General features: G+C 70.6%; 55 protein-coding genes (1 of these 55 running past the window's edge). 21 read left to right on the forward strand and 34 right to left on the reverse strand.

Annotated features, from left to right (window positions below; genetic code table 11):
• Positions 1–721: 721 nt before the first annotated feature.
• The 4 genes from VGJ24_RS09755 to VGJ24_RS09770 form a co-directional block, all read right to left on the reverse strand.
• Entirely contained in the window at positions 722–1,204 is a 483-nt protein-coding gene (locus VGJ24_RS09755; protein WP_331500363.1) for a hypothetical protein, read from the reverse strand.
• A gap of 273 nt (positions 1,205–1,477) precedes the next feature.
• On the reverse strand, positions 1,478–1,750 hold the full coding sequence (locus VGJ24_RS09760) for a hypothetical protein (RefSeq protein ID WP_331500365.1): 273 nt from the start codon (positions 1,748–1,750) through the stop codon (positions 1,478–1,480).
• Between the two features lie 294 nt (positions 1,751–2,044).
• Positions 2,045–2,956, reverse strand: a complete 912-nt coding sequence (locus VGJ24_RS09765) for an alpha/beta hydrolase (protein WP_331500367.1) — start codon at positions 2,954–2,956, stop codon at positions 2,045–2,047.
• Positions 2,957–3,008: 52 nt separating this feature from the next.
• Positions 3,009–3,629 (reverse strand): hypothetical protein, encoded by a 621-nt coding sequence (locus tag VGJ24_RS09770; protein WP_331500369.1) that lies wholly within the window; start codon positions 3,627–3,629, stop codon positions 3,009–3,011.
• Positions 3,630–3,769: 140 nt separating this feature from the next.
• On the opposite strand from VGJ24_RS09770, the gene VGJ24_RS09775 reads away from it, so the two are divergent.
• Positions 3,770–3,907 carry a hypothetical protein gene (locus tag VGJ24_RS09775; protein ID WP_331500370.1) on the forward strand — a complete coding sequence of 46 codons (138 nt, stop codon included), beginning with the start codon at positions 3,770–3,772 and terminating at the stop codon, positions 3,905–3,907.
• Positions 3,907–4,665: an SAM-dependent methyltransferase gene (locus tag VGJ24_RS09780; protein WP_331500371.1), complete on the forward strand. Its 759-nt coding sequence runs from the start codon at positions 3,907–3,909 to the stop codon at positions 4,663–4,665. Before VGJ24_RS09775 ends, VGJ24_RS09780 begins: the two co-directional genes overlap by 1 nt.
• A gap of 174 nt (positions 4,666–4,839) precedes the next feature.
• Here VGJ24_RS09780 and VGJ24_RS09785 read toward each other — a convergent pair whose 3' ends face one another.
• Both VGJ24_RS09785 and VGJ24_RS09790 read right to left on the reverse strand, forming a co-directional pair.
• The gene (locus tag VGJ24_RS09785; RefSeq protein WP_331500372.1) at positions 4,840–5,406 is read right to left on the reverse strand and encodes a GNAT family N-acetyltransferase; all 567 of its coding nucleotides are present in this window, start codon (positions 5,404–5,406) and stop codon (positions 4,840–4,842) included.
• 78 nt (positions 5,407–5,484) lie between these two features.
• A complete protein-coding gene (locus tag VGJ24_RS09790) occupies positions 5,485–6,918 on the reverse strand; it encodes a chlorohydrolase family protein (RefSeq protein ID WP_331500373.1) in 1,434 nt (477 codons plus the stop codon).
• Between the two features lie 101 nt (positions 6,919–7,019).
• On the opposite strand from VGJ24_RS09790, the gene VGJ24_RS09795 reads away from it, so the two are divergent.
• Both VGJ24_RS09795 and VGJ24_RS09800 read left to right on the forward strand, forming a co-directional pair.
• Positions 7,020–7,811, forward strand: a complete 792-nt coding sequence (locus VGJ24_RS09795) for a septum formation family protein (protein WP_331500374.1) — start codon at positions 7,020–7,022, stop codon at positions 7,809–7,811.
• Complete coding sequence (locus tag VGJ24_RS09800) at positions 7,808–8,632, forward strand: septum formation family protein (RefSeq protein ID WP_331500376.1); 825 nt, start codon at positions 7,808–7,810, stop codon at positions 8,630–8,632. The genes VGJ24_RS09795 and VGJ24_RS09800 overlap by 4 nt, the downstream gene beginning before the upstream one ends.
• Positions 8,633–8,725: 93 nt before the next feature.
• On the opposite strand, the gene VGJ24_RS09805 is transcribed toward VGJ24_RS09800, so the two are convergent.
• The 3 genes from VGJ24_RS09805 to VGJ24_RS09815 form a co-directional block, all read right to left on the reverse strand.
• Complete coding sequence (locus tag VGJ24_RS09805; RefSeq protein WP_331500377.1) at positions 8,726–8,869, reverse strand: hypothetical protein; 144 nt, start codon at positions 8,867–8,869, stop codon at positions 8,726–8,728.
• An 87-nt stretch (positions 8,870–8,956) separates the two neighbouring features.
• A complete protein-coding gene (era, locus tag VGJ24_RS09810) occupies positions 8,957–9,877 on the reverse strand; it encodes a GTPase Era (RefSeq protein ID WP_331500379.1) in 921 nt (306 codons plus the stop codon).
• Positions 9,870–10,634, reverse strand: coding sequence for a siderophore-interacting protein (locus VGJ24_RS09815; RefSeq protein ID WP_331500380.1), 765 nt, complete (start codon positions 10,632–10,634; stop codon positions 9,870–9,872). Before VGJ24_RS09815 ends, era begins: the two co-directional genes overlap by 8 nt.
• A 67-nt stretch (positions 10,635–10,701) precedes the next feature.
• Here VGJ24_RS09815 and VGJ24_RS09820 point away from each other — a divergent pair, with 67 nt between their 5' ends.
• The gene (locus VGJ24_RS09820) at positions 10,702–11,790 is read left to right on the forward strand and encodes a phosphatase PAP2 family protein (RefSeq protein WP_331500381.1); all 1,089 of its coding nucleotides are present in this window, start codon (positions 10,702–10,704) and stop codon (positions 11,788–11,790) included.
• Here VGJ24_RS09820 and VGJ24_RS09825 read toward each other — a convergent pair.
• The 4 genes from VGJ24_RS09825 to VGJ24_RS09840 are packed head-to-tail and all read right to left on the reverse strand — an operon-like array spanning position 11,775 to position 15,773.
• Positions 11,775–13,061, reverse strand: coding sequence for a class I SAM-dependent methyltransferase (locus tag VGJ24_RS09825; protein ID WP_331500382.1), 1,287 nt, complete (start codon positions 13,059–13,061; stop codon positions 11,775–11,777). The two genes, VGJ24_RS09820 and VGJ24_RS09825, sit on opposite strands and share 16 nt — an antisense overlap.
• Positions 13,062–13,063: 2 nt before the next feature.
• Complete coding sequence (locus VGJ24_RS09830; protein WP_331500383.1) at positions 13,064–14,461, reverse strand: FAD-binding oxidoreductase; 1,398 nt, start codon at positions 14,459–14,461, stop codon at positions 13,064–13,066.
• A 51-nt stretch (positions 14,462–14,512) separates the two neighbouring features.
• Positions 14,513–15,418: an aldo/keto reductase gene (locus tag VGJ24_RS09835; protein ID WP_331500384.1), complete on the reverse strand. Its 906-nt coding sequence runs from the start codon at positions 15,416–15,418 to the stop codon at positions 14,513–14,515.
• A gap of 31 nt (positions 15,419–15,449) precedes the next feature.
• Positions 15,450–15,773, reverse strand: a complete 324-nt coding sequence (locus VGJ24_RS09840; RefSeq protein ID WP_331500385.1) for a cytidine deaminase — start codon at positions 15,771–15,773, stop codon at positions 15,450–15,452.
• Between the two features lie 120 nt (positions 15,774–15,893).
• On the opposite strand from VGJ24_RS09840, the gene VGJ24_RS09845 reads away from it, so the two are divergent.
• Positions 15,894–17,162, forward strand: a complete 1,269-nt coding sequence (locus VGJ24_RS09845; protein ID WP_331500386.1) for a glycosyltransferase family 4 protein — start codon at positions 15,894–15,896, stop codon at positions 17,160–17,162.
• A gap of 1,332 nt (positions 17,163–18,494) precedes the next feature.
• Here VGJ24_RS09845 and VGJ24_RS09850 read toward each other — a convergent pair.
• The 7 genes from VGJ24_RS09850 to VGJ24_RS09880 are packed head-to-tail and all read right to left on the reverse strand — an operon-like array spanning position 18,495 to position 26,835.
• Positions 18,495–19,994 (reverse strand): hypothetical protein, encoded by a 1,500-nt coding sequence (locus VGJ24_RS09850; protein WP_331500387.1) that lies wholly within the window; start codon positions 19,992–19,994, stop codon positions 18,495–18,497.
• A 58-nt stretch (positions 19,995–20,052) separates the two neighbouring features.
• On the reverse strand, positions 20,053–21,753 hold the full coding sequence (gene murJ, locus VGJ24_RS09855; RefSeq protein ID WP_331500389.1) for a murein biosynthesis integral membrane protein MurJ: 1,701 nt from the start codon (positions 21,751–21,753) through the stop codon (positions 20,053–20,055).
• 8 nt (positions 21,754–21,761) lie between these two features.
• On the reverse strand, positions 21,762–22,448 hold the full coding sequence (locus tag VGJ24_RS09860) for a sugar transferase (protein WP_331500390.1): 687 nt from the start codon (positions 22,446–22,448) through the stop codon (positions 21,762–21,764).
• Complete coding sequence (locus VGJ24_RS09865; RefSeq protein ID WP_331500391.1) at positions 22,445–23,125, reverse strand: acyltransferase; 681 nt, start codon at positions 23,123–23,125, stop codon at positions 22,445–22,447. The genes VGJ24_RS09860 and VGJ24_RS09865 overlap by 4 nt, the downstream gene beginning before the upstream one ends.
• A complete protein-coding gene (locus tag VGJ24_RS09870) occupies positions 23,122–24,255 on the reverse strand; it encodes a DegT/DnrJ/EryC1/StrS family aminotransferase (RefSeq protein ID WP_331500392.1) in 1,134 nt (377 codons plus the stop codon). The genes VGJ24_RS09865 and VGJ24_RS09870 overlap by 4 nt, the downstream gene beginning before the upstream one ends.
• On the reverse strand, positions 24,252–25,367 hold the full coding sequence (locus tag VGJ24_RS09875; protein WP_331500393.1) for a Gfo/Idh/MocA family oxidoreductase: 1,116 nt from the start codon (positions 25,365–25,367) through the stop codon (positions 24,252–24,254). Before VGJ24_RS09875 ends, VGJ24_RS09870 begins: the two co-directional genes overlap by 4 nt.
• Before the next feature lie 49 nt (positions 25,368–25,416).
• Positions 25,417–26,835 carry a cation:proton antiporter gene (locus VGJ24_RS09880; RefSeq protein WP_331500394.1) on the reverse strand — a complete coding sequence of 473 codons (1,419 nt, stop codon included), beginning with the start codon at positions 26,833–26,835 and terminating at the stop codon, positions 25,417–25,419.
• Between the two features lie 268 nt (positions 26,836–27,103).
• On the opposite strand from VGJ24_RS09880, the gene VGJ24_RS09885 reads away from it, so the two are divergent.
• Genes VGJ24_RS09885 through sat form a run of 3 tightly spaced genes read left to right on the forward strand, consistent with a single transcriptional unit; the run spans position 27,104 to position 29,736 of the window.
• Positions 27,104–27,778: a histidine phosphatase family protein gene (locus VGJ24_RS09885; protein ID WP_331500395.1), complete on the forward strand. Its 675-nt coding sequence runs from the start codon at positions 27,104–27,106 to the stop codon at positions 27,776–27,778.
• 10 nt (positions 27,779–27,788) lie between these two features.
• On the forward strand, positions 27,789–28,640 hold the full coding sequence (locus VGJ24_RS09890; protein ID WP_331500396.1) for a hypothetical protein: 852 nt from the start codon (positions 27,789–27,791) through the stop codon (positions 28,638–28,640).
• Entirely contained in the window at positions 28,627–29,736 is a 1,110-nt protein-coding gene (gene sat / locus VGJ24_RS09895; protein WP_331500397.1) for a sulfate adenylyltransferase, read from the forward strand. Before VGJ24_RS09890 ends, sat begins: the two co-directional genes overlap by 14 nt.
• Before the next feature lie 30 nt (positions 29,737–29,766).
• Here sat and VGJ24_RS09900 read toward each other — a convergent pair whose 3' ends face one another.
• The 4 genes from VGJ24_RS09900 to VGJ24_RS09915 all read right to left on the reverse strand — a co-directional run bounded on the left by VGJ24_RS09900 (position 29,767) and on the right by VGJ24_RS09915 (position 33,150).
• Positions 29,767–30,354: a response regulator transcription factor gene (locus VGJ24_RS09900; protein ID WP_331500398.1), complete on the reverse strand. Its 588-nt coding sequence runs from the start codon at positions 30,352–30,354 to the stop codon at positions 29,767–29,769.
• 83 nt (positions 30,355–30,437) lie between these two features.
• Entirely contained in the window at positions 30,438–31,082 is a 645-nt protein-coding gene (locus VGJ24_RS09905; protein ID WP_331500399.1) for a response regulator transcription factor, read from the reverse strand.
• A 3-nt stretch (positions 31,083–31,085) separates the two neighbouring features.
• Positions 31,086–32,000 (reverse strand): HAMP domain-containing sensor histidine kinase, encoded by a 915-nt coding sequence (locus VGJ24_RS09910; protein WP_331500400.1) that lies wholly within the window; start codon positions 31,998–32,000, stop codon positions 31,086–31,088.
• A gap of 124 nt (positions 32,001–32,124) precedes the next feature.
• The gene (locus tag VGJ24_RS09915; RefSeq protein WP_331500401.1) at positions 32,125–33,150 is read right to left on the reverse strand and encodes a hypothetical protein; all 1,026 of its coding nucleotides are present in this window, start codon (positions 33,148–33,150) and stop codon (positions 32,125–32,127) included.
• Here VGJ24_RS09915 and VGJ24_RS09920 point away from each other — a divergent pair.
• Positions 33,149–33,412 (forward strand): hypothetical protein, encoded by a 264-nt coding sequence (locus VGJ24_RS09920; RefSeq protein ID WP_331500402.1) that lies wholly within the window; start codon positions 33,149–33,151, stop codon positions 33,410–33,412. The genes VGJ24_RS09915 and VGJ24_RS09920 overlap by 2 nt on opposite strands.
• Positions 33,409–39,444: a chitobiase/beta-hexosaminidase C-terminal domain-containing protein gene (locus VGJ24_RS09925; protein WP_331500403.1), complete on the forward strand. Its 6,036-nt coding sequence runs from the start codon at positions 33,409–33,411 to the stop codon at positions 39,442–39,444. Before VGJ24_RS09920 ends, VGJ24_RS09925 begins: the two co-directional genes overlap by 4 nt.
• Positions 39,445–39,472: 28 nt before the next feature.
• Here VGJ24_RS09925 and VGJ24_RS09930 read toward each other — a convergent pair whose 3' ends face one another.
• From VGJ24_RS09930 to VGJ24_RS09950, 5 genes are all read right to left on the reverse strand, one after another.
• The gene (locus tag VGJ24_RS09930) at positions 39,473–40,774 is read right to left on the reverse strand and encodes a hemolysin family protein (RefSeq protein ID WP_331500404.1); all 1,302 of its coding nucleotides are present in this window, start codon (positions 40,772–40,774) and stop codon (positions 39,473–39,475) included.
• A 7-nt stretch (positions 40,775–40,781) separates the two neighbouring features.
• Entirely contained in the window at positions 40,782–41,234 is a 453-nt protein-coding gene (gene ybeY / locus VGJ24_RS09935) for an rRNA maturation RNase YbeY (RefSeq protein ID WP_331500405.1), read from the reverse strand.
• A 13-nt stretch (positions 41,235–41,247) separates the two neighbouring features.
• Positions 41,248–42,324: a PhoH family protein gene (locus tag VGJ24_RS09940; RefSeq protein ID WP_331500406.1), complete on the reverse strand. Its 1,077-nt coding sequence runs from the start codon at positions 42,322–42,324 to the stop codon at positions 41,248–41,250.
• A 97-nt stretch (positions 42,325–42,421) separates the two neighbouring features.
• On the reverse strand, positions 42,422–43,630 hold the full coding sequence (locus VGJ24_RS09945) for a hypothetical protein (RefSeq protein ID WP_331500407.1): 1,209 nt from the start codon (positions 43,628–43,630) through the stop codon (positions 42,422–42,424).
• Entirely contained in the window at positions 43,615–43,953 is a 339-nt protein-coding gene (locus VGJ24_RS09950) for a histidine triad nucleotide-binding protein (RefSeq protein WP_331500409.1), read from the reverse strand. The genes VGJ24_RS09945 and VGJ24_RS09950 overlap by 16 nt, the downstream gene beginning before the upstream one ends.
• Before the next feature lie 97 nt (positions 43,954–44,050).
• Between VGJ24_RS09950 and VGJ24_RS09955 the strand changes: the two genes are divergently transcribed.
• Both VGJ24_RS09955 and VGJ24_RS09960 read left to right on the forward strand, forming a co-directional pair.
• Entirely contained in the window at positions 44,051–44,590 is a 540-nt protein-coding gene (locus VGJ24_RS09955) for a SigE family RNA polymerase sigma factor (RefSeq protein ID WP_331500410.1), read from the forward strand.
• Positions 44,587–45,651: a GerMN domain-containing protein gene (locus VGJ24_RS09960; protein WP_331500411.1), complete on the forward strand. Its 1,065-nt coding sequence runs from the start codon at positions 44,587–44,589 to the stop codon at positions 45,649–45,651. The genes VGJ24_RS09955 and VGJ24_RS09960 overlap by 4 nt, the downstream gene beginning before the upstream one ends.
• A gap of 109 nt (positions 45,652–45,760) precedes the next feature.
• Here the strand turns inward: VGJ24_RS09960 and VGJ24_RS09965 are convergent, their stop codons facing one another.
• From VGJ24_RS09965 to hrcA, 3 genes are read right to left on the reverse strand one after another with little or no spacing between them, the layout of a single operon-like run.
• Positions 45,761–46,501, reverse strand: coding sequence for a 16S rRNA (uracil(1498)-N(3))-methyltransferase (locus VGJ24_RS09965; protein ID WP_331500412.1), 741 nt, complete (start codon positions 46,499–46,501; stop codon positions 45,761–45,763).
• A 9-nt stretch (positions 46,502–46,510) separates the two neighbouring features.
• Positions 46,511–47,683 carry a molecular chaperone DnaJ gene (gene dnaJ / locus VGJ24_RS09970; RefSeq protein ID WP_331500413.1) on the reverse strand — a complete coding sequence of 391 codons (1,173 nt, stop codon included), beginning with the start codon at positions 47,681–47,683 and terminating at the stop codon, positions 46,511–46,513.
• A 13-nt stretch (positions 47,684–47,696) separates the two neighbouring features.
• Positions 47,697–48,713, reverse strand: coding sequence for a heat-inducible transcriptional repressor HrcA (gene hrcA / locus VGJ24_RS09975; protein WP_331500414.1), 1,017 nt, complete (start codon positions 48,711–48,713; stop codon positions 47,697–47,699).
• 82 nt (positions 48,714–48,795) lie between these two features.
• Between hrcA and VGJ24_RS09980 the strand changes: the two genes are divergently transcribed.
• The 5 genes from VGJ24_RS09980 (at position 48,796) to VGJ24_RS10000 (ending at position 53,127) form a co-directional block, all read left to right on the forward strand.
• Positions 48,796–49,647, forward strand: a complete 852-nt coding sequence (locus VGJ24_RS09980) for an MBL fold metallo-hydrolase (protein ID WP_331500415.1) — start codon at positions 48,796–48,798, stop codon at positions 49,645–49,647.
• Positions 49,648–49,712: 65 nt separating this feature from the next.
• Positions 49,713–49,988, forward strand: coding sequence for a hypothetical protein (locus tag VGJ24_RS09985; protein WP_331500417.1), 276 nt, complete (start codon positions 49,713–49,715; stop codon positions 49,986–49,988).
• Between the two features lie 61 nt (positions 49,989–50,049).
• Positions 50,050–50,907, forward strand: coding sequence for a DUF3097 domain-containing protein (locus VGJ24_RS09990; RefSeq protein ID WP_331500428.1), 858 nt, complete (start codon positions 50,050–50,052; stop codon positions 50,905–50,907).
• A gap of 62 nt (positions 50,908–50,969) precedes the next feature.
• Positions 50,970–51,674 carry a glycosyltransferase family 2 protein gene (locus tag VGJ24_RS09995; RefSeq protein ID WP_331500418.1) on the forward strand — a complete coding sequence of 235 codons (705 nt, stop codon included), beginning with the start codon at positions 50,970–50,972 and terminating at the stop codon, positions 51,672–51,674.
• An 85-nt stretch (positions 51,675–51,759) separates the two neighbouring features.
• Positions 51,760–53,127 carry a hypothetical protein gene (locus VGJ24_RS10000; RefSeq protein ID WP_331500419.1) on the forward strand — a complete coding sequence of 456 codons (1,368 nt, stop codon included), beginning with the start codon at positions 51,760–51,762 and terminating at the stop codon, positions 53,125–53,127.
• On the opposite strand, the gene trpD is transcribed toward VGJ24_RS10000, so the two are convergent.
• Entirely contained in the window at positions 53,116–54,156 is a 1,041-nt protein-coding gene (gene trpD, locus VGJ24_RS10005) for an anthranilate phosphoribosyltransferase (RefSeq protein WP_331500420.1), read from the reverse strand. The two genes, VGJ24_RS10000 and trpD, sit on opposite strands and share 12 nt — an antisense overlap.
• A 4-nt stretch (positions 54,157–54,160) precedes the next feature.
• Positions 54,161–54,598: a hypothetical protein gene (locus VGJ24_RS10010; protein ID WP_331500421.1), complete on the reverse strand. Its 438-nt coding sequence runs from the start codon at positions 54,596–54,598 to the stop codon at positions 54,161–54,163.
• A 73-nt stretch (positions 54,599–54,671) separates the two neighbouring features.
• Between VGJ24_RS10010 and VGJ24_RS10015 the strand changes: the two genes are divergently transcribed.
• The 3 genes in view from VGJ24_RS10015 to VGJ24_RS10025 are tightly spaced (at most 16 nt apart) and all read left to right on the forward strand, a layout consistent with a single transcriptional unit that may run on beyond the window.
• Positions 54,672–55,322 (forward strand): heme-copper oxidase subunit III, encoded by a 651-nt coding sequence (locus VGJ24_RS10015; protein WP_331500430.1) that lies wholly within the window; start codon positions 54,672–54,674, stop codon positions 55,320–55,322.
• Positions 55,323–55,338: 16 nt separating this feature from the next.
• Positions 55,339–56,205 carry a c-type cytochrome gene (locus tag VGJ24_RS10020; RefSeq protein WP_414691055.1) on the forward strand — a complete coding sequence of 289 codons (867 nt, stop codon included), beginning with the start codon at positions 55,339–55,341 and terminating at the stop codon, positions 56,203–56,205.
• On the forward strand, positions 56,202–56,519 hold the start of the coding sequence (locus tag VGJ24_RS10025) for a ubiquinol-cytochrome c reductase iron-sulfur subunit (protein ID WP_331500422.1). The gene runs 789 nt beyond the window's last position; only the first 318 of its 1,107 coding nucleotides appear in the window; it begins with the start codon at positions 56,202–56,204; its stop codon lies off the right edge, out of view. Before VGJ24_RS10020 ends, VGJ24_RS10025 begins: the two co-directional genes overlap by 4 nt.

The following is a 56,519-nucleotide window of genomic DNA, read 5'->3' on the forward strand; positions in this document are numbered from 1 at the left end:
CTGCAGGCATGGCTGAAGACAAAGGGGCACGACCTGGTACGACTTCATATGCCGCTGTTGGCGAATCCGAGGATGCGCGGCCTTCGTGTGCCAGGCTGTCTAGGTGTCAACTACCAGTGACCGTGCGCTACTCAGCGGTCCCTCGCGCGTCGCGGTGCTGTCGCTCTTGACTATCCTCGCGTGCGGCGTCGTCCTGTTGATCGACTCCCTCGCGACGCTGCCGCCGTCAGTGCTCCTCGTCGTCGCCGTGCTGTTGCTGCTCAGCATCGTGGCCTGGTCAACAGCCGTCTTTCGGGACGCCAGGTCGAGCGGCGTCCGTCTCGGTGGCGCCGTCTGGAAAAGCGTCGGGCTGACCTGGAAGGCCGTTTGGGAACTCCTCCCATAACGCACTCGTCTGCCGCTGTTCGCTCGAGTCCACATCGCGCTTGGGCCAGCGAGCGTTGCGCTCGGCTCGTGCGTGGACACTTTCGCCGTCTGGCGCTGAAGAATTGAGATGAGCACGGTGCGAAGAGACGTCGAGGCATGCACCCATCAGTGCGACTCCCGCGGCGCCCTCACGCCACACCCTGAGATGAAACTTCTGTTGAACGCCGTGAGCGCACCGGTCGAGCCCCCGTGAGCTGACCGGGGAAACGCCTCACGGTAACCGCCTCACCGGAGGACCAGTGCGATGCCCCGGCGTCGTGCGCCGGGGCATCGTCGCGCTCGGGGCGGACCTCGCCTAGTACGAAAGAGGTCCGGCCGCGTGGATCTGGAGCTGGAAAAGCCTGGGCGGGTTGTTCTGGCTGCATCCGACGAGGTCTCCGTGCACCCGGTACTTGCCGCCGCCGGACACCTGGCTGTACCTGCCGGTGCCAGCGACTGCCTTCCAGGTGCCGTGCTCGGAGAACGTGCCGTAGCAGGTGCGCTTGTCGAAGTGGTTGGCCTGGCCGGCCCTCTTGTGCCGGATCGTCACCGATCCCCTAGGAAAGACGAACCGGTCGGTGCGCCCGTTGATCTGCTTGTCGGTACCCCTGGCGTGGATGGGGCCGAACCCAAGGAGTATGCCGCCGGGCTTGACCGCGTTGTTGCTCAAGAGCAGGAACCGTTGGTGCCCGGCTGTTCTGCCGGTCTCGTGGCCTCCTGTCGCGACGGCCGACGGGACGCTCAGCAGCGCTCCGGTCAGCGCCAGCACCAGGGCGAGAAGACGCACACGTGTGTTCATGGGACTACCTCTCCGTTCCTCTCATTGCGGCCCTATTGACCCCGGTCGATCCGGGTCTCTCCTGACCCACGATTCGCCCGATTGCCCGGGGTTTCGTCCCCCAGATCGGGGAGCAGGGATTCGTGCCCTTTGGGGTGTAACGCTTCCACCCAGGTGGGGTGATGCTCAGTTGGTCGGGGGAGAGCGCCCGGTCCATGGGTCGCGCACTACCTGGCCGGGCGCACACCCCGAAGAAGCGCACTCATGGCTCACTGACAGGCACGGTTTGGAGTCTCAGCCATGAGTAGCGGGTTCGCCGCACTGGACGCTGATCGGGTACTGCGTCCCAAGTACGGCTTGCGGATCGTCCGCGTCAAGCACCTTGCGGTCCGTGGTGGTGAAGTCGATGCCCGTGCCGTCGTGCCGCGCACCGCCCTGGTTGAACTGGCCCCGATGCTTCACCCAAAGGCGCAGCAGCTCGGCGGACAGTTCCTCCAGCGAGTACGGCGCCTCCTTCCACGCCACGACAAGGTCCGACGGTGCTTCTTCCATGATCGCGACGAGCACCTCGGACGGGTCTCCGACTCCAGAGATGATCAGCTCGCGCCTCGTGCCTGATCTCCGAACCGGCCTGTCCAGCGGTTGCTTGGGCGCTCTCCATGAGCCGGTTGCGGTAGTCGTCGATCTCGCGCTCCCAGCGTTCATGCCTTCTGTGCGCCTCCTCGCCCACAGGTCCGATGGTGCTCCTCAGCGACTCCTCATCAGCGATCCGCTCGGATCTGCCGATGAGCTGTCCGTGTGGGAGGGCTCGGCCGGCGGTGGAGATTGCGGCTGTTTCGCCGCCCCTGGGCCGACGGAGGCTCAGCTGACGCGCAGGTGAGTGCGCAGGAAAGCCAGCTCGGCTGCGATCACTGGCTCGTGCTGCCCCAGGAAGGGGGCGTAGTGGCCGCCTGGCACCTCCACCAGGGTCGCGTTGGCGACGCGGGCGGCGAGGCGGACGGCAGGCTTCGCGAGCACCGACTGGTCCTGCTCGGCCACGACGACCAGGAGCGGAACCCGGATCCGCCGGGCAGCACGCCCGGGCCGGTAGGTGAGCACCCGCATCACCGACCGCGCCGCGATCGTCTGTTTCCACTCCGGATAGCGGCCGCCGGGGTTGAGGGCGCGCTCGCTGTCCAGGGCATCGGGGGTGGTGAGCATCGCGACGGCGCCTCGTGGCCCGGCCAGCGGCACGCACAGCGGCGGACGACGGAACAGGCCACGCAGCAGGTCGGTCAGGGCGATGAACGGGAATCGGAGCACCACGCCCACCGTCTCGTGGCGCAGGGCGTTCGGGCCGGACACCAGCCCGTCGACGAAGGGCGTCTGAGCGACCACGGCCGCAACCCGCCCACCCGCTCCGACGCGGAGCACGTGGCCGCCGGAGGTTGAGAAGCCCCAGACCGCGACCCGCAGCGGGTCCACCTCGGGCAGGGCCTTGGCGCAGGCGACGGCCGCCTCCCAGTCGGCCAGCTGCTCGCCCACGCGGAGCACCTGCCGCGGCGCTCCCCCGCTCTCGCCGAACCGACGGAAGTCGAAGGCCAGGACGCTGAAGCCGGCCGCATGGAACCGCGTGGCGAACTGGTCGGTGCCGGGCTCCTTCGTCACCCCGGCCCCGCCGGCCATCACCACACAGGCACCGTTGGTGCCGACGTAGTGCCACGCCGCGCACTCGACCCCGCCACTGCTGAACCAGACCTTCGACCGCTTCGCTGTCTCCATGCTGTCCTCCATGACCACAAGTGAACCATGCGGTTCACTTGTTGTCGACAGAGTTCACCGGACCTCAGGCGTCTGCGGTCTCCTCCCGCTCGAGCGCACGGACCAGGGCGCTGAGTGCCGGATCGATCCGAACCGCGCTGCGGCTCGTCTGCCATTCCATGAGGAAGCCCCGCATCGTGGCCAGGATCAGCTCGGCGACCTCCTCCCTCCGCTGTTCCGACCACTCCGACGGACACAGGGATATCAGCGGGCCGCGGTAGAGCGCAGAGGCATCGTTGGCGAGATGGGCATACCGCTGCGGGTCGTACATGGCCAACCCGATCGCCTGGTCGATCACCCGCAGCCCGGTCGCGTCCTCCATCAGGACCGGCCAGATGGCGCGGACGCGTTCGCTCAGGGTGTCGTGGGCAGCGGCGGCCGACATCGCGTTCGCGATCCGGCCCTCGCGCAGGGAGGCGATCGCCTGGCCGAGCAAGTCCTCGGCACCGTCGAAGTGGTAGAGCAGCACCTTGTGCGTCGTACCGGCGGCTCGAGCGGCCCGGCGCAGGGAGAAGTCGGCCAGCCCGTTGACTTTCAGGTCCCCCGCAACTGCCGCCAGCAGCTCCGCGCGCCGGGCCTCGCCACGGGGCGAGCGCACCGAGCGGGGATAGCCCGGCGTGCCATGGCTCTCGCGAGAGGCCTCCATGACGCCGATCGTCCCACGCCGTCGGACAGCTACTGGGTGCACACGATCCGCCCGTAGCGACGACCGCTTCTCATGCCGCCGCGTCCGATGATGACTTCCCCCTCAGGGTGCGCCCCAGAAGCACGCGGGAGACTGAACCCATGACGTCCCTGGGACTGGTTCGGGTCCGGTACGACGCGGAGGGGTGGGGGGTCATCGACTCCGGAGTGACCGCGGGCGATGCGGTCAGCGGCAATCGGGTCGCGCTCGATGGCGGCGTACGTCGAGACTGGGGATGATGCCGACGTTCACCCCGCTCCATCGCGACCTGACCTTCCTCTCCCCGCTCTCCGAGGCTCGCGCAGCTCGGCTGATCTCCTTCCTGGCCGAGGGCGAGCCGACGACGGTGCTCGACGTCGGCTGCGGTTGGGGCGAGCTGCTGCTGCGGGTCCTCGAAGCGGCGCCGGGGGCGCGCGGGCTGGGGCTCGATCTCGACGAGGAGTCGCTCGCCGGCGCGCGCGAGCACGCCGTACGTCGCGGCCTCGCCGACCGCGCGGGCTTCGAGGCCCGCGATGCCCGCGTGGTGGCCGGTAGGTACGACGCGGTCACCTGCATCGGCGCCTCGCAGATCTGGGGAACCGAGGTCGAGGAAGCCCAGCCGCTGGACTACGCGGCCGCCCTGACCGCACTCCGACAGCTCGTCCCGCACAGCGGGCGCCTGGTGTACGGCGAGGGCATCTGGTCGGCGCCGCCGACGCCGGCTGCCACGGCACCGCTCTCGGGCCGCGCGGACGAGTACGTCGCGATCGGAGCGCTCGTGGACCTGGCGGAAGCGCACGGCTTCGCGGTGGTGGCCGTGCACGAGGCCGACCTGGACGAGTGGGACACGTTCGAGTCGGGGTTCACGGCCCGCTACGCCCGGTGGCTGGCCGAGCACGCGCCCGACCATCGGGACGCCGAGGAGGTGCGCGGGCTCGCGGCGCGGCAGCACGCGTCGTACTTCGGCGGGTACCGCGGCATCCTCGGCCTGGCCTACCTCCAGCTGGTCGCGGTGTGAGCCAGGACCGCGACGGTGAGGGTCCGGACGCCGGCTTCTGGCTCGCCCGTGACGGCGACCGGGGTCGTCCGCCTGAGCGGTCACTAGAGATTCCGCCGGGGCGGACGACCGAGTGAGCTGTTCGGGTCGTCCGCCTGAGCGGTCACTAGAGATTCCGCTGGGGCGGACGACCCGTCACCCCTGGCGCCACATCGGCCAGAGCTCGGGACCCTCGGGCAGCTGCAACGAGTCGCGGAGCTCGAAGCCGAGGCGCTCGTAGAGCGGGATGTTCTCCCGCTTGCTGCTCTCGAGGTACGCCGCACCGCTCAGCCGTTCGAGCCGGTGGCGCAGCAGAGCCGTCCCGATCCCCTCTCCGCGTCGTAGGGCGCCGACGCCGGCGAGGTACCAGAACTCCTCGTGCGGCCGGGCCCGGTGCACGACGTTCTCGAGCGCGACACCGCGAGCGAGGTTGCGGCGCAGCGCCCGGGCGTAGAACGGGATCGAGGCCAGCTGGCGCCAGGCCGGGACCCGATGGCCGGGCGGGTCCCAGAACGCTGCCCCGACCGGCTCCCCGTCGAGCAGGGCGAGATCGGTCGAGCCCTGGGCGTCGTGGGCCCAGCGAGCGTGCGTCGCGAACAGCGGGGTCAGCGAGCGACCGGCCGGGACGAGCCACCGGGTCACCGGGTCGTCGTCGAACGCCGCGGCCATCACGCGGACCACGTCGCGCCGGTCGGCGGCGGTGGCGGTGCGCACCTCGAGCACGCGGCGATGCTAGGGCACGCCCGCGTCGCGCCGGCATCGCGCCGGCATCGCGCCGGCATCGCGGCCGGGTCGCGCCGGTCAGCCGTCGAAGGCGGCGTAGGTCTGCGGCGCGACCTCGTCGAGGGGGCGGCCGGCCCAGTCCCCGGCGGGCCATCGCGACCACATCCGCTCGCCTGCCTGCTGCACCCGTCGGGTCGCCGCCTCCATGTCGGCACCGAGGACGACGCCGTCCTCGACGACCGGCTGCCCGTCGACGAGCACCTCGGAGAGGTCGGACGCCTGGGCGTAGTAGACGAGGTTGCGGATCGGGTCGCGCATCGGGGTCATCGTGAACCCGTCCGCCCGCCAGAACAGCAGGTCGGCCTTCGCTCCCGGCGCGATCCGGCCGAGGTCGTCCCGACCCAGCAGCCGCGCCGCGTTCACGGTCACCGCGTCGAAGACCTGACGCGCCGTCGACACATCGGTACGGCGTGCCGCGACCTTGCCGGCGATCGCGGTCCAGCGCAGCGACTCGATCATCGACTGCGGAGCGGTGTCGGTGCCCAGGCACAGGTTCACGCCGGCCGCGACGTACTCGGGGAACGACTCCATCACCAGTCCGCGCCGGATGAAGCACCAGGCGTTGTAGGAGACCGACGTGCCGGACGAGGCCAGCAGCCCGAGGTCGTCGCCGGCGAAGTTCACCCACGAGTTGCCGCTGATGAAGATCGCGTGACCGAGCACGGTGCGAGGACCGAGGAACCCGATGTCGGCGAGCCACTCCACGGGGGTGCGTCCGTGGCGCCGCGTCATCTCCTGGAACTCCCACACCCCCTGCGAGGCGTGGAGCGAGATGGGGACGTCGAGGTCGTCGGCGGCCGCGCGTGAGTCGCGCAGGAGCGCCTCGCTGCAGGTGTCGACCTGGGCCGGTGCCAGGAAGCCCTGCACCCGTCCGTCCGCCCGGCCGCGCAACCGCTCGACGAACGCGGTCGCCCTCTCGAAGCCAGGACGACCGTCGTCGGCGTCCCAGTCGTAGTCGACCCTTTTGCCGTCCGGCGTGAACCACCGGCCGGAGCGGTACATCGGCGCGACATACCCCCGCAGCCCGCTCGCCTCGATGGCGTCCGCGGCGTACTCCTCGATGCCACCCATCTGCAGCACCGTCGTGGTGCCGGTGCGTGCGAGCTCGATCAGCGAGTAGTCGAGGCACGCTCGCGCGCCCTCGTCGTCGAGCCCGGCCATCTCGGTCGGGAGGATCTCGATCAGCCCGGTCAGCCAGAACTGCCGGTTGCCGACGTCCTCCTGCACGGACTTGTCGATCGGCGACTCGTCGAGGTGCGCATGGGTGTTGATGAAGCCGGGAGTGACGATTTTGTCCGGTACGTCGACGTAACGATCGACCGAACCGGGATACGTCGACCCCACGAACGTGACCCGGTCGTCCTCGACGACCAGACACCCGTCGCGCAGGATGCGGTGCTCCCCTTCTTGGAACGCCACGATCCACCCGGCCCGGTACAACGTCGTCGTCACGCAGCCGATGATGACAGTCGCCGTCGGCGCCCCGCGGACGGGCTCGACCGCTTGGGTAGGCTCGCCGCGTTCTGGTCCCGACCCGGTGGGGGTTCTCCGCGATGCCGCACGCCTGGCGTGTCGTCGTCCCCCTCGTCATGCTCACGGTCAGCGTCACCGGCTGCTTCGGCGCCGCCGGTGAGGCACCACCTCCCGGTGCCATGTCGGCGCCCGACCTGGACGCGTGCCGGATGCTCTCGCCCGACGACGTGTCACACCCCAGCAACTCCACCGACCCGGTCTCGTGCGACCAGCCCCACACCGCGCAGACCTACGCCGTCGGCGCGCTGCCGACCACGTTCGCGGACGCGTCGTACGACGACGTCGAGGTCAGGGCGTTCGCCTACCAGACCTGCTCCCGGCGGTTCATCACCTTCACCGGCGCCGACGAGAGCCTGGCGATGCGCTCGATCCTGAGCTGGGCCTGGTTCCGGCCGAGCCGGGCGGCCTGGGACGCCGGGGCCCGGTGGTACCGCTGCGACGTGATCGGCGGAGGCGACCAGACGCGCACCTACGTCAACCTCCCTGCCCGGACCAAGGGGCTGCTGCTCGGCCGCCCGAAGGACGAGTGGATGGTGTGCGCCCAGGGCGCCACCGTCAGCGGCTCGGTCAAGGTGCCGTGCACGGCGAAGCACGACTGGCGAGCCGTCACCACGATCGTCCTCGGCTCGTCGGGCGACACCTACCCCGGCGACCGGGCCGTGCAGGCGCGCACCCGCGACTTCTGCTCCAAGTCGGTGGGCGCCTGGCTCGACTACCCGGTCGACTACGACTTCGGCTACTCGTGGTTCCACGTCGCCGAGTGGAACGCCGGGAACCGGCGGTCGGTGTGCTGGGCGAGGACCGACACATGAGGCTCCTCCGACCGGCACTCGTCGTCGCGGTTGCGCTCGTCCTGACCGCCTGCTCCGGGTCCGGCAGCTCCGATCCGAGCGCGGGTGGGACGCCGGTGGTGCACTCCCCCACCCCGACCCCGACCGAGACGATCCCGCCGAAACCACCCAAGCCGCCACCCGCGGACGCCTGCTACCGACTGGGGTACGACGAGGTGCTGGCGCCGACCAGCGACAAGAAGCCGGCGCCCTGCTCCGGCATCCACACCGCGGTCACGTTCTACGTCGGGTCCTACGACAAGCACCTCGCGGTCGACGGCGATGCGGTACACACGCTCGAGTCGACCGTCTGCCCCCGCCGCTTCGCGACGTTCGTGGGCGGCACACCGGACGACCGCCGTCTGAGCATGCTGCGCGCGGTGTGGTTCACCCCTACCGTCGCGCAGGCCGCGAAGGGGGGTCACTGGTTCGTGTGCGCGGCCATCGCACTGCGTGACGACCAGCACCTCGCGTTGCTCCGCGGCCCGATCCAGGGTGTCCTCGGGCGACCCGACGGACGCGACCACTACGGGCTCTGCGGCACCGCCGAACCCGGCACCGCCGGCTTCGAGCAGCGCATCTGCGCCGCCCCCCACACCTGGAAGGCGCTGCGCACGGTCGACTTCCCCGCCGGGGGCTACCCCGGCGCGGACCACGTCCGCTCCGCCGGGCAGCAGCCCTGCCAGGCCGCCGGCCGGGCCGCCGCCAGCGACCCGCTCAGCTACAAGTGGTCCTACCAGTGGCCGACCCTGCAGCAGTGGCGGGCGAGTCAGACGTACGGCGTCTGCTGGGCCCCGAGCTGAGCAGGGCCGCCGGCGGGCGCCGGCCCCGCTGATCGGTTCGTCGGGGCGGCTGACGGTGCGGCCCGACCTGCCGACGGCGAAGCACCGCGGTGGTCAGGGGTGTGACGACTGCTGGGCCTGGAACACGATCGCGTCGTTACGCCGCACCGGCTCGAAGTCACGTCGCAGGAGGGTCCGCACGGTCGGTGCAGCGACCCACACGCCTAGCAGAAAGGCGGCGCCGAGAATCCACGACATGGCGGCCTCCTCCGGCGACGTTGTCACCAGCATACGCTCGCCGGAGGCGTTCGTCGCCTGGCAAGATCCCGGCGCTGACCGCCGGGATCAGAAGCCCAGCTTGCGCAGCTGTTTGGGGTCTCGCTGCCAGTCCTTGGCGATCTTGACATGCAGGTCGAGGTAGACCGGGGAGCCCAGCAGCGCCTCTATCTGAGCGCGGGCGACGGTGCCGACCTGGCGGAGCCGGGAACCCTGGTGGCCGATCACGATGCCCTTCTGCGACGAGCGCTCGACGTACAGGTTGGCGCTGATGTCGAGGAGCGGCTTGTCGTCGGGGCGGTCCTCGCGAAGCCCCATCTCCTCGACGACGACCGCGATGGAGTGCGGCAGCTCGTCGCGTACGCCGTCGAGCGCCGCCTCGCGGATCAGCTCCGCGACCAGGATCTGCTCCGGGGCATCGGTGAGGTCACCGTCCGGGTAGAGCTGCGGCCCCTCGGGCATCAGCCCGACCAGCAGGTCGGCGAGCAGCTGCACCTGGTCGCCCGACACGGCCGAGACCGGCACGATCTCGGCCCACTCGGTGTCGGTCGCCCGGCCCAGCTCGGCGATGTCGAGCAGGTGCTGCCCGATCTGCGCCGGCGTCGCCAGGTCCGTCTTCGTCGCCACCGCGATCTTCGTCGTCCGCCGGACCTTGGCCAGCTCGCTGACGATGAACCGGTCGCCCGGACCGACCTTCTCGTTCGCCGGGAAGCACACGGCGACGACGTCGACCTCGGACCACGTCGCCCGCACCAGGTCGTTGAGCCGTTCGCCCAGCAGCGTGCGCGGGCGGTGCAGGCCGGGTGTGTCGACCAGGATCAGCTGCGCGTCGTCGCGGTGGACGATGCCACGCACGACGGTGCGCGTCGTCTGCGGCTTGTCGGAGGTGATCACGATCTTCTGTCCGACCAACGCATTGGTCAGCGTCGACTTGCCGGCGTTCGGCCGGCCGACGAACGACGCGAAGCCGCTGCGGTAGCCCTCAACCACCGCGCGCCTCGTCGTACGCCGCCCAGATCTGCTCGTCGCTCTTCCCGGCCGCCTTGCCGGCGCGCCAGATCGGGCCCGGATCGACGGAGCGCGGCTGCCGCGAGGTGACCGCGCGCCAGTAGCCCATCACGTCGTACGCCGTGTTGGGCAGCCGCCGCACGCGCATGAGGTGCTTGCGGATCGCCCGCATCTGCGCCGACTCGCCGGCCATCCAGAAGTAGCCGTCACCCTCGGGCCAGTCGATGCCCTCGACCACCTCGGCGAGCCGGGACCGTCCCTCCGCCGCCGGTGGCTCGAGCCAGGTCACGTCGGTGCCGTCGGGCAGGTAGCCGGCCAGGTCGTCGGGCACCTCCGCCCATACCCGGGTGGGGACCGTCGAGGCCCTCGAGATCCGCGCCATCGCCGGCATCGCGGTCAGGTCGCCGACCAGGAGCAGCCAGGCTGCGCCGGCCGGGGGCGAGAACGAACCCTGGGCAGCGGTGATGACCAGGGAGTCGCCGACGCAGTCACCACTGGCCCACTCCGTGACCAGCCCGACGTCATGGATCACCACGTCGAGCACCAGCTCGTCGCCGTCCAGGGAGCGCACGGTGTAGTAGCGCACCTGGAACTGCCCGGGCACCACGAGCCCGACCCACTCGTCGAGGATGCCGGTGGACTCGAACCCCGGAACCGAGAGCGTCAACCGCACGAGGTGCGGCGACACCGGTTCGCGACGCGTGACGACGGCGTCGTACCGCTGGGCCCTGGTGGTCATCGCCTCCCAGGCTAGTGCCGTCAGTGGCGGCCCCGACCCCGGCTACGGCCCCGGCTAGCATCGCCGGGTGGCCGCGATCGACGCCCCGGAGACCGAACGGTCAGATGACCGTCCGTTCGATCTCGAGCCGCGCACGTACGACGACGATCGGATGCCGTGGACCGGCTGGCGCTGGAGCCACGTCCGATGGGGTGCACTCGCGGCGTACCTCGTGGGGCTCGGATGGTTCCTGGCGACGCAAGGGATCCCCACCGACCGCCTCGGCATCTACGGCGCGATCCTGGCGCTGCTGACGATCGTCGTGCTCGGCCGCGGCTGGCGTGCCTGGCGGCAGATGATGGTCGACTGGCTGCCGTTCCAGGCGGTCCTGCTGGCCTACGACTACAGCCGCGGGTTCGCCTCGCCGTACTCCCCCGCCCAGGTGCAGGCCAAAGTCTTCCCGATCGTCGACGTCCACAACGACCTCGGGATCCCGCTGCACGTCTCGTTCCCGATCGGTGCGGACCGCTGGCTCGGGGAGCACCTCGGGATGGGCCCCGAGATGCCGACGACCTGGGTACAGCAGCACTTCCACGCCGGCGCCTCGATCCCGTGGTACGGCGTGCTGATCAGCCTGGTCTACTGCAGCCACTTCCTGGTGATGCCGATCGTCGCGATCGTGCTCTGGATCCGGAACCGGCGACGCTTCCGCATCTGGATGAACATGGTGGTCGTGCTGGCCGTGGCCGGGGTGGCGACGTACTTCCTCTACCCGATGGCACCGCCCTGGCTCGCCGACGACCGCGGGGTCTTCCCCGGCCCGTACGTCGGGCGCTACACGTCCGAGGGCTTCGACCTGATCGGTCTGCACATGGTCGGGGGCATCGTCAGCCAGGGGCAGTACCTCGTCAATCCGGTCGCCGCCATGCCGTCGCTGCACACGGCGTACGCGACCCTGGCGGCCGGCTTCTTCTGGTTCGGCAAGCGCTGGTGGCAGAAGGCGCTGCTGGCCTGCTACCCGCTCGCCATGGGCTTCGCCCTGCTCTACGGCGGCGAGCACTACCTGATCGACGAGCTTGCCGGCGCGGCGTACGCGCTGGCGGTGATCGCCGGCTGGCGGTACCTGCGCGCCCAGCGACTCCGCCGTACCGCCCTGGTCGGTCAGGCCTCCGGGTAGCTCGCGTCCATCGGGAACGTCGGCCGCCACGGGTAGTCGTCGTGGCCCAGGTCGTCGGTCTTCACCGCGAGCACGTGGTGGAGCTGGATCTCGTTGCGCTCGAACGCGAGCCGCGAGCCGGCCATGTACAGACCCCAGACCCGGGCCGTGCCTTCGCCGACCTCGTCGACGCAGGCGTCCCAATTGTCCTGGAGGTTCTTGCACCAGCCTGCCAACGTGCGGGCGTAGTGGAGCCGGAAGTTCTCCTCGTGCACCACCTCGAGGCCGACGTTCTGCGCCTCGGTGATGATCCGGCCCGACCCGGTCAGCTCGCCGTCGGGGAAGACGTAGCGGTCGATGAACGCGCCGGTCTCCTGGTGCTTGTTGTGCGGCCGGGTGATGCAGTGGTTGAGCAGCCGGCCCTGCGGACGCAGGCGGTCGCGCAGGAACGTGAAGTACGACTTGTAGTTGCGGACGCCGATGTGCTCGGTGAGGCCGATCGAGCTGACGGCGTCGAAGCCGGACTCGGTGACCTCGCGGTAGTCGCTGTGCCGCACCTCGGCCAGGTGGTCGAGGCCCATCTTCTTGATCTTCTCCTGCGCCCATGTCGCCTGCTCGCGCGACAGGGTGACGCCCAGCGCCTTGACGCCGTAGTGCTCGGCGGCGTGACGGACCATGCCGCCCCAGCCGCAGCCGACGTCGAGCAGCCGCATGCCGGGCTTCAGGTCGAGCTTCTTCGCGACCAGGTCGTACTTGTAGTACTGCGCCTGCTCCAGCGTCGCGTCCTCGGTCGGGAACACCGCGCAGGTGTAGGTCATCGACGGGCCGAGGATGTACTCGTAGAACGCGTTGGAGACGTCGTAGTGGTGGTGGATCGCCTCCTTGTCGCGGATGCGCGAGTGACGCACGCCCTCGATGACCCGCCGCCAGCGTGGCAGCGTCTCCTCCTTCGGAGGGGTCGGCGGCTTCAGGTGGGAGATCCCGAGACCGGAGAGGATCTTGACCAGCTCGGCCGGCGACGGGCGACGCAGCTTCAGACCCTTCTGCAGCGCCTTGAGCCCGTCGTAGGGGTCACCCGGCTGTACGCCGGTCACGACCAGGTCGCCGGTGACGTAGGCCCGGCCGAGCCCGAGGTCACCGGGCGCGGTCATCAGGTAGGACAGGCCACGCTCGTTCTTCAGCTCGAAGCCGAACGGCGCGTCCTCCGGTCCGCTCGCGCTGCCGTCGTACGCCGTGAAGCGCAAGGGCAGTGGCCCCTGGATCAGCTGCTCGAAAGCGTCGGCGATGTTCATGGTCATCGTCTCTTCACCGCCTTGTCGTAGAGGCTGGTCAGCCGGTGGTCGGGGTCGTACCGGTCCTTCACGCGCGCCAGGTTGGCGCCGTCGTACAGCTGATCGAACGTCTCCCGGTCGTAGAAGGCCTCGGAGTAGAGCGACTTGTGCCCGTCGAGCTCGTGCACCTTCGCCTCGATCGCGCGGTTGCGCGGACGGTTCGGCGCCTCGGGGCCGACGCCGACGTTGCCCCAGAAGCCGACGTTGACGTAGGTCTCGTGCGGCCGCAGGGGGTACGACGGCCACTTCCTGCCCGCGAAGAGCGGGCACAGCCACACCGGCCGCATGCCGACCTCGGCGTCGAACCAGTCGAGGAACTCCCCGAGCCGCTCGACCGGGATCTCGACGTCCTGCACGACCCGCTCGCCCTCAGGATTTCCCTTGCGGCGGTCGAGCCAGGCGCCGACGTGGAGGCGGTGGTCGAGCGCGACCATCCGGTAGTAGACGTCGGAGCGCTTGTAGCGACGCGGCCAGAGCCGGCGAGCGACCGGGTGCTGGGCGCCGAACGCGCGCGAGCACCAGAACCAGTCGGTGTCCCAGCGCCACAGGTAGTCGTACATCGTGAGCAGGTCGTGCCCGACCCCCGACGTGGAGAGCTCCTGGATCGAGCGGTAGTAGATCTGCTGCCCGGTGTAGTCGCTGGGTGTCTGCAGGTCGGTGGAGCCCGTCGAGACCACGGCCGGCGTGTCCGTCCACTCGGCGAGGGTCAGGTAGTACTCCCCGGGCTGGAACACGGTGCCGTCCAGGCCGTCGACGCGGACCCCGTCGTACTCCTTGGTCTCCATGATCTGCGCGATCGTCTTCGAGAGCAGCCCCGCATCGTCGAAGCGGACGTGCCGGAGGCTGACGTACGACGGCACCTTCTCCAGCTTGATCCGCAGTCGCGTGGCGTAGCCGAGCGAGCCGTAGGAGTTCGGGAACGTGTCGAACAAGGACGCGCCTGGGGTGGTGGTGACGACCTCGCCGGCCCCGGTGAAGATGTCCATCTCGGTCACCGACTCGTGCGGCAGGCCGCTGCGGAAGCTGGTCGACTCGATGCCGAGACCGCTGACCGCACCACCGAGGGTGATCGTGCGCAGCTGCGGCACGACGTACGGGATGAGTCCGTGCGGCAGCGTCGCGTCGACGAGGGCCTCGTAGGTGCACATGCCCTGCACGTCGGCGGTCTGTGCGTCGCGGTCGATCGAGATCACGCCCGCGAGGCCGGAGACGTCGAGCCCGGGGACGTCGCTCGTGGCACGCGGTCGGAAGAGGTTGGAGGTCTTCTTGGCCAGGCGCACGGACTGGCCGGCCGGGATCGCGTCGTACGACGCCCTCAGGCGCGCGACCGCGGCCTCGTGGGCTGCCTGTCCGGTGAGCACGGGCGAAAACTTACTCCGACTCGGCCGGGAACGGAGGAGGGGTCCGGTTGGTCACTCGGAGGGCAGGGTCGCGAGCGCGGCCAGGTCGTCCTCGGTGAGCCGCAGGGCAGCGGCCGCGACGTTCTGCTCGAGGTGCCCGACGTCGCCCGTGCCGGGGATCGCGAGCACGTGCTCGCCGAGGGACAGGGTCCAGGCGATGCGCACCTGGGCCGGAGTCGCGTCGTGTGCGGCCGCCACGGCCCGGACGGCGTCGTACGGCTCCGCCGCGGTGCCCTCCCGGGACTGCCCCGCAATCGTGAAGAAGGGGACGAACGCGATGCCGTGCTCACCGCAGACCGCGAGCAGGTCGCTCGAGTCCGAGCGCTCGTAGCCCGGTGCGTGTCGGTTCTGCACGCACACGATGTCGGTCACCCGACGGGCACTCTCGAGGACGTCGACGCCGACGTTGGACAGGCCGACGTGGCCGAGCAGTCCCTCGTCGCGGAGCGCCGCGAGGGCGGCGACCGCGGCGGGCACGTCGTCGCGCCCGTTGCTCCGGTAGTTCACGACGTGGATCCGGTCGAGGCCGAGGGTCTCCAGGTTGTGCTCGACGTGTGCGCGCAGCCGGTCGGGCGCCAGCCAGTCGCCCCAGTCACCGGTGACCAGGTCTCGCCCGGGTCCGACCTTGGTGACGATCGTGACGCCGTCGGGGTACGGCGAGAGCGCCGAGCGGATGATCTCGTTGGCGCGACCGGAGGCGGAGAAGTAGAAGCCTGCGGTGTCGACGTGGTTGACGCCGAGCTCGACGGCTCGTCGTACGACGGCGGCGGACGCGTCGGGGTCGCGGTCGTCGCCGCGCCCCATCCCGCCGGTGCCGGACAGACGCATCGCGCCGAACCCGAGCCGGTTGACCGTCCGGTTGCCGAGTGTCCAGGTGCCCGCTGCGGCTGCTGTCGTCGTCCCCGAGATCATCATCATCCGGTCAAACCTAGTGCGGCGGGGCAAGCCGTCAGGCGTGGTGGAGCTGTCCCCGCGCGTCGCCCAGATGGACCACGACATCGGCACCGGCGAAGTCGTGGACAGCGCGGAGGTCGGGCTCGTCGTCGTCCCCGAGTCTGACCACCGCTTCCAGTCCCTTCGAGCCCGACGAGACCGCCATCGCGACACACACCTCGAGCGCGGTCAGGGTGAGGCTGTCCAGCGCCACGGCCGCCGCGGCGTACGTCCTGCCGTCGAGATCGCGGACCGCCGCCCCCTCGGGAGCACCGGTCCGGGTCATCGTCGCCCGGGCAAGCGTCACCAGCTTCTGGTCCTCGGCGGACAGTTCACTCATGTGGTCGAACCTACCGAGGCCTGCTCGAGCCGCCGCCGGCCGGCACGCTGGCCCTCGTCCGCGTCTCCGTCTACGTTGGCGACACGTTCGCAAGGCCCGCGGAGAGGTCGGTAAAGGTCCATGAGGCGACGGAGCGTCCCGCTCCCGGCCCGCGGCGGCCGGACCGAGGACTGGCACGTCGTCCTGGTCGTCGAGAACCTCCCCATGGGGGCCGACCACCGGCTCCGCAAGCAGGTCGACACCCTGCTGGCTCGAGGCTGCCGGGTGACCGTGATCAGCCCCCGGGACGACGTCAACGCGGCGTACCGAGCGCGGCAGGGCGTCCGTCTCCTGGAGTACGTCGCAGCGCCGGAGCTTCGCGGGCCGATCGGTCACGTGGTCGAGTACGCGTGGTCCGGCACGGCAGTGTCACTGCTGCTCCTGGCCGTACGACTGCGGCGCCGGGTCGATGTGGTGCAGCTCTGCCAACCTCCCGACATCTACTTCCCGATCGCGGGGTTGCTGCGCCGGACCGGAACCCGCGTGGTCGTCGACCAGCGCGACCTCATGCCCGAGCTGCTCGTGGCGCGCTATCCCGGTGCCCCCGGCCGCGCCGTCGACTTCCTGCACCTGCTCGAGCGGCGAACCCAACGAGCCGTCGACCACACCATCACCGTGAACGAGCACCTCCGCCGGCGACTGGAGGCGGCCGGTGGGCAGGGCAGGGTCTCGGTCGTGTGGAACGGGCCGGTGCTCGCCCGGGTCGACGCGGTCCGACCGTCGCCCGAGGTGCGCGCCGCAGGCGGTCCACTCGTGGTGTGGGTCGGGAAGATGGGTGTGCAGGACAGGGTGGAGCTGGTGGTCGAGGCGGCCGAGCGGGTGATCAACGCGGGCGAGCGCCGCGCCGTACGGTTCGTGCTCATCGGGGACGGCGAGTGCTTGGAGGACCTTCGGGCTCTGGTACGACGCCGGGGGCTCGACGCCTCGGTCACGTTCACGGGGTGGGTGCCCGAGGAGACCGTGTTCGGCTACCTGGCCCGTGCCGACGCGGGCATCGACACCTCGTTGCAGCACGAGGTCACGCCGGTCAAGGCCCTGGAGTACATGTCCTTCGGTCTCGCGTTCGCGGCGTTCGACCTCCCCGAGACCAGGCGACTCGCCGGCGACGCGGCGGTCCTCGCCCCACCGGGTGACGTCGACGCCCTGGCCCGGTCGTTGATCGAGCTCATCGACGACGTGCCGCGGCGTACGGTGCTCGGACGGGCCGGACGCCATCGCGTGGAGAAGTCGCTGGCCTGGGAACGTCAGGAGGCTTCTTACCTGGCCATCGTTGGCCCTTCTTCGACACCGCCGCAGCGCGCCCGCGGTCGTGGCCGATTCTGTCGGGCTCCCCGCCCGCCGCAGGCCTGAGCGACACGGCCTCGCCGTCAGACTCCCTCGGCACCGAGGTCGGGAGTCCCGGCGGTCCGGAGCCGGCACCGGAACGCTCCTGACGTTGCCGCCCTCGGCCCCGGCGAGGCACGTTCGTCACCCACCCGGCCAGGCTGGGCCGGACGTCGTGGAGCATCGCCAGCGTCTCGCGGACGTCCGCGCGGGTGCCGGACCGGAGGTCACCGACGAGCACGACGAGGTCCGCGATGTCCGCGAGCAATAGGGCGTCCGCCGAGGTCAGCACCGGCGGCGCGTCGATGACGACGAACGCCCGCGTGTCGAGCCGGTCCAGAGCGAGGCGCAGCTCCTCGAGCTCGATGCCCGATCCTCCGGTGGCATCGCCGGCGTGGACCAGGCTGAGATTGCGGACGCCGGTCGGGTACCGCGGCGTCTCCCGGCCGTTTCCACGGGATGCGAGCCTGCTCGGTCTCGTCCGAACGCCGAGGACCTGCTCGGGGCGTACGCCGTCCGGGCTCGCTCCGATCAGCATCACCCGCTTGCCCTGGGCGGCGAGCGCGATCGCGGTGCCGCAGGCGAGGCTCGTCGTACCTGCGCCGGACCGGGGGCTGGTGAAGACGAGCGTCTTGCCGTCGTCGTGCCCACTCATCGACGCCAGCCGCGCGGCCACGAACGCGAAGGACTCCCGGGCCGGGCCGTCGGGAGGCAGTGCGCTGCGCTTGCTGTCCCAACGGCGCAGGTGGGTGAGGACCGGGAGCCCTGACAGGTCCCGGAGCTCCGGCCCGGAGCGGACCCGATCCGAGACGCGGTCCCACAGCCACGCCGCAGCAACTCCCACGGCCAGCCCCGCCACGAGGCCGAGAGCGAGGAAGATCGGCAGGCTTCCCCGCGACCCTGCGGCGGGCAGCGAAGGTGCCGTCACCAGCGTCGCTGCGCTGGTGGTCCCCCGGTGGTTGCGGTAGTCGACGTACGACGTCGCGAGCGCGCTGGCACCCCGGTAGGCGGTCTCGGCGGTGTCCGCGTGGTAGGAGATGTGGAGCACCCAGGACTGCGGGACGACCGTGACGGACAGGCCCTCCCGCACCGTCGCCGGGTCGAGCCCCAGGATCGATGCTCCGTCGCGCACGACCACCCCGGACTGGGCGATCGCTCGTTCGGTTCCCATGTCCGGCGCGAGCGGGTTGCCGTCCGTCTGGGTGGGCGACACCACGACCTCGGCGGTCGCGGTGTAGGTCAGGGGCGCGGCCGCCGCTGTCACGAAGGCAGCACCGACTCCTGCACAGGCCGCCAGGACGACCAACCACAGATACGTCCGCAGGAGGCCCCGAGCCTTGTCGGTCGGGCCGGTGAGCTTCATCTTCGGTGTCCTGTCGCTGGGAGTGGTTGGGTTGAAAGCGCCATGGCGGCGCCGTCCGCGGAGACCGTGCCGGCCACGATCGCCAACAGGGCGAACAGCAGGTCGGCGCTCCCGCGGTAGGTGATGTGGGGGTCGAAGACCATCAGGACCGTCGTGACCACCACACCCGCGAACGCGGCGAGTGCCGCCACGGACCGGTTCGTCGTCAAGGGCCGGCAGGCATTCCACGTGATCCGGCCGGCGACGCGCACGAACCACAGGTACGCCGCGAGGAGCGCTGCCCCGCCGCCCCAGAGCAGCCAGGTGTAGCCACTCTCGATCCACACGAAACCGGTGCCCTGGTAGGCAACCGCGACCCGTGCGGACGGTCGCACGCCGAGGATCGGGTTCCATCCGGAGAAGAGCTGCGGCCAGAAGTACGTCTCCAGGTTGGCCAGCCGCGTCGTCCAGCTGATCGGAAGTCCCGTCGGTCCCTGGAACCCGGCCAGCCGGTGCGCGATGACCGGCCAGACGACCAACGCGGCCGAGCCCAGCGCCACCGGGGCGTACCGCAGGAGGTCGAGCCGGCCGAGCGCCATGGCGATGCAGACGGTCGCGATGACCAGGCCGAGCGCGCTCGAGAACTCGGCGGCAGCCAGGACGCCCAGGATGCAGACCATGGCGATGGAAACGAGCAGGGCACCGAGCAGGGACCGGCTCGGTGCACTGCGACGGCGGTCCTTCCACCACAGGCCTGCCGCGATGGCGAGGTTCAGGATCATCAGGTCGGCGGTGGCCGCCGGGAGCGCGAGTGTGGAACCACCTCGTGGCTGTGCCAGCGCGCCGTCGTGTCCGAACGGCACCCAGTACGTCAGCAGCAGCCCTCGGACACCGAACAGGTCCAGGGCTTGCAGGAACCCGACGATGCCCACGACGGCGGCGGCCAGCAGGGATGCCCACAGACACCAGCCGATCTCACGCTCGGTCCGCACCGTCAGTCGCACGAGGAGGTACCCGGCGAGGAACTTCCAGAGCACCAGGGCGTAGCTGATGTCGTCGGCTCCGACCGTCCGGCCCCGGAGCAGCATGAAGAAGACGGGAACCACCGAGTTGGAGACAGCCATCAGCACGAGGGTGGTCTCGAGCCGACTGAGACGGATCTGGGGTCGCCAGCCGCCCGGCAGACGGAGGACCGCGCGGAGCACCAGGATCCCTGCCATCAGGCCCACCAACGCCTCGTTCGGTCGCAACCCGGGGATCAGGCGACCGCGGTCGATGCCCGCGACGAGCGGCGTGATGGCGATGACTGCGACCGCTGCGAATGCCGGCGTCCTCCACACCAGGACGGCCACGACGAGGAGGAGGACCAGGGCTGGGATCGTTGCGGGCGGAGCCACCACGACCACGACGCCGAGGACCGCGGCGACCGCCACCGTCGCCATCACGATCGCGGCACCCATCGTCAGCTCCACCACGGGGCGGCGACTACGGCGGGAGACCGCCAGCGTGGCGCTCATGCCGCGGGTCCCCGGTGCGAGCCTGAGCGGTGGCTGTCGAAGCGGTGCTCGGAGGTGATCACGAGGCACCGACCCCCATCGCCGCATCACGGCTACGGAAGGCCGACCTGAGCCAGGAGAGCTCGGGCGCCCGGAAGAGGGCCTGGACACCGCCGAAGACCAGTGCACCGCTGAGCGTGCCCCCGACCACGGCGAGCAGTGAGCCGGGCCGGCCCGGCACGAGGTGTGGAACCGTGAGCACGACGGCGATGAGCGCCGGCAGCATCGCGACCGTCCCGATCAGGACCCGCCCCGCTGCGCGTAGACAGGATCGTGCCGCTGTGCGCGCCCCCGCCGTCACGGTCGCGAACAGGTGCATCGCGCCGACCAGACAGCCCACCGCGTACGCCGCGGCAACCGCCCTGACCAGCGTCGCATCGGACGTGAAGGCCACCGCGAGCCCGATCAGGAGCAGGCAGACGACGGTCTGTACGGCCATGGACCGAAGCGGTCGGCGGGCGTCGTCACGCGCATAGGAGGCCTGGGTGGAGATGAAGAAGACCGCCGCTCCGGCCAGTCCCAGCGAGAGCATGGCGAGGGCCTGGGCGATCAGGTCATAGCCGTGCGGCGTGGCCATCTGACCGACACCGACGACCCGCGCGATCGGCTGCGCGACAGCGACGTACCCGGCCGACGCCGGCACGACCAGGAACAGGGCGAGCATCACGCCCCGGGCGTAGGCGTCCCAGAAGGTGGCGAGCTCGCCCCGGTGGTACAGGCGGGCGAGACGAGGCAGCACCGCCAGGCCGACAGGGGTCGCCACCAGGGCCAACGGCAGGAAGTAGAAGTTCAGGGCGATCTGCAGCGCGACGACCCCGCCCGGGACGCGCGCCATGACCACGAGCATCGCCACGGTCTGCGCGGCGAGCAGGCCGGCCTGAGTCATCGATCGCACGGCTCGCGCGACGATGGCTCGGACCTCCGGCACGGCCCAGCCGAGTGCGGGCTTCAGGGTGACCCCGCACCGGTAGGCGCCCCACCATTGAACGCCGGCGTGCAGGCCGACCGCCGCCGTCGCGCCGAGGCCGAGGAGCAGGAGCTCGCCGAGCGGGACCGTCTCTCCCTCCGACCGGACCCCGTACGTCGCGGCGCAGACGCCGAGGACGATGATCAGGCCGATGTTCTCCAGTGCCGGTGCGCACGCCGGGAGCGCGAAGCGTCGATGGGCGTACATGACGGCCGCGCCGGTGCCGGCGACGGCGTAGAGGATGACCTGCGGGGCGGTCAGCATCGCCAGCACCGTGACCAGCCTCACCTGCTCGTCCGCTGTGGGGACGGGTGTGCCGGAGGACGCGAGATGCAACAGCCACGGCAGTCCCAGCACCATGACCGGCAGCGTGGCGGCGGTGCCGGCCAGGGCCAGCCCGAGAAAGCCGCGCGCGACGGTGGGCACCGTGGCCGCGTCGCCGGCCACCAGGTGCCTGACGAGGACCGGTACCAGCAGCGTCGAGACCAGTGAGCCCGCGAGGAAGCCGTAGTAGATCAGGTTCGGCAAGGAGTTGGTGATCTGGAAGGCGTTCCCGAAGGTGGTGGGGCCGAGCACCGCGCCGATGATCACCACCCTCGCGACTCCGGTGAGCCGCGCGATCGCCGTTCCCCCGGAGACCAGCACCGAGTCCCGACTGGTCGTGTCCTCGGCGTCCAAGGGGGCTCGCGTGACGGTCGGGTCCAGGTGCGTCTCGGTGCCTGCCGAGACCGCACCGTCGGCAGGGCTTCTCACCCGCCACATCAGCGCGCACCCCGGCCGAGGACGGCGGGGACCGTCCGGAGCAGGATGATCAGATCCACCACGAAGCTGCGCTGCTCGACGTACGCCACGTCCAGCTTGAGGCCCTGCAGCATCGTCAGTCGGTTGCGCCCGCTCACCTGCCACAGGCCCGTCACTCCCGGTGCCACCTGGTAGCGCGGCGTCGCCCAGTCCGGGAAGAGCTCGGCCTCGAACGGCATCGCCGGGCGGGGGCCCACCAGCGTCATGTCGCCCTTCAGCACGTTCAGGAGCTGTGGCATCTCGTCGATGCTGAGTCTCCGGAGGACCGCCCCGACGCGGGTGATGCGCGGGTCGTCCAGCAGCTTGTAGAGCCCGTCCTTCGCCTCGACCTCCTCCGCGAGAAGGCGGCGGACGTAGTCGCGGTGCGCCTCGTCGTCGCAGCCGTGGCGCATCGTGCGGAACTTCAACATCCGGAAGGGCGCGCCCGCCCGACCTACCCGGGTCTGGCGGAACAGGACCGGCCCACGGCTCGTGACGCCGACGAGTACGGCCACGATGAGCAGGATCGGCGACGCGACCACGAGGAGGACGGTCGCCAAGGAGACGTCCAGGGCGCGCTTGCCGAGCTCGTAACGCCGTGCGGCCACGCGGACCGGCCGACGGGAGCGCCGTTCCGCGATGACGTGCCCGCGTTGCCATGACGTCATGGCTCCACCTGCCTCCCACCGGCGCGCAGGCGGGCGGTGGAGGTCGGGTCCGGCACGACTCTCTCGTCGATGGCGAGCAGGTCGGCGACGCGGCCCCGCACCCGGGCAGGGTTGCCGAAGGCGACGGTGTCGGGCGGCAGATCGTGGGTCACCACGGAGCCGGCGCCCACCAGGCACCCGTCTCCGATCCGTACGAACGGCAACAAGGTGACGTTCACCCCGATCTGGGCCTTGGCACCCACCAGCGGTCCCGACATCAGCCGCGCGGACTCCGCCTGACCGGGGTAGAGATCGTTGGCCACCGTGACGCCCGGCGCGAGGAACGCGTCGTCCAGGATCTCGGTGTACTGGGCGATGTAGCAGTTGCTGTGGATCTTGACGCGGTCGCCGATCCGGCAGCCGTAGTCGACCACCGTGTTGCTCCAGATCGAGACGTCGTCCCCGAGCTGGCACTCCTCACGCACGATTACGTGGTGGCCGGTCTGCAACCGGGCCCCGAAGCGACTGCCCGCGTACAGCACGGTCCCGCTGCGCAGCACGGCACCGGGGCCGAGCAGGAAGTCGGTCGCGACGCCTCGAGAGCTCGGGTAGGCGATCAGGACATCGGGGTCGGCATCCACGGGCTGATCCAGGACCTCCGCCTGCGCGCGTCGTACCGAACGCACGCCGCCGGTCACCGGTGCCGCCTGGGGGCCACCTCGTTGACGGTCTCCGCAACCCGCCTGGCGTCGTCGAGCGACAGATGCGGGTACATCGGGAGGGAGAGCACCTCGCCACCGGCCCGCTCCGCGACCGGCAGGGCGCCGTCGGCGTAACGGCGGTACGGCTCCATCAGGTGGCAGGGCACCGGATAGTGGATCCCGGTCGAGATGCCGTGGTCTTCCAGACTCCGGCGCACCCCCGCACGGTCGGCGACCCGGACGACGGCCAGGTGGTAGACGCCGTGCCCACCGGCCTGGTCGGCCACCGGTGTCACGCGATCGGGGTCCAACAGCTCGCGATAGAGCTCCATGAGGTGACGGCGGGCCCGGTTCCACTCCGCGAGGTGCCGGAGCTTGGCACTCAGGACGACCGCCTGCACGGCGTCCAACCGGCTGTTCGTGCCCACCACGATGTGGTCGTGGTGTGTGCCCGGAGCCCGGCCGTGATCGCGCAGTGAGCGGAGTCGGTCGTCGAGCACAGGATCGGAGGTCACCACGGCCCCGGCGTCACCGAAGGCGCCCAGGTTCTTCCCGGGGTAGAAGCTGAAGCAGCCGGCCACCCCGTGCGCCCCCGCACGCCGCACGCCGTACGTCGCACCCTGCGCCTGGGCGGCGTCCTCGATGAGCAGGAGCCCGTGGCTCTCGGCGTACTCCGAGATCGCTCGCATGTTCGGCATCTGTCCGTACAGGTGCACCGCGATCACGGCCTTGGTCGTCTCCACCCTGGCCGCGACGATCGAGTCGACGGTGAGGAGAAGGGTGTCCGGGTCGACGTCGGCGAACCGCGGTTCCGCTCCGGACAGCACCACCGCTTCGACCGTGGCGACGAACGTGTTCGCCGGCACGATGACGGAGTCCCCCGGGCCGATCCCCAGGGCGCGGAGCGTCAGGTGCAGGGCATCGGTGCCGTTGGCCACGCCGACGGCGTACGACGTGCCGCAGAATGCGGCCAGCTCCTGTTCGAAGCGGACGACGGTCTCGCCACCGATGAAGGCGCCGGACTCCAACAGGGCGCCCCAACCTGCGGTCACCTCCTCGGTGACCGCCTCGGTCATCGGACGCAGGTCGAGGAACGGCACACCCGACCGGACGTCGAGCGCGGTCACACCGCCTCCCGCCGAACCAGCGCGGCCGTGCCGAGCAGACCTTCGTCGTCGACGCGCAGGCTTCGCCTGACCTCCTCGATGAAGACCTCGCGGTGCTCCTTCATCGACAGCTGGGCCGCCTCGAGCACCTCCACCACGGCGAGACCGTTCGCCCCATCGGTGAGGGGACGCATGCCGGTCAGGACACAGTCGACAAAGTGCTCGTCCTCCAGCAGGAGCGGCTCGTTGAAGGCCAGGTAGGGAGCGACCACCTCGCCGTACCGGTAGGACATCGGGGGCATGGTCAGGTCGGCCGAGTCGTCGCGCTCGCTCACGCCCTTGTTGTGGACGCGGATCCGCTCCTCGCCTTCGAGGTCGTCGAAGACGACCATCTTGGAGCTTCCGACGACCGTCATGCGGCGGACCTTGCACGGGTCGAGCCAGCTCACATGGACGTTGGCCTCGACATGCGGCTCGTCGTAGCACACGCGCAGGTAGGCGATGTCCTCGAGCCGGCGGTGCGCATGCCTGGACCCCCAGCACTCGACGCTCGTCGGGGTGCTGCCCAGCACGTAGTTCAGGATCGAGATGTCGTGCGGCGCGAGGTCGAACAGTACGTTCACGTCCTGCTGGTAGAGACCGAGGTTGAGCCGCGAGGTGTCCAGGTAGTACAGGTCGCCCAGGTCACCGCGCGCGACCATCTCGCGGAGGGCCCACACGGCCGAGTGGTACTCGAACGTGTGCCCGACCATCAGGACCACACCGCCCTCACCCGCCGTCCGCACCATGCGGTGGGCGTCACGGAGCTCGGTGGCGAAGGGCTTCTCGACCAGCACGTGCTTCCCGGCTTCCATCGCGGCACATGCGAGAGGTGCGTGCGTGCTGGGCGGCGTCGCCACGACCAGGGCGTCGATCGCGGGCAGAGCCGACTCGAGGTCGGGGTAGCTGTCCACCTCCGGGAACGAGTGTCGCAGCTTGGCGACCCGCTCCTCGCTCGGATCGATCACGACCACCTGGCTCACCGAGTCGAGCGATCGCATGGTCCGTACGTGCTTGGAGCCCCAGTAGCCGATGCCGGCGACGCCGACCCTGAGCCTGCCGGTCGTCTCCGTACCGCCCTGTGCGCTGTTCATCCGGATCCCCCCTCGCGGGGCATGACCCGCCCCGAACACCACTTCACGGTCATCTGCGTCCGGACGCCTCACCAAAAGTGTCCGACCGGTGTACGCCGAATGCATGGGCCCGGCGGCGGAGGGGCACGCGCCGACCCACGTGCAACGGTGCCGGGTCAGCGCTCGGGGCGAGCGGCTCGTCGCGGAGCGCCTTGCCGGACCGCGCGATGCGCCCCAGCCAGGTGCCGGTGATCATCGAGGTCACGATCGCGAGCAGCACCAGCGAGGTGTAGAACTGCTCGCTCACGATGCCGGCCCCGAACGCCACGGACGCCAGCACGATCCCGGGCCCACCCCGGGCGTTGGTCGCCAGTGCGATGTTCCGTGAGCTGTGGCGCGGTTCTCCGGCCAGCCGCGCGCCCGCGTACGCACTGGCGCTCTTGACGGCGCACGCGAACACCAGGAACCAGCAGAAGAACCACGGCCGGAAGCTGTGAACCAGGTCCAGCTGCACGCCCACGATGGCGAAGTAGACGGGCACGAAGTAGGCGAACGAGAACGCCTTGACCGACGCACGGGCCTGGATCGACTCCGCATCGGAGGCCGAGCTGGTGGCGATGCCCGCCATGAAGGCACCGAAGATCGGGGTGATGCCGAGCCACAGGGCCGCGATCGTCCCGCCGAAGAGGAACACCAGGTGGAAGGCGATGGGGCTGCTCGTGGAGACCAGGTTCCATCGCGAGGTGCGCAGCCAGCGGAAGACGATGGGGCCGCCCAGCCCCATCGCCGCCATGAAGGCCCCCGTGGTCGCGGTGTGGGTGACCATCTCGAGACCGCTCCCGGGCTCGAGCCCCAGGACCGCGGGCAGCCCGAACGCGGTCGCCTCGGGTGCGGAGACCATGCCCAGGGCGAGCGCCAGTACGACGTACACGACGAGGTCCTCCAGGACCGCGACCCCGAGCACGACCCGCGCGAACGAGGTGTCGATGATGCCGAGGTCGACCATGATGCGCGAGATCACGGGGATGCTCGTCACCGCGACCGCGAGGCCGAACACCAACATCAGGGCGGTCTTGCTACCGGACGGGCCGGCGAGCCCCGTCGGGTCGAGGGTGATGAACACGACCAGGCCGGCCAGGAAGGGCACCGTGACGCCGAGGACCGTCACCAGCCCCACCACCCGCGCCTCGTCCGGCCGGAACGCCGTGCGCATCTCCGCGCCCGAGCAGAACATCAGGAGCAGGAGCCCGAGCTGGTAGGACCACCCCAGGACCGCCGCGCTGGCACCCGACTCGGGGAACAACGCGTCGTGCCACGACGGCAACACCATGCCGAGGACCGTCGGGCCCAGGAGCAGACCCCCCACGATCTCCCCGATCACACGAGGCTGACGGATCAGCGTGAAGGCGTGACCGACCGCGTGCGCCGCGATGACGAGCAGCCCGAGAGACATGAGCAGGCGGAGTACATCGGCACCGGCCAGGGTCATCGAGCACCTTCCGCTCCGAGCGCCGCGCGGCCGACGCTGGTGTCGGGTCGCCACCGGTCGAGCGGCGCGGGCTCAGTATGAGCAGCATCTCGAAGCGGGCACGAGTGAAGAAATGATGAGAGGCCGTACGCACTTTGGACCACGCGCACCTGGGCCGCCCCGCCTTCTACTGGTCGGCAGCCGGCCCAGCCGGGGGCTCCATCCCCCAGGGCCCCGGCTGGACGGTGAATCTCTTTGGCAGCACAACGGCAAGGAAGGACGCGGATCGATGACCCTCGCGGAGAAGACCGAGCTCGAGGTCGAACGCCTCCCGCTCGGCGCCCGCCCCATCCAGGGCACCTGTCAGCTGTTCCTCGTCAGGCACGGCACCACCACGCTCAACGTGCAGAACCGCTACCGAGGACGTCGCGACGTACCACTCGACGCCCAGGGCTACCAGGACGCCGTCGACGCCGCTCGGCTGCTGTCTCCGTGCGGCCTCTCCGCCGTCTACACCGGGCCGCTCCGCCGCACCATCGCGACGGGACAGATCATCGCCGACGAGGCGCTGGTGCCGGATCTGCGAATCCTGCACGGTCTGAACAACGTCGACTACGGCGCGTGGGAAGGGTTGACCGCCGAGGAGGCCGAGCGGCACGACCCGCGGGCCTTCGCGGCCTACCGCTCGTCCCCGGAGATCGCCGTCTGCCCCGCCGGCGAGCGACTGATGGACGCTCAGGCCCGGATCACCCAGGCGGTCGAGCTGATCGGAGTCCGACACCCCGGCGAGATCGTCGCCGCCGTCACGCACGCCGTGATGATCCGGCTCCTCGTGCTCGGGCTGAACGGTGGAGGTGGCGAGAGCTGGCGGATCCCGGTGGGCCGAGGCTCGCTGACGAGCGTCACCGTCCGGGAGGGCCAGATCTGCGTGAATGCCCTGCCCGAGGGCACCGACGTCGACTGACGGGGGCCCGATGAGCACCGTCGAACACGCCAGGCTGCTGTGGCACGGCGGTGGTAACGCCGGCCCCCCGAGTGGCGCCAGGCGAGCCCGCCTTCGGTTGCGCACAATCGCGACCGAGCATCCGTGGTTCTACCTGCCGTTCGCGCGCCGCAAGTATCCCGGGCCCAGCCCCTGGGTCCTCGACCGGGACACCGAAGTCGTGATCGACGGGTACACCCGGTCGGCGAGCACGTTCGCGGTCTACGCGTTCCAGATCGCGCAACCTCGACCAGTGCGCGTCGCCCATCACCTGCATGCCCCTGCCCAGCTGATGCGGGCCGCCGCGCGCGGACTCCCGACCATCATGGTGATCAGGGAGCCTCGGGGAGCCGTGCTCTCGCAGGTGGTCCGGGAGCCCGGGGTCGACCTCCTGGACGCGCTGTGGGCCTACAGCCGGTTCCACGAGTCCTTGGCGCACCGGCGTGACGCGTTCGTGGTGGCCGACTTCGAGCAGGTGATCCACGACTTCGGGAGCGTCGTCAGGAGGATGAACGAGAAGTACGGCACGTCGTACGGCGTGTTCGACGACAGCGAGGAGCAGCTCTCGTCATGCCGGCTGCTCGTCGGCCAACGCGACTCGCTGTCACCGGTCCTGCTCGGTTTCGAGTCCGGGACGGTCACCCTCGACGAGGCCGAGGCGCACCTGCAGTCGGTGCCACCGACGACGGCCGAGAACCGCACCTGGATGCCGTCGGCCGATCGCGACCGCGCCAAGGAGGCACTCGCCGCGGCATGGTCCGAGCCGAGTCTGACCCACGCGAAGGCACGCGCGGAGGATGCCTACGGCTGGTTCACCGAGCAGGACGCGCATGCAGTCACGTGAGCGGACTGCCTCGTGGGAGCTCACCCCGCGGCAGCTGTGCGACCTCGAGCTGATCGCCTCCGGTGCCTTCTCCCCGCTGGAGACGTTCTTGGGACGGAAGGACTACGAGTCGGTCTGTGACCGGATGCGCCTGCAGAGCGGCGCCCTCTGGCCGGTGCCCGTCACCCTGGACATCCCCGAGGAGACGCTCGCCGCAGCCACCCGGTCCGGCACGCTCGTGCTGCTGGACGCGGAGCGGCGGGAGCTGGCCGTGATGGCGATCTCCGAGGCCTGGCGTCCGGACCGCCTCGCGGAGGCGCAGGCCGTGCTCGCCACCGCGGACCCGACACATCCCTCGGTCACCTACCTGCAGACCGCCACTCACCCGTGGTACGTCACCGGGAGGCTCGACGTGCTGCGAGACGTCCGCCACCCCGACGTCCCACCACTGGTGCGTACGCCGGCCCAGGTCAGGCGCGAGATCGAGCAGCGCGGGTGGCGCGAGGTGGTCGCGTTCAACACCCGGAACCCCATGCACGGGGCGCATCGCGCCCTGGTGATGCGCGCCCTCGAGAACGGCGAGGCGGCCGTGCTCCTGCATCCCGTCATCGGCCCGACCCGTCCGGGCGACGTCCCCGCTGCCGCGCGGGCGAGGTCGTACCAGGCAGTGATGCGCTCGCTCCCGCCGGACCGGTCGATGCTGGCGCTGCTGCCGCTCGCCATGCGCATGGCCGGACCGCGCGAGGCCCTGTGGCACGCGGTGATCAGGCGCACCTTCGGGGCGACCCACTTCGTGGTGGGACGCGACCAGGCGTCGCCGGGAAGGGACTCGCGCGGGGAGCCGTTCTACCCGCAGTACGCCGCGCAGGACCTCGTGTGCGCCCACGAGGCCGAGCTCGGGATCCACCCGGTCTGCCTGCCCGAGCTCGTGTACGTCGACGGCCACGGGTACCTGCCGCGTGACGAGGTCCCCTCCGGCGAGGTGGCGATGACGGTCTCGGGCACGCAGCTGCGCGCGCTGCTGAGGGCGGGTGAGGACGTTCCCGCCTGGCTGGCCCTACCCGACGTGGTCGCTGAGCTGGTCGGAGCGTTCCCCGGCGCGATGGCCACGCACTGACGATCCGAGGCGGATCTCCGCGCTGCGATCCTAGAGCGAGGCCCGCGACTTGTTCGCCAACGAGACGGCGGCGAGGGTCGAGTGCACCTCCAGCTTGCGCAGGACGTGGTTGATGTGGGTGCGCACCGTGTGCGGGGAGAGACGGTACTGCCGGCCGATCTCCTCGCGAGTCATGCCCCGGGCCAGACAGTCGAGGATCTCGATCTCGCGCTCGGAGAGCTTCGAGATCGCCCGTCGCGACGCGACTCTCGTCTTCTCGGCGTCGAGCAGTCGCTCGAGCAGGGCAGTCGTGACATCGGGCGGGAGCCAGGTCTCGCCGTTCCGGGCACCCCGCAGGGTCTGTACCAGATGGCCGATACTGGCGGACGGTCGTACCCACCCTCGGACGCCGGCACGGATGATGGCAGCGATCAGGCCGGCGTCGGTCGCGTCGCTGATCACCACCAGGGCGAGGGCGGGCCACGCCTCCCGCAGCGCCACGAGCTGCTGGGGCAGGACGCCACTGCCGTCCAGCCCGACCAGCGCCACGTCGACGTCACCGCGGGCCACGGCCCCCCGGGTCCACTCGTAGGTCGTATGGGTCATCACGACCTCGATGCCTGGCCAGCTCCGGAGCATGGACTCGAGCGTCTCCGCCCAGATCCGCTGGGGGTGCAGAAGCGCGAGACGCAGGGTGGGAGCGCCCTCCGCCGGCGCCGGGGTCACTGACCGACCGCTCGCGGGCCGCCGTCGCCGTCCCTGAGGACAGCGACCGCTTGGAGGCGGGAGTGGACGCCCAGCTTGGCCAAGATGGCCTGGATGTGGCTGCGGACCGTGGTGTGGCTGATTCCCAGGCGAGCCACGATCTCGGGCGTGGACAGCCCGTCTCCGAGGCAACCGAGGACGACTCGCTCCTGCGCCGTGAGCCGTTCCAGCACCGACCCTTCGCCGGACACCGGGTCGCTCGAGCCACCGAGCCGTCGCAGCAGGGCCTTGTCGACTCGACCCTTGCCCTGGGCAGCTCGCTGCAGGACCTCGACGATCCCGTCCAGTCGTTGGTCCTTGCCGACGTATCCGGCGAGACCGAGCTTGTCCGCCTCGAGCAACGAGGCAGGATCCTCCGAGGCGGTGAGGATCACGACGTGCGTCTCGGGATGATCGCGCCTCACGTCACGCGCGGCGTCGAGCCCGTCGCCGTCCGGGAACCCCAGGTCGATGAGGAGTACGTCGGGACGGTAACGCCGGACGGCGGCGACCGCTTCTCTGGGAGTCGTCGTGGCAGCCAGGACCGTGAAGCCTTTGTGCTCCAAGGCACGCGACAGGGACTCCAGGAGCAGCCGATCGTCATCGCAAACGACGATGCGCACGACCTACCACCCCATCGCGCGAGGCAGGCTGAGCTGAACCAGCGCCCCTCCGAGCACGGAGGTCCCACACACCAGGTCACCGCCGAACCGTTCCACGAAGCGGCGTACCCCGACCAGTCCGTGGCCGTGCCGCGGTGAGAGTCCACCGAATCCGGGACCCGAGTCGGCGATCTCGAGAACCCCACGCGCGCCCCGCGGACTCACGTTCACCTCTATCCGGCCGCCCCCGGCGACCGCTCTGACGGCGTTGTCCATCAGGTTGCGGGCCGCCCGCTCCAGCCAGATCGGGTCAACCAGCACGGGGGTCTCACCGACCCGAGTGAAGCTGATGTCGTACGGCGCGCTGGGTGGCGCCGTGGAGCAGTAGTCGGCCACTGCCTCGGCCAGGTCGACCACGGACACCCTGGAGGGCGCGTCGAGCACCTCGGCGAGGAGACGCTCCATCCAGCGCGCCTGGCGACCGATCTGGTTGAGAGCCGCACTCAGGTGGACCGGCATGTCGTCATCGCCCACCGCCTCGACCGACCACCGGATGGCTGCCAGTGGTTGTCGTAGGTCGTGCCTCAGCTGCAGGAGAGCCGGATCCCCGGGTTCATCCGACTTGCTCGCTGTCTGCTCTGTTCCTCCGTAGTGATCCCTTGGGCTCGCGCCAGTACATGTGGCATTGCCATGCATTTTTCCCCCCGGATAATGCGTGGGAGCCGAGTCCCCCCTTCCCCCAGTTCTTCCCCCCAGCCCTTCCAGAACCCCCGGTGGTCGAAGACCCCCGGGAATTCGCAAAGTACGCGAGGACCTCCGGCGTGTAAACCCTGGTATTTGACGTAGCCCCAGGGGACCAGGCCACGTCGGTCGGGCTCCTGCAATGCGCGTATGGAACGTACGCCGATTGGCAGGCCATCGAGCCCCACCCTTGGGCATGGACCCCGCGTGACCTGGCACGATGCGGGAGAGTCCTCAGGAGCGACGAGCCCGGCCGCGCAACGCCGAATCGGGTGGAATAGCCCGTCGTCGATCCACTGCTATCGGACCACGGGTGACCAGGTCAACTTCCCCTGGGGCATCCGAAGGTGCTGGAGCACGACGGTTTGATGTGCTTCCAGTCCGCCTCCAGCCACGTCCGGTTGCGGAGCTCTCTGCGCACGCGGTGCATGTAGCCGAGCGCCCGCTGGGTGCGCCATTCCCCGGCGTACCAGTTCCCGACGCAGCCCCAGAGGTCTCCCGCCGCGTACTTGGCAGGGCCGGCCCCGGAGAGCCAGGGCTCCCAGCCTTGGTAGCAGCCACGCAGGTTTGCGGCGAGATAGTCCACGGCGAAAGCCGTGGAGTTGCGGTTGAACGGGAAGGTGCCGTTCTGATTGCCCTTCATCCGACCCCAGCTCGGGTCCTCCCATGACATGACACCGGCGATGCTGAAGGTCTCGGGGCACAGGCCGGACCCGTAGTCGGCCTGGTAGTCGTGGCCCCTCCGACTGATCTCACCGCAGTACTTCCGGGTCGCCGAGGTGGCCTGGTCGATCATGTCCCCGCAACCCCAGTCGGTGACGCAGCGTCCGGACTTGTAGACCTCGTACTGGTACCACGTGGACTCGCGCACCGCGATCGCGCGCAGCAGGTTGTCGGCGATGCCCCACTTGCAGGCCGCCCACTGGAAGATCTCGTCGGTCGTGCCCGTGTAGTGACCGGTCACTCGGGGCAGCAGCCAGGTGTCCCACTTGCGCTTGAAGCTCCCGTCGCCGGAGAGCGGGCGGGCCGCGAACGCCGCGTGCACCCGGCGCCGGCTCGGCATCCGGCTGTTCGGACCGGCATTGTCCGGTCGGGGCTCCCACCTCGAGAGGTGCACGCGCTTCGCGCATTGCCGGCCGGTCGGCAAGGATCGCCAGGCTCCGACCGGCGTGGTCTTGAAGTACCCCGACGCCCGCGGCGGCGAGGCGGACAGGGCGCCGAGCGCAGTCAGGTCCGGGCCGGAGCGCGCGCCCGGAACGGCGTCGCTCGGTGCGACCGTCAGGAGCAGGACGACGGCGACGGCAGGCGCGACGAGGGTGTGCCGCCAGTGGCGCATGACGATGGGCATGAGGACCTCCGACCGTGACCGCCTCGTGGCCGGTGGCCGTCCGATCCTGGTGGGTGCCTCCGGTCGCGGGCAGGTGGCGACGATGCTCCTTCGTCCCGTGCTGGTCAAGGCCAAGCGCCCGCACGCCGCCGCGTCTGGTGACAACGGTGTACGGGCGTACGCCGATTGGTGGAGTCGCACCACCCTCGCCGTCCATACCGTGGCTGCCGTGCGCGACGCACGTCTGCCGCGTAGTGAGCACCTGAGATGGGGAGAAGCATGAGCCGGTTCTCGATTCCCGTACGGAACCCACGACGGGCGAGGTCCCGGCTCAGCCGGCTCGTCACCCTGGTGCTCGCGGCAGGAGGTCTTGCGGCACTGGCGACTCCCACTGCTGCGCGGGCGGCAGGTCCGACGTACGTCGTCCTCGACTTCGACAACGCGGCGATCAGTCAGTACACCCTGGGCTACTCGCAGGCACTCCAGCCGCACGGTGCCAAGGCGACGTTCTACGCGAGCTCGGGAGTCGTCGGGGGTGGGCCGGCCCAGATGAGCTGGGCTCAGCTGGGCGCGTTGGCCACCGCCGGCAACGACGTCGGTGGCAAGACCGTCAACGCCACCAACCTCACCACCGACCCGAACCCGACGGCCCAGGTCTGCAACGACCGGGCCGCGCTCGTGTCGCACGGGCTGACGCCGGTCGGCCTGGCGTACCCGGGCGGGGCGAACAACGCGACCGTCCAAGGCATCGCCAAGAACTGCGGCTACGGCAACGCGCGAGGCATCGTGTCGGGCACCGAGTCACTGCCACCGGCGAACTGGTTCGCAACCAGGGCCTATGCACCAGGCACGGTGACGCTGGCGAGCATGCAGGCGGCGGTCACCACCGGCGCGGTCAACGGGGGCATGGTGCAGCTCGTGATCGGCCGCGTGTGCTCCCAGAGCCTCGACCCCGCCAACTACACCTCGTGCAGCGGCGCGAGCGGGCACGTCGAGCTCGGGGACCTGAACGCCTTCCTCGATTGGATGGCGAACGCCGGGCAATCGGGCGGCGCCCCGACGGGTGCCCAGATCAAGCCGCTCAGCGCCGTCGTCGGTCAGGTGGACACCACCGCCCCGTCGACGAGCATCTCCTGCAACGCCGCTGCGTGCTCGAGCGCGCCGTACTCGGGTGTGGTGAGCGTGACGCTGTTCGCCACCGACACCGGGTCAGGCGTCGCCAGCACCCACTACACGGTCGACGGCAGCGACCCCACGCTCACCAGCCCGACGTACACAGGTGCCTTCAACGTCAACGGCGCCTCCAGCTCGACGACGGTGAAGTTCCGGTCATGGGACTACCAAGGCAACGCCGAGTCCGTCCAGACGCAGGTCATCCAGGCACCGTCGGACGGCGTTGCGCCGAGCACGGCCATCTCCTGCAACGACGCGGCCTGTGGGTCCACGGCGTACGTCGCCACGGTCACGGTCAAGCTCGCCGCGACGGACACGGGCGGGTCCGGGGTGGCCGCGACGTACTACACGACCGACGGCTCGACACCCACGACCACCAGCCCGACGTACACGGCGCCATTCACGTTGAGCTCCCCCGGCACCCGCACCATCCAGTACTTCTCCACCGACCGCGCCGGAAATGCCGAGCAGGTGCAATCCCAGTCGGTCACGGTCGATCCGGTCAAGACCAAGGTGTCCCTCACGTTCGACAACGGCACCGTCGCTCAGTACACGCTGGGCTACCTCAAGGCCCTCAAGCCGCACGGGGACACGGCCACGTTCTACGTGAACTCGGGCACCGTGAGTGCGTCCGGCAACACCATGACCTGGAGCCAGCTCGGCGACCTGGCCGCGGCCGGCAACGACATCGGCGGCAAGACCGTCAACGCCACGAACCTCACGACGGACCCGAACCCGACGTCCCAGGTGTGTGACGACCGAACGGCGCTACGCCAGCACGGTCTCGACCCGGTCGGGTTCGCCTACCCAGGTGGCGCGGGCGCGAACGACCAGACCATCCGGGACATCGTGAAGAACTGTGGGTACGGCGTCGCCCGCAGCGCCGGCTCCCTGTCGCCGACGGGTCCCACCTACGCCGAGAAGCTGCCGCCGAACGCGTGGTACTCGACACGCGCCTACGCCCCCGGCGGGCAGGTGACCCTGGCCAACCTGAAGGCACTTGTGAACGGAGCTGCCTCCAGCGGCGGAGGCTGGACCCAGGCGGTCATCACCCGGGTCTGCTCGCAGACCGAGGACCCCAACGCCTACACCGCCTGCACTGGCGCGTCGGGCTGGATCGAGCTGTCGGACCTGAACTCCTTCCTCGACTGGATGGGCCAGGCGGGCAGCGGCGGCGCCCCGGCCGGCGCCGTCCTGAGCACCGTCCGCGACGCGGCGATCGGGGCCGACACCAGCGCTCCGGTGACCACGGCGACCTGCAACGGCTCGGCCTGCGACAGCGGGACCTACACCTCGACGGTGTACGTCGCCCTGTCGGGGACCGACGTCGGGTCGGCCGTCGCCAGCACCCACTACACCACCGACGGCTCGACGCCGACCCTGTCCAGCCCGACGTACACGGGCCGGATCCCGATCACGAGCACGACCACCCTGACGTTCGGTTCCTGGGACCACGCCGGCAATGCCGAGAACCCGAACACGCTCGTCGTCACGGCCGCTCTCGCGCAGGACACCACACCGCCGACAACGACGATCGCGTGTGACGGCCAGCCCTGCACGACCAGCGGCTACAACGGGTCGACCAAGGTCTCGTTGACCGCCGACGACGGCACCGGCTGGGGCGTGGCCAGCACGTACTACACCACCGACGGCTCCACTCCGACCGCTTCGAGCGCCGCCTACAACGGGCCGTTCACGCTGGGCACTGCCGGCACCTACACCGTCCAGTGGTTCTCGACGGACCTCGCCGGCAACGCCGAGCCGGTGCAGTCGCAGCAGATCGTCGTGGATCCGCCGAAGGTCGTGGTGTCCCTCACGTTCGACGACGGCCTGCTGACGCACTACACCCTGGCCGACAAGCACGCCCTCAAGCCGCACCACATGGTCGGCACCTTCTACGACGTCACCGGCGCGAACGACGTCGACGAGCAGCACATGACGTGGGGCCAGCTGACCGCCCTCAACAACGACGGCAACGAGATCGGCAGCCACACCGTCAACCACGTCAGCCTCAAGGGCATGACGGACCTCAACCAGCTGACCTATGAGGTGTGCCAGTCCCGACAGGACCTGATCGCCCACGGGTTCGACCCCACGAGCTTCGGCTACCCGACGGGGGCCTACGACACCCAGGCCGAGAACGTCGTGCAGAGCTGCGGCTACACCAGCGCTCGGGCTGCCGGTGGTCTTGATGTCGCCGGCGAAGGTCAGGGCCCCGTCTACTCCGAGACGATCGCGCCACACGACCGCTACGCACTGCGCACCCTCTACGATCCGCCCACGGGCACCCCCGCGAACGTTCCTCCGCTGACCTTGAGCCACCTGCAGGCGGCCGTGACGGCCGCTGCCCAACACGGCGGCGGGTGGGTGCCGCTGGTCTTCCACGACATCTGCTCGCAGCAGCTGGACCCTGACAACTACAGCTTCTGCATCAACGACTGGGGCCCGATCGAGCTGACGACCCTCAACACGTTCCTGGACTGGCTGCAGAACGCCGGGCAGACGGGCGGCGCACCGGCGCGCACCGTCGTACAGACCGTGTCCCAGGTCATGAACGGGCCGGACACCGCGGCGCCGGGCACGACGATGACCTGCAACGCGTCCGCGTGCGCTCCGACGTCGTACTCAGGCTCGGTCACGGTCGACTTCAAGGCGACCGACCCGGGCGGCTCCGGCGTCGCCGCCACCTACTACACCACTGACGGGTCGACGCCGACCACGTCGAGCCCGAAGGCCGGCCAGGCGTTCACGATCAACAGCAACACGACCTTCAAGTTCTTCTCGGTGGACAACTCGGGCAACGTCGAGCCGGTCTCGACGCTCACGGTCCAGGTCGCACCTCGCACCGATCCGGTCGTCGGCGCCGCCGGTGACATCGCCTGCGACCCGAACCAGATCGCGTTCAACTCCGGCCTGGGCACGGACACCGACTGTCGTGCCGCCCACACCGCGAAGCTGCTCGAGGGGGTCGACGCGGTACTGCCGCTCGGCGACGACCAGTACAGCTGCGGCGGGGCCTCCGCCTTCGCGGAGTCCTACGATCCGACGTGGGGCGTGCTGAAGTCGATCACGCATCCGGTGCCGGGCGACGCGGACTACGCCACGACCGGCGGCACCGACTGTCCGTCGACGCCGGGTGGCGCCTACTACCAGTACTTCGGCGCCTCCGCCGGAGACCCGGCCAAGGGCTACTACAGCTACAACCTCGGCCAATGGCACGTCGTCGCCATCAACACCGCACCGTGCGAGGGCAACGCCGCGACGTGCGCGGCTGGCTCGGCGCAGGAGCAGTGGCTGCGGCAGGACCTCGCGGCGAACACCTCGTCGTGCACCCTTGCGTACTACCAGAACCCGCGGTTCACCTCGACCGCCGGTGGCGGGAACGACTTCATGCAGCCGATCTGGCAGGACATGTACGACGGCGGCGTCGACGTCGTTCTGAACGGCGACTCGCACTGGTACGAGCGGTTCGCGCAGATGAACGGGGCGGGACAGCCCGACACCGTCTCCGGGGTCCGTGAGTTCATCGTGGGCACCGGGGGTCAGGGCCTCGACACACCCAGCGCCCAGCTGCCGACCAGTCAGGTGGTGGACGACTCCACACACGGGATCCTCCGGATGTCGTTGCACAACGGGTCCTACGAGTGGACCTTCGTGCCGGACGAGGGCACGTTCACCGACTCGGGCACGACGAACTGCCACGGGAAGCCCCGGCCACCGGACACGACCGCGCCCACCACGACGATCGCCTGCACCGGCGCGCCGTGCTCCGGCTGGTACCCCGGCAACATCCAGGTGTCCCTGGCGGCCGAGGACGGCCCCACCGGGTCCGGCGTCGCCCAGACCTACTACACGACCGACGGCAGCACACCGACGACGTCGAGCACCCAGTACAGCGGCCCGTTCACGCTGGCGAGCACCTCGACGGTGAAGTTCTACTCCGTCGACAGATCGGGGAACGCCGAGGGCGTGAAGTCCCAGCAGGTCCAGGTCGACGGAGCGCCGCCGACGACGACGGTCGGCTGCAACGGGGGCGCCTGCTCGACCGGCTGGTACCCCGCGACGGTGTCGGTCGCACTGGCGGCGACCGACCCGACCGGTGGGTCGGGCCTGGCTGCGACCTACTACACCACCGACGGGTCGACTCCCACGACGTCGAGCACCCGGTACACCCAAGCCTTCAACGTCACCCAGACCCGCACGGTGAAGTACTTCTCGGTCGACCTGGCCGGCAACGCCGAAGCCGTCAAGTCCCAGCAGGTCCAGATCGATGGCGCCGCTCCGACGACGTCGATCGCCTGCAACGGCAGCGCCTGCTCCACCGGTACGTACGCCGGGACCGTGTCGATCACACTGCCGGCGACCGACCCCGCTGGCGGGTCGGGCGTGAACGCGACCTACTACACCACCGACGGGTCCACTCCGACGACGTCGAGCCCGAGGTACACCGGACCGTTCACCATCAGCCAGACCCGCACGGTGAGGTACTTCTCGGTCGACCTCGCCGGGAACCGCGAGGCGGCCAAGTCGCGTCAGGTCCTGGTCGACGGCTCGGCGCCGACGACGAAGATCACGTGCAACAACGGCACCTGCTCCACGGGGTGGTACCGCACCTCGGTGACGATGAGGCTGACGGCATCCGACCCGACCGGTGGGTCCGGTGTCGCTGCGACGTACTTCACGACCGACGGGTCGACCCCGACGACGTCGAGCCCGAGGTACACCGGAGCCGTCACCATCAGCCAGACCCGCACGGTGAAGTTCTTCTCGACCGACCGGGCCGGCAATGCCGAGGCCGTCAAGTCCCAGCAGATCCAGGTCGACGGCACCGCTCCGACGACGTCGATCGCCTGCAACGGCGGCACCTGCGCGTCCTCGACGTACTCCTCCGCGGTGTCGGTCACGCTGAACGCGACGGACGGCACCGGCTCGGGCGTGTCCAGCACGCACTACACCACCAACGGGTCGACGCCGTCGTTGACCAGCCCGACGTACACGGGCCCGCTGACGATCAGCACCACCACGGTCGTGCGGTTCCGGTCCTGGGACGTCGCCGGCAACGTCGAGTCGACCAACAGCCGGACGATCCTCGTGAGCGTGCGCCTGATGCTCGCGCGAACCTTCGGGTCCATGGTCGTCTGAGCCCGGGTGGTCACGCGCAGCGCGGACGTCAGTCCCGGCTGACCGGCTCCGCCTCGTCCGGAAGCCGGCTGAGCAGCACGCTCTCGATCTTGTTACGGCGACCCATGGCGGCCTCGGCGACGAAGCGGAGGCCGTGGGCCTCCACGTGGGAGCCCGGGATCGGCACGCGACCGAGCTGCTTGGCCATCAGCCCGAGCACGGAGTCGACGTCCTCGTCCTCGACGTCGATGCCGAGCAGCTCGTCGAGGTCGTCGATCGGGAACCGTGAGGAGACGCGGACCGACCCGTCCGCGAGCGACTCGGTCTCGACCTGGTCCGCGTCGTACTCGTCGGTGATCTCGCCGACGATCTCCTCGAGCAGGTCCTCGATCGTGACCAGCCCGGCCGTGCCGCCGTACTCGTCGACGACGACCGCGATGTGCTGACGCGAGGCCTGCATCTCGGACAGCAGGGCGTCGACGGGCTTGGACTCGGGCACGTAGAGCGCGGGTCGCATCACCTCGTCGACGCGCTGGGTGAACTCCACGTCGGGGTCGTCGAAGTCACGGCGTACGACGTCCTTGAGGTAGGCGAAGCCGACGATGTCGTCGAGGTTCGCCTCGATCACCGGCACCCGAGAGAAGCCCGAGCGCAAGAAGAGCGACAGCGTCTGGCGGAGGTTCTTGTACCGCTCGATGTAGACCACGTCGCCCCTCGGCACCATCACCTCGCGCGCGATGGTGTCGCCGAACTCGAAGACCGAGTGGATCATCGCCCGCTCGCCGGACTCGATCACCGCCGACGCCTCCGCGTAGTCGACCAGCTCGCGCAGCTCGGTCTCGGTCGAGAACGGGCCGCTGCGGAAGCCCCGGCCCGGCGTGATCGCGTTGCCGATCAGGATCAGCAGCTGCGGGATCGGGCCGAGGATGCGGGTGGCGAAGGTCAGGATCACCGCCGCGACCGGTGCCACGCGGTCGGCCTGCTGGCGGCCGAGCGTGCGTGGGGCCACGCCGACCACGACGAACAGGAGCAGGGTCATCGCGGCGACGGACGTCGCCAAGGTCGGCCAGACCGAGCCGTCGTACCACCGCAGTACGACGAGCGTGAGCAGCACCGCGGCACCGGTCTCGCAGAGCAACCGCAACAGGATCGCGGTGTTGAGGTACGGAGCCCGGTCGTCGAGCAGCGTGACCAGCCGCTTCGCTCCGGCCCGGCCCTCGCCCACGAGCTCCTCGGCCCGCGCCCGGGAGTACGACGTGAGGGCGGCGTCGGCGGCCGAGAACACGCCGGCCAGGACGACGAGCGCACCGGCGATGACGAGACCGGTCGGACTCTCGGTCGGGTCGCTCACCGGTCGGTCACGACTCGGCGCGCCAGGCGGCGAGGAGCTGATCCTGGAGCCCGAACATCTCCTGGTGCTCCTCGGGCTCGGCGTGGTCGTAGCCCAGCAGGTGCAGGATCCCGTGGACCGTCAGCAGCTCGATCTCCGCCTCGGTGCCGTGGCCCGCGGTCGCCCCCTGCTTCTCGGCGACGGCCGGGCAGAGCACGAGGTCGCCGAGGACGCCCTCCTCGGGCGCCTCGTTGACCAGGCCGGGCCGCAGCTCGTCCATCGGGAAGGCGAGGACGTCGGTCGGGCCCTCCTTCTCCATCCACTGCTCGTTGAGCGCGGCGATCGTCGGCTCGTCGACGGCCTTGATGCAGAGCTCGGCCAGCGGGTGGACGCGCAGCTGGTCCATCACGAACCGGCTGAGCGCGGCCAGCCGCGGGATGTCGAGCTCGACGCCCGACTCGTTGAGCACCTCGATGCTCATGGTCAGAGCCTGCTCACCTGGCGTCCTCGCCGGCCGAACCGGGCGCTCGCACCGAGGAGGCGCGGGACGAGCTGTCATGAAGGGTGACCCGCGGCTGCCGGGCGTCGAACTCGTCGTACGCCGCCACGATCGCCCCGACCAGCTTGTGCCGCACCACGTCGTGGGCGGTGAGTCGCTGGAAGGAGACGTCGTCGACCTCGTTCAGGATGCCTTCGACCACGCGCAGCCCGGACTTCACGCCGCCGGGCAGGTCGACCTGGGTGACGTCGCCGGTGACCACCATCTTGGAGCCGAACCCGAGCCGGGTCAGGAACATCTTCATCTGCTCCGGCGAGGTGTTCTGCGCCTCGTCGAGGATGATGAACGAGTCGTTGAGCGAGCGGCCGCGCATGAACGCCAGCGGCGCCACCTCGATCGTCCCGGCGGCGAGCAGCTTCGGGATCGAGTCGGGGTCGACCATGTCGTGCAGCGCGTCGTACAGCGGCCGCAGGTAGGGGTCGATCTTCTCGCTGAGCGTGCCGGGCAGGAAGCCGAGCCGCTCGCCGGCTTCGACGGCCGGACGGGTCAGGATGATCCGGTTGACCTGCTTGGCCTGGAGCGACTGCACGGCCTTGGCCATCGCCAGGTAGGTCTTGCCGGTGCCGGCCGGGCCGATGCCGAACGTGATCGTGTGCTTGTCGATGGAGTCGACGTAACGCTTCTGGTTGAGCGTCTTCGGCCGGATGGACCGGCCGCGGTTGCTCAGGATGTTCAGGGACAGCACGTCGGCCGGGCGCTCGGTGGTCTCGGCACGCAGCATCGCGAGCACACGCTCCACCGTCTCGGTGGTGATCCCCTGCCCGGAGCGGATCAGCGTGACCAGCTCGTCGAGGAGCCGCTCCGCCAGGGCCACCTCACCCTGCTCGCCCTCGAGCGTGATCCGGTTGCCGCGCACGTGTAGCCGTAGGTCGAAGGACCGCTCGATGAGGGCGAGGTGGTCGTCGCCGGGCCCGAGCAGGCGGACCATGTCGATGCTGCCGGGCACCACGACGGTGTGTCGGGTGCCCTGCTGATCGTGGTGGGCGTGATCTGTCTGTTGGCTCTCTGTCATCTTGCCTCCATGCTACGGGCGGCCACCCCCGACGACCCAACGCTTTGCCGAAGGACGGTTCCCGGTTCGGCGGCACGGCGGAGTACGACGCACGTGCTCACGGGTGGGTGACCGTGAGGATGCCCAGGCACATCTCGTCGGTGGTGCCCTCGCCCCACACGACGTACCGGTCGGGCTGGCCGGCGAAGGCCGGGAGCCGGTCGCGCAGCCACTGCACGTGGCGGCAGGTGACCTTCACGGTCTCCCCCGCGTGCAGCGTGACCGGCTTGATCGGCTTGGCCGCCTGGTTGTCGAAGTCCCACACCGGGATGTCGAGCATGGTCCGCGCCTTCGGCGTGCCCGGATCGACCTGGATCTTGATCGAGCGGCCCAGCAGGTGCATGTGGCCCGCGACCGCGTGGATCGTGGTGGTCCTGTTCACGGTGCGGGCGCAGGTGGTGACCTCGGTGTCACGCTGCTCGCCACAGAGCACGCTCAACCAGTTGTTCGTCTGACCGACCGGCCCGAAGCGGTGCACGACGTCCGCGATGGAGGTCGTGCGGTCGCACTGCGGGTTGTCGGTATGGCCGGGGCGGCACGGCAGCTCGACGGGTGCCGGCAGCAGCATGGTCTCCAGCGGCGTCAGGTGCGCCGACGGCGGCGCCAGCCGGAGCAGGGTCGCCGACCGGTCGGTACCGGACCCGCCGAGCAGGTTGTAGTGGACCTGCATGATGATCCGGCTCCCGGCCGCCAGCGGTACGCCGTACCCCGGTGCGTCGACGGACTCCTGCGCACCGGGCGCCCAGGCGCCGAGCCACGGGGCGTTGTCGAGGTTGTTGCTGTTCGGCAGGCCGCTGTCCCCGAAGCAGGTCCAGCCCTCACCGGGATCGTTCGCGTCGAGCTGCTGGGCGGCTGCCACCTGGTTCGGGTCGACCCGGAACAGGATCACGTGGTGCACGACGCTGCGGTTGCCCGGCTCGACGAACGTGCCGGTCAGGTAACGGTTCCGGGAGAGGTGCGGGTCGAGCAGGAAGCACCGGTAGTCGTCGTTGCCGACGGCGTTCGGCGCGGACGGCTGGAAGGGCCGCGACATCCGCAGCGTCATCCGGCTCTCGCCCGCTCGTAGGGGCCGGGGCTTCACCGCGGCGACGGGATGCGCCTGCAGATGGACCGACGACGTGGTGCGTCCCGTCGAAGATGACACCGGTCCGGCGGCCGGCGCCGCGCCGTTCCCGGAGGCAGCGACGATCGCCAGGGCCACCGCGAGCGCGCCCACTGCCGCAGCGGCGCCCACCGCCGCGGCCCGCGGGCTCAGCCGGGAGGCCATGCCAGCCGTCGTCCGGCCAGCACGTGCAGGTGTGCGTGGAACACCGACTGGCCGGCCTCCTCGCCGGTGTTGAAGACGGTCCGGTAGTTCTCGTACCCGGCGTCCACGGCGACCTGACGGGCCACCCGGACCAGCTCCGCCACGGTCGCCGGGTCGGTGTCGGCCAGCTCCGCGGCGTTCGCGACATGCGCGCGCGGGACCACCAGCACGTGCAGCGGCGCCTGCGGGTTCACGTCGCGGAAGGCCAGGGCGCTCTCGGTCTCGGCGACCACGTCGGCGGGGATCTCGCCGGCGATGATCCGGCAGAACAGGCAGTCGGCCACGGCCTCATCGTTTCACGATTCGGCGACAGTACGACGTAAACCTCAGGCGACGGGCGGGCGTGCTACTACCGTGATCGGCCATGCGGAGGTCCGGCTGATGGCTCCTACCCGGGGCCACACGTCCGGCTGGAGCGCCGACGACGCGCTCGAGCTGCTCTACGTCGCTCACTGGCGCCAGCTGGTGCGCCTCGCCGTCCTCCTCGTCCACGACGTCGGGACCGCCGAGGAGATCGTGCAGGACTCCTTCATCGCGGTGCACGGCAAGTGGAACCGGCTCCACGACCCGGACAAGGCCCTGGCCTACCTCCGGCAGAGCGTGGTCAACCGCTCCCGCTCGCACCTGCGCCACCTCTCGGTGGTCCGTCGGCACGCGGAGCGCGAGGCTCCCTCGCCACCCACTGCCGGCGCCGACCACACGGCGTACGACCACGCGCGCCGCGCCACCGTGCTCGACGCCCTTCGCCGCCTCCCCCGCCGTCAGCGAGAGGTGCTCGCCCTGCGCTACTACCTCGACCTCGCGGAGGCCGAGATCGCGGACATGCTCGGGATCAGCCGCGGCGCCGTGAAGAGCCACGCGTCGCGTGGCGCCGCAGCTCTCCGCGCCGACCTCGGCGCGGAGCTCGAGGAGACCCGATGAGCGACCCTGTCCACGACGACCGGCTGCGAGGGCTGCTGTCCGACGCGGTCTCCGACATCGAGCCGGAGAACCGGCTCGACGAGCTGCGCGCCTCGGTGCACCCCAGCCCTCGGGTGGTCCCCATGTCTCGACCGCGTTCGTGGTACGCCGCGGCCGGCATCGTCGCGACCGCAGCCGTGATCGGCATCGTCGCCTACCTGACCTCCGTCGCCGGTGAGAAGGCGACCGATCTCGGCCCGGCGACCGACAGTGGCACCGCGGTGCCCTCCGCAACGGCCACGGATCCGGCCGCAACCCAAGGACCGGGCAGCTCGACCAGAGCGCAGGCCCGTCCGTTGGCGGTGTACTTCCTCGGTCACGGCCCGCAGGGCGACGTGCTCTACCGCGAGACGGTGCCGCTGAGCTCCGGCGAGAGGCCGCTGGACCTGGCCGTCTCGGCGTTGATGGACCGCCCGACCGACCCCGACTACCGCACCGGGTGGTACCCGGGAACGCTGGTCTCGGCCTCGGCCAAGCACGGCGTCGTGCGGGTGGAGCTCGGCCCCATCCCGGCCGGTCGCCCGACCTCGATGTCGCAGCGCACGGCGTACGAGACGGTGCAGCAGGCGGTCTACACGCTCCAGGGCGCGACCGGGCGGCGCGACATCAAGGTGCAGTTCCTCCGCCACGGCAAGCCGGCTCCCACGATCCTCGGTGTGCCGACCACGCACCCCGTCGGGCCGGGCCGAGCGGGCGACGTGCTCTCGAAGATCAACATCGGCGAGCCGCTGGAGGGCCAGCTCGTCCAAGCCGGCCGACTCGTCGTGAGCGGGACCAACAACGGCGTCAAGGGCAGGCTCAGCATCAGGCTCGTCCGGAAGAGCTCGTCCGGCGAGAACACCGTGCTGACCAGGTCCGGCGCCGCCGACGGTTTCGGCAAGCGCGACCGGATGTACCCCTGGCGGGTCGTGCTCGACACCTCGGACCTGCCGCCCGGCGCCTACACGCTCATGGCGACGAACGACGACCCCGGCGGGCGCGGTGACCCGGCCACCGACACCCGCGTCGTCGTCCTGAGGTAGCCGGCATGGAACGTCGACCACCGGCCGTCACCGTCGCGCTCTCCCTCGACCTCCGTCGTTGACCGTCAGCGACGAGCAGCCCCTGCACCTCGGCTGAGGCGTACGCCGGTCACGTCCAGCGCGGCGTGCGGGCCAGCAGGGCCGCGACCGCCGCCAGCCCCGCGGTCGACGTGCGCAGCACCTCGTCACCCAGGCGTACGGCGCGCGCCCCGGCCGTCGCGAACGCCGCGACCTCCTCGCCGGTCAGCCCGCCCTCCGGGCCGACCACCACCACGAGCGACCCGGACTCGGGCACGTCGACCGCGGCCAGGGACGTCGTGGCCGTCTCGTGGAGCACGACGGCCAGGTCCGCGGCAGACAGCAGGGTCGACACCTCGCCGATGGTCGCCGGCTCGGTCACCTCTGGGAACCACGCGCGGCGCGACTGCTTGGCCGCCTCTCGCGCGGTCGAGCGCCAGCGGGTCAGTGACTTCGCGGCGCGCTCCCCCCGCCAGACCGCGACCGACCGCGAAGCGGCCCAGGGCACGACCCGGCTCACCCCGATCTCGGTGAGGAGCTCCACCGCCAGCTCGCCGCGGTCACCCTTCGGCAGCGCCTGGACGACGGTGACGGCCGGCGTCGGCTCGGGCAGCCTCTCGACGTCGTCGGCGGTCACCACCAACCGGCGCCTCCCGGTCTCGGCCACGGTGCCGGTGAGACGGTGCCCGCGGCCGTCGGTCACGACCACACCCTCGCCCGGACGCATCCGGCGTACGGCGACGGCGTGGTGCGCCTCGTCGCCGTCCACCTCGACCGGATCACCGCGGCGTACGCCGGCCAGCGACTCGACCCAGTGGACCGGCAGCGTCATCGGGTCGGCTCAGTGCCGGGTGGGAGGACCGTTGAAGGCATCCCGGATGCGCCCGAACACCGAGCCGGAGGGCCGGTTCGGCGCGAGGCGCCCGTCGGGCTTCTCCTCGCCGCGGATCGCGGCGAGCTCGCGCATGAGCTCCTCCTGCCGCGGATCGAGGCGGCTCGGCGTCTCGACCACGACGGTCACCACGAGATCACCGCGGCCTCCCCGCAGCCCCGGAACCCCGCGTCCGCGGAGCGTGTGCTCGCTCCCCGACTGGGTACCCGGCCTGATGTCCAGCTCGAACGAGGTCTCCACTCCCGTGTCGGGCTCGGAGTCCGCCTCGAGCGTGGGCAGGGTCAGTGTCGTCCCGAGCGCGGCCGCGGTCATCGGCACCGTCACCGCGCAGTGGAGCGTCGTGCCCTCGCGGGTGAAGATCTCGTGCGGGACGACGTGTACCTCGACGTACAGGTCTCCGGGCGGCCCCCCGCCGGCGCCGACCTCGCCCTGACCCGCCAGCTGCACGCGGGTGCCGGTGTCGACTCCGGCCGGGATCTTGACGGTGATGGATCGGCGCGCGCGCACCCGGCCGTCGCCGGAGCACTCGCGGCAGGGGTCGGGGATCAGGGTGCCGTAGCCACGGCATGCCGAGCACGGCCGGAGGGTGCGGATCTCGCCGAGGAAGGAGCGCTGCACGTGGGCCACCTCGCCGGTGCCGCGGCACGTCTCGCACGGCACCGGATGGGTGCCGGGTGCGGTGCCCTCGCCGTCGCACGTCGTACAGACGACCGCGGTGTCGACCTTGAGCTCCCGCGAGACGCCGAAGGCCGCCTCCGCCAGGGAGACCTCCATCCGGATCAGGGCGTCCTGACCGCGGTGGATCCGCGGTCGCGGACCGCGGCCCGCCGGCCCGGTCTGACCGCCGAAGAACGCATCCATGATGTCGGTGAACGAGAACCCGGCACCGAAGCCGCCGGCACTCGCGAACACGTCTCCCCCGCGGTCGTACGCCGCGCGCTTGTGCGGGTCGCTCAGCACCTCGTAGGCGCGTGAGACCTCCTTGAACCGCTCCTGCGTCGCCGGGTCGGGGTTGACGTCGGGATGCAGCTGGCGGGCGAGCCGTCGGTAGGCCTTCTTGATCGTCTCGGTGTCGGCGTCCCGAGGAACGCCGAGCAGCTCGTAGAGATCGTGGTCGGACATGCGCAGGGGCTCCTTATGCCTCGTCGAGGATGCGGGAGACGTAGCGGGCGACCGCGCGCACCGATGCCATCGTCCCCGGGTAGTCCATGCGGGTGGGACCCACGACGCCGAGGTTGCCGACCGCCTCGTCGGCAGGGCCGTATCCCGTCGAGACGACGCTGGTGCTCGCGAATTCCTGGTAGGGCCCCTCGTGTCCGATCCGGACCGTGACCAGGCCGCCGCTCTGGGCCTCGCCGAGCAGCTTGAGCAGGACGACGTGCTCCTCGAGGGCCTCGAGGAGCGGCCGGACGGCCAGCTCGAAGCTGTCACCGAACCGGGCCAGGTTGGCCGCCCCGCCCACGGCGACCCGCTCCGACGAGCGGTGGTCGGACATCGCGTCCACCAGCGTCTCGGCGACCACCGTCTGCACTCCGCCGTCACCGGGTGCCTCCTCGAGCAGCTCCAGCGCCGTGGTGGCCTCCGCGACCGTCCGCCCGCTGAGGACGGCCGAGAGCCGCCCGCGCAGGGCCGCCACGCCCTCGTCCTCCATCGGTACGGCGAGATCGACCAGCCGCTGCTCCACCCGCCCCGAGCTGAGGATCAGCACCACGAGCAACCGCGCGGGAGCCAGCGCGACCAGCTCGATGTGCCGGACTGTGGAGCGGGACAGCGTGGGGTACTGCACGATCGCGACCTGGTGCGTCAGCTGGGCCAGCAACCGCACCGACCGCTGCACCACGTCGTCGAGGTCGACCGCGCCGTCGAGGATCGTGGCGATGGCGCGACGCTCCGCCGGCGTCATCGGCTTGATCGTGGTCAGCCGGTCGACGAACAGCCGGTAGCCCTTGTCCGTCGGGATGCGGCCGGCGCTGGTGTGGGGCTGGGTGATCAGGCCCTCCTCCTCGAGCGCGGCCATGTCGTTGCGGACCGTGGCCGGCGAGACGCCGAGCCCGTGCCGCTCGACCAGGGCCTTGGAGCCCACCGGCTCCTGCGTGGCGACGTAGTCCTCGACGATGGCCCGGAGCACGGCGAGCCGGCGTTCGTCCTGCATCGCCACCTCCTCGCCGCGCCCGACCATGTCACGGGCTGGCACTCACCAGCCCGGAGTGCCAAGCCTACTAGGGTCGGGAACCGTGACGGAGTTCGTGGAGGTGGCCGACCGGGTGTGGGTAGCCCGACAGGAGTGGTACGACCTCAACGTCTGCCTGGTCCGTGGTTCCGCCGGCCTCCTCGTCGTGGACACCCAGGCGTCGGCCCGCGCCGCCCGGGCCATCGTCGAGGACGTCCGCGCCCTCGGGATCGGCGACGTGACCGCGATCGTGAACACCCACGAGCATTTCGACCACACCTTCGGCAACGGCGCGTTCCGCGCGGCGTACGGCGAGGTGCCGATCCACGCACACGAGGTCGCCGCCGAGCAGACGGTCGACGCGGGCGAGCGGATCAAGGAGCGGTTCGCGGAGGAGCACGACGACCCGCACCGTGACGAGGTGCTCGAGACGGAGATCGTGGTGGCCGACCACACCTTCTCGTCGGTGAAGGTGCTCGACCTCGGCGACCGGCAGGTCGAGCTGGCCCACCCCGGACGCGGGCACACCGCGGGCGACGCCGTGATCCGGGTGCCGGACGCGGACGTCGTGCTCGCCGGCGACCTGGTCGAGGAGAGCGGCCCGCCGGCGTACGGCGTGGACTGCCACCCGCTGGACTGGCCCGGCACCCTCGACGTCGTGATCAACCTGGTCGGCCGCGACACGGTCGTCGTCCCCGGTCACGGAGCGCTGGTCGACCGAGACTTCGTCGAGCAGCAGCGCCAGGACATCGCGATCACGGCGCAGACGGTCCGCGACCTTGCGGCCGCCGGCGTGACCGCCGACCGGGCGTTGGACGAGGGCGAGTGGCCCTTCCCGCGCGAGGGGCTGACCAACGCCGTCATCCGCGGCTACGCCCAGCTCCCGCCGGCCGGGCGCGCGCTGCCCCTGGTCTGAGTACCGTGACCCGCCACCCTTCGGGGGGTTGCGGCGGCCTGCAACCGCGGCCTAGAACGGAAGGCATGAGCGAGCAGCACTCCGAGCAGCACGACGACCGGGCCGACGACGGTCCGCTGAGCGTGCCCGACGAGGACCTGCCCGAGGACCTCCGGCCGACGGAGGAGAACCCGCTCGCACAGCCCGCCGGCGACGACGTGCCCGAGGACCTGCTCCGGGACACCGCCGGCACCTCGAGCAGGAGCTCGGAGGACGCCGGGAAGGGGGGAGGCGACGATGACGCGTCGTCCGGGCCGGCGTCCTCCGAGCACCACGACCACCAGTCGGGCGACACCGACTGACTCATCGGAGTCCGGCGCGCCTCACGGCGCTCGACGGGACGCCTCCTAGCGTGGACCGGTGATCCCCGACCGCTACGGCTCAGACGTGCTCGCCTCCGACCGGCGAGCACCTGCGCGCGGCAGGGCGACCCCGGCCGAGGCGACCCTCGGCCTGGTGGTCGAGGAGGCGATGACCGACTTCTGCGGTGAGATCGTCGCCGTCGACCGCGACCTGGCCACCCTCACCCTGGAGGATCGGCGCGGCCGGCGGCGTGGCTTTCCGCTCGGCCCCGGCTTCCTGCTCGATGGTCGACCCGTCGTCCTGACGGCACCGGTGACCCTGTCGGCGCCGTCCGCGCCGCGACGTACGGCGTCGGGGTCGGTGGCGGTCCCGGGCGCACGGGCACGAGTGGCCTGCGAGAGCCGGATCTTCGTCGAGGGCAGGCACGACGCGGAGCTCGTCGAGAAGGTCTGGGGCGACGACCTGCGCGTCGAGGGCGTCGTCGTCGAGTACCTCGGGGGCGTCGACGATCTCGTCTCGGCGCTGCGCGACTTCGCCCCCGGGCCGGGTCGCCGCGTCGGCGTGCTGGTCGACCACCTCGTCCCGGGCTCGAAGGAGAGCCGGATCGCCGACGACGTACGCCGCTCCCCCGTCGGCGAACACGTGCTGGTCGTGGGACACCCGTTCGTGGACGTCTGGGCCGGTGTGAAGCCCGAACGGCTCGGCCTGGCCGCGTGGCCCGACGTACCCCGCGACGTCGAGTGGAAGCACGGGGTCTGCGCCGCGCTCGGCTGGCCCCACGCCGACCAGGCCGACCTCGCACGCGCCTGGCAGCAGATCCTGTCGCGCGTCACGTCGTACGCCGACTGCGAGCCGGCCCTGCTCGGCCGGGTCGAGGAGCTCATCGACTTCGTCACCCCTTCGGACCAGGCCGACTAGCCGGTCGGTCAAACTTCTCCGAACCACCCACGTGGCGCTCAGCAGCGACTTACGCTCCGGCCATGCCGGATCCTCAGGTGCCGCACGCCGACGTGACGGTCGTGGTGCCTGCCTTGAACGAGGAGGCGCGCGTCGCCACCGTCGTCTCCGGGCTCCGGGTCGAGTTCGGGCGGGTCGTCGTCGTCGACGACGGCAGCACGGACCGCACCTCTGAGCTCGCTCGTGCCGCCGGTGCGCATGTGGTCCGCCACCCCGGCAACCTGGGCCAGGGCGCGGCGCTCCAGACCGGCTTCGCCTACGCGCTGACATCCCCGGGCATGCGCTACGTCGTCACCTTCGACTCCGACGGCCAGCACCGCGTCGAGGACGCCTTGTCCGTCCTGGCCACGGCCCGCGAGACCGGTGTCGACGTCGTGCTCGGCTCCCGCTTCCTGACCCCCGACACCGAGGTGCCCGCCGTCCGGCGTGCCGTCCTCCGCGCCGGCATCGCCTTCACACGAGCCACCACCCGACTGCAGGTGACCGACACCCACAACGGCCTCCGCGTGCTGAACCGGCACGCGGTGCAGCAGATCGACCTCACGCTCGCCGACATGGCCCACGCCAGCCAGCTCCTCGGCCTGATCGCGCGGCACGGCCTGACTTGGACCGAGGCTCCGGTCGTGATCGACTACGCGGATGAGACGCGGCGGCGGGGGCAGTCCAACGTCAACGCACTCAACATCGTCTTCGACCTCGCCCTCGAGCGACTCCGCTCAGCAGGCTGAGCAGGGGCGGGCGACCCGCACCTGGTGGTCCCGTCTCCGGGCGGCACTCCCGTGGCTGGTCCTGGTCGGCATCCTGGTCTCGCTCGTGCTCAACACGGCGCGGCCGCTGACCAACACCGACACCTACTTCCACCTCCGCTTCGGGCACGAGTTCCTGCACGGCTGGTCGCTGCGCCATCCGGGCAGCGTGAGCTCGTTCGCCACGGCCGACTGGGTGCCGACGCAGTGGCTGTCGGAGATCGTGATGGCCAAGACCGAGGACCGGTTCGGCCTGTCCGGTGTCGCCTGGCTGTCCGGGCTGCTCGAGGTGCTGCTCTTCCTCGGGGTGTACGCCGCGGCGCGCGTCCGCGCCGAGCCGCTGGTCGCGATGCCGGTGACGGCCATCTCGCTCTTCGCCATGCAGAGCGGCCTGTCGATGCGCCCGCAGGTGATCAGCTACCTGATGACGGCGCTCGTCGTCGCCGCCTGGCTCCGCACTCTCGACGACCACCGGGTGCGATGGTGGCTGGTGCCGCTGGTGTGGCTGTGGGCGATGCTGCACGGGATGTGGCCGATCGCGCTGATGGTGGGGGCGCTGGCGACCGTGGGACTCGCCCTGGACCGCACGCACCGACCGGTCGTGCTGCGGTCCGCGGCCGTGACCGCGGCCTGCGCCGCGGCGGCTGCCGTGACTCCCGTCGGCCCCGCCCTGTATGGCGCGGTGCTCGCCGTCGGCTCCCGTCGCGCCTACTTCTCCGAGTGGCTCCCGCCGGACTGGATCTCGTGGCCGTCCGCCGGCTTCGCCGTCCTGCTCGCCGCCACCCTGGCCGGGTTGTGGCGACGTCGGGAGAACCCCTGGACCGAGACCCTGCTGATCGTCCTCGCCGGGGTGTTCGCGGCGTACTCCGAGCGAACCGTGCCGGTGGGTGCGGCGATGCTGGCGCCGCTTGCGGCCGGGCCCCTGCAGGCGCTGTTCGGTCGTCGTACGCCCCTGAGGTCGCGCGAGGTCCGCGCGGTCGTGGCTGCAGCGGTCCTCGCCCTGGTCGCCCTCGCGGTCGCGGTTCCCCGCACCGCCGACGACCCACTCGCGGTGCCGCGCTGGGCGGACCCGGCGCTCGGCACGCTCCCCACCGGTACCAAGGTGCTCGACGACTGGAGCCTGGGCGGCTACCTGATGTGGCGCTATCCGCGGTTGGACCTGATGATGCACGGGTACGGCGACACGTTCACCACCGCGGAGCTCGATCGCAACACCGGCCTCCTGCTGCTCTCGCCGGGTTGGCAGCGGGACCTGCGTGCCTCGGGCGCCCGAGTGGCGCTGCTGCGTCCGATGTCGCGGCTCGCCTACGAGCTGACCGGCCAGGAGGGCTGGTCGGTCGTGCACCGATCGGAGTCGCTGATGATGCTGCGCGCCCCGGCGGACTGGCGGTCGCCGGCGCCCGCGGTCGCGCAGCTGGGCGGGTCAGTCGGCTGAGGCCGCCGCGACCCAGCGGGTCAGGACGTCGGCGGCCGCACCGGAGTCGACCGACTCGCCGGCCCGGGCGAAGGCCGCCGGCAGGGCGTCCTCGACCGAGGCCGCAGGCTGGTCGTAGACCGCGAGCGCCGCGGCGGCGTTGAGCAGTACGGCGTCGCGGATCGGCCCGGGCTCGCCCTCCAGGACACGGCGTACGACGTCGGCGTTGTGGTGGACGTCGCCGCCGCGCAGGTCCGACGAGGTGGCCGGGGGGATGTCGAGCACCGACGGGTCGACGGTGGACGGCGTCACGATCCCGTCGTGGACCACCCAGATCTGCGACGTGGTCGTCGTGGTCAGCTCGTCGAGCCCGTCGTCGCCACGGAAGACCCAGGCGTCGACCCCGCGTCGGGCGAGCACGCCGGCCATCAGTGGTGCCAGGCGCGAGTCGGCACACCCGACGGCCTGGGCGTCCGGCTTCACCGGATTGGCCAGCGGGCCGAGCAGGTTGAACGTCGTACCGATCGCGAGCTCGCGTCGAGGGACCGCGGCGTGGCGGAGGGCCGGGTGGAACGCGGCCGCGAAGCAGAACGTGATGCCGACCTGTTCGGCCAGACGGGCGACCCGGTCGGCCGAGAGGTCGAGCCGGATGCCGAGCGCCTCGAGCACATCGGCGGAGCCGGCCTGGCTCGAGGCCGACCGGTTGCCGTGCTTGACGACGCGCGCGCCGGCTCCGGCGGCGACGATCGCCGCCATCGTGGAGATGTTGACGCTCATCGAGCGGTCACCGCCGGTGCCGACGACGTCGAGCGCGCGACCCGGGATCGTCAGTGGCGTCGCCACCTCGTACATCGCGTCCAGCAGACCGGTGACCTCCTCTATCGTCTCGCCCTTGCCGCGCAGGGCGACCGCGAGGCCGGCGATCTGGGCAGGCGTGGCGGCGCCGGACAGGATCTCGCCCATCGCCCACGCGGCCTGCTCGCCGGTCAGGTCGCGGCGCTGGACGAGGGATCCCAGCACCTCGCCCCAGGAGTACGCCGTGGCGCCCACGAGGTCAGGTCGTCGCGATGGTGGCGGGGACGCGCGGACGCAGGAGCGAGGTGACCGCTTCGGCGAGCCGCAGGGGGTCGATCGGGTGCGGCACCGCTGCCTCGGCCCGGGACCACGTGGCCAACCAGGCGTCCTGGGGACGACCGATCAGGACCAGGATCGGGGGGCAGCGGTAGATCTCGTCCTTGAGCTGCTTGGCGATGCCCATGCCACCTGCCGGCACCGCCTCTCCGTCGAGGATGGCCAGGTCGATGCCCCCCGCGTCCATGTTCTGCAGGACGACCGGCTCGGTGGCGACCTCGACGTACTGGAGCTCGGGGAGGTCGGGGTGGGGCCGGCGGCCGAGCGCGAGGATCACCTGCTGGCGCACGTTGACGTCGTCGCTGTAGACGAGCACGCGCAGCCGCGGCTGGCGCTGCCCGGCGTCGTGGGAGTCGCTCACGGGCAGAAGGCTACCGAATCGACCCGACTCTCCCCGGGGGTCGGGGTGCCCGCTCCGGATGGCTCGGGACATAATGGCGACCGTGGCGACAGCTTCGACGACGATCCCTGCCTCACGGCTGCACGGACACCACGACCGCCCGAGCATGGTGAGCGTCGGGACCATCATCTGGCTGTCCAGCGAGCTGATGTTCTTCGCCGCCCTGTTCGCGTCGTACTTCACGATCCGCGCCGTGAGCCCCGAGCTCTGGGCGCAGAGCACCGAGAAGCTCGACGTCCCCTACGCCGCGATCAACACCACGATCCTGGTGCTGTCGTCCGCCACCTGTCAGCTCGGCGTCTTCGCCGCCGAGCGTGGCCAGGTCAGCCGCTCCGGCTCGGTGTTCTCCGTGAAGGGGTGGGGGCTGCGCGAGTGGTTCATCCTCACCTACGTCATGGGCGCGGTGTTCGTGGCCGGTCAGGCCAATGAGTACGCGACCCTGGTCAAGGAGGGCATCACCATCCCGTCCTCGGGGTACGGCTCGATGTTCTACTTGACCACCGGCTTCCACGCCCTCCACGTGACGGGCGGTCTGATCGCCTTCCTGTTCGTCCTCGGCCGCACCTTCATGGCCCGGCGCTTCACCCACGAGCAGGCGGTCAGTGCCATCGTCGTGTCGTACTACTGGCACTTCGTCGACGTCGTCTGGATCGGGCTGTTCGCGACCATCTACCTCATCAAGTGACCGCAAGGGACCGACTGTGCGCCTCCTGAACCGCCCCCTCGGACGTCTCTCCCGGCACCGCCGCGGCCCGGTCGCGGGGCTACTCGTGGTCCTGCTGGGGCTGCTCCTGACGGGTGGGTTGTACGCCGCGTTCTCACCGGCGTCGGCCCGCGAGGACGACTCCGCGACGCAGATCAAGCAGGGCCACCAGCTGTTCCTGGTCGGGTGCGCGTTCTGCCACGGCAGCAACGGTCAGGGCCAGAAGACGCTCGACGGCAACCAGCTCGGCCCGCCGCTGATCGGCGTGGGTGCCGCCGCGGTGGACTTCCAGGTCGGCACCGGCCGGATGCCGGCGGTCCAGCCCGGGCCCCAGATCCCGCAGAAGGAAGTGGTCTACACACCCGACGAGATCGCCGCTCTCGCGGCGTACGTCGCCTCGCTCGGGCCGGGCCCGGCCATCCCCAACCCGTCCGACTACAGCCTCGACGGACTGACCGACGAGGAGCGCCAGCAGGCCATCACGCGCGGCGGCCAGATCTTCCTGACCAACTGCACGGCGTGTCACAACTTCGAGGGTTCCGGCGGCGCCATGCCCAAGGGCGGGTATGCACCGCCGATCCGCGGTGTCCCGGCGAAGTTCATCTTCGAGGCGATGCTGACCGGTCCGCAGGCCATGGACAACTTCTCCAACGGCAACCTGTCGGTCGAGGAGAAGCGCGACATCATCGCCTACCTCCAGTCGTTGCAGGACAACCCCGAGTACGGCGGCTTCGGCATGGGTGGCATCGGCCCGGTCAGTGAGGGCTTGTTCGCCTGGGTCGTGGGCATCGGCTCTCTGGTCGGCGTCGCCGTGTGGATCGCTGCCCACACCGCCCGGTCGTCCAAGCAGAAGGCGGAACTGTGAACGACAACCTCCCCGAGACCACGCACGGCGGGCAGGTCCCGGTCGGGACGCAGGAGCCGATCCCCGACCCGGGGCTCCCCGAGCACGAGTGGCGACCGACCGACGTGGACCCGAAGGCGGAGAGGCGCGCCGAGCGTCAGGTCGCCGGGCTGTTCGTGGTCGCGATCCTCGGCGCCATCGGGTTCATCGCCAGCTATGTGATCTTCAAGGTCGGCGACACCACTGACACGATCGGCAACCTCGGCGCGTCCAACCTGATGCTGGGTCTGTGCCTGGCGGTGACGCTGCTGGCCATGGGTGCCGGGATGATCCAG

This window comes from Nocardioides sp., assembly GCF_036493135.1.
Taxonomy (GTDB): Bacteria; Actinomycetota; Actinomycetes; order Propionibacteriales; family Nocardioidaceae; genus Nocardioides.

Coding starts and splice junctions, on each gene's coding strand:
- VGJ24_RS09755 (WP_331500363.1), bottom strand. CDS start 1,204: ATGAACACACGTGTGCGTCTTCTCGCCCTGGTGCTGGCGCTGACCGGA.
- VGJ24_RS09765 (WP_331500367.1), bottom strand. CDS start 2,956: ATGGAGGACAGCATGGAGACAGCGAAGCGGTCGAAGGTCTGGTTCAGC.
- VGJ24_RS09770 (WP_331500369.1), bottom strand. CDS start 3,629: ATGGAGGCCTCTCGCGAGAGCCATGGCACGCCGGGCTATCCCCGCTCG.
- VGJ24_RS09775 (WP_331500370.1), top strand. CDS start 3,770: ATGACGTCCCTGGGACTGGTTCGGGTCCGGTACGACGCGGAGGGGTGG.
- VGJ24_RS09780 (WP_331500371.1), top strand. CDS start 3,907: ATGCCGACGTTCACCCCGCTCCATCGCGACCTGACCTTCCTCTCCCCG.
- VGJ24_RS09795 (WP_331500374.1), top strand. CDS start 7,020: ATGCCGCACGCCTGGCGTGTCGTCGTCCCCCTCGTCATGCTCACGGTC.
- VGJ24_RS09800 (WP_331500376.1), top strand. CDS start 7,808: ATGAGGCTCCTCCGACCGGCACTCGTCGTCGCGGTTGCGCTCGTCCTG.
- VGJ24_RS09805 (WP_331500377.1), bottom strand. CDS start 8,869: ATGTCGTGGATTCTCGGCGCCGCCTTTCTGCTAGGCGTGTGGGTCGCT.
- VGJ24_RS09815 (WP_331500380.1), bottom strand. CDS start 10,634: ATGACCACCAGGGCCCAGCGGTACGACGCCGTCGTCACGCGTCGCGAA.
- VGJ24_RS09825 (WP_331500382.1), bottom strand. CDS start 13,061: ATGAACATCGCCGACGCTTTCGAGCAGCTGATCCAGGGGCCACTGCCC.
- VGJ24_RS09835 (WP_331500384.1), bottom strand. CDS start 15,418: ATGATGATGATCTCGGGGACGACGACAGCAGCCGCAGCGGGCACCTGG.
- VGJ24_RS09840 (WP_331500385.1), bottom strand. CDS start 15,773: ATGAGTGAACTGTCCGCCGAGGACCAGAAGCTGGTGACGCTTGCCCGG.
- VGJ24_RS09845 (WP_331500386.1), top strand. CDS start 15,894: ATGAGGCGACGGAGCGTCCCGCTCCCGGCCCGCGGCGGCCGGACCGAG.
- VGJ24_RS09850 (WP_331500387.1), bottom strand. CDS start 19,994: ATGAGCGCCACGCTGGCGGTCTCCCGCCGTAGTCGCCGCCCCGTGGTG.
- VGJ24_RS09860 (WP_331500390.1), bottom strand. CDS start 22,448: ATGACGTCATGGCAACGCGGGCACGTCATCGCGGAACGGCGCTCCCGT.
- VGJ24_RS09875 (WP_331500393.1), bottom strand. CDS start 25,367: ATGAACAGCGCACAGGGCGGTACGGAGACGACCGGCAGGCTCAGGGTC.
- VGJ24_RS09880 (WP_331500394.1), bottom strand. CDS start 26,835: ATGACCCTGGCCGGTGCCGATGTACTCCGCCTGCTCATGTCTCTCGGG.
- VGJ24_RS09885 (WP_331500395.1), top strand. CDS start 27,104: ATGACCCTCGCGGAGAAGACCGAGCTCGAGGTCGAACGCCTCCCGCTC.
- VGJ24_RS09890 (WP_331500396.1), top strand. CDS start 27,789: ATGAGCACCGTCGAACACGCCAGGCTGCTGTGGCACGGCGGTGGTAAC.
- sat (WP_331500397.1), top strand. CDS start 28,627: ATGCAGTCACGTGAGCGGACTGCCTCGTGGGAGCTCACCCCGCGGCAG.
- VGJ24_RS09900 (WP_331500398.1), bottom strand. CDS start 30,354: ATGCTCCGGAGCTGGCCAGGCATCGAGGTCGTGATGACCCATACGACC.
- VGJ24_RS09910 (WP_331500400.1), bottom strand. CDS start 32,000: ATGCCCAAGGGTGGGGCTCGATGGCCTGCCAATCGGCGTACGTTCCAT.
- VGJ24_RS09920 (WP_331500402.1), top strand. CDS start 33,149: ATGAGGACCTCCGACCGTGACCGCCTCGTGGCCGGTGGCCGTCCGATC.
- VGJ24_RS09915 (WP_331500401.1), bottom strand. CDS start 33,150: ATGCCCATCGTCATGCGCCACTGGCGGCACACCCTCGTCGCGCCTGCC.
- VGJ24_RS09925 (WP_331500403.1), top strand. CDS start 33,409: ATGAGCCGGTTCTCGATTCCCGTACGGAACCCACGACGGGCGAGGTCC.
- ybeY (WP_331500405.1), bottom strand. CDS start 41,234: ATGAGCATCGAGGTGCTCAACGAGTCGGGCGTCGAGCTCGACATCCCG.
- VGJ24_RS09940 (WP_331500406.1), bottom strand. CDS start 42,324: ATGACAGAGAGCCAACAGACAGATCACGCCCACCACGATCAGCAGGGC.
- VGJ24_RS09945 (WP_331500407.1), bottom strand. CDS start 43,630: ATGGCCTCCCGGCTGAGCCCGCGGGCCGCGGCGGTGGGCGCCGCTGCG.
- VGJ24_RS09955 (WP_331500410.1), top strand. CDS start 44,051: ATGGCTCCTACCCGGGGCCACACGTCCGGCTGGAGCGCCGACGACGCG.
- VGJ24_RS09960 (WP_331500411.1), top strand. CDS start 44,587: ATGAGCGACCCTGTCCACGACGACCGGCTGCGAGGGCTGCTGTCCGAC.
- VGJ24_RS09965 (WP_331500412.1), bottom strand. CDS start 46,501: ATGACGCTGCCGGTCCACTGGGTCGAGTCGCTGGCCGGCGTACGCCGC.
- dnaJ (WP_331500413.1), bottom strand. CDS start 47,683: ATGTCCGACCACGATCTCTACGAGCTGCTCGGCGTTCCTCGGGACGCC.
- hrcA (WP_331500414.1), bottom strand. CDS start 48,713: ATGCAGGACGAACGCCGGCTCGCCGTGCTCCGGGCCATCGTCGAGGAC.
- VGJ24_RS09985 (WP_331500417.1), top strand. CDS start 49,713: ATGAGCGAGCAGCACTCCGAGCAGCACGACGACCGGGCCGACGACGGT.
- VGJ24_RS09995 (WP_331500418.1), top strand. CDS start 50,970: ATGCCGGATCCTCAGGTGCCGCACGCCGACGTGACGGTCGTGGTGCCT.
- VGJ24_RS10015 (WP_331500430.1), top strand. CDS start 54,672: ATGGCGACCGTGGCGACAGCTTCGACGACGATCCCTGCCTCACGGCTG.